The organism is Psychrobacter sp. C 20.9, from assembly GCF_001921765.1.
In the GTDB taxonomy this organism is placed as follows: domain Bacteria; phylum Pseudomonadota; class Gammaproteobacteria; order Pseudomonadales; family Moraxellaceae; genus Psychrobacter; species Psychrobacter piscatorii_B.
The window spans coordinates 57,672-115,342 of record NZ_MRYC01000008.1; the positions used below are offsets into that span (position 1 = coordinate 57,672).

The window sequence follows — 57,671 nt, forward strand, 5'->3', positions numbered from 1 at the left end:
AAAGCCGTTGAGCTGGCACAAGCTGAGTATGGCAACAAAGTACTGGTCGTCGCCCAAAAAGACTCATTGACCGAAGACATTGATCAAGACAACTTGTATCAATACGGTACGGTGTGCCGCATCGTCAGCACCATGCCGCATGACAGCGATGAGAACTGCATCAAAGTACTCATCGAAGGTCAATATCGCGCCCGTGTCGACAATATCGAAAGTCATGACGACTTATTGATGGCGAGATTTGAGCGTGCTGATCTTGATGTCAGCATGGATGAGAGCCAGAAGAAAAACACTATTCAGGCGTTGACCACCCTGTTTGAAGGCTATGCGGATGCGCGTCTGCGTAATGCCCGTGAGCTGACCCGCGTGGCGAAGCGTATCGATGATTTGCTTGAGCTTGTGTACTTTATCTCAACTCGCGTCTCGATGGATCTTGATGTCAAGCAATCGTTCTTAGAAGAAAACGATATCAAAACGCATATCAACACCTTGACGGAATATCTGGTCAAGCAAAGTGCTGAGCAAAATATCGAGCAAGATATTCAAGATGCGGTCCGTCAGCAGATGGAAGACAATCAGCGCGAATACTTCTTAAACGAAAAGATGAAAGCGATCAAAAACGAGCTATCAGATCTCAATGATGGCGCGTTTGATGGCGAAGATGATGTCGCTGAGCTAGAGCAGCGTCTCGAAGATGCTGACTTGCCAGACGATGTGCGCAAAAAAGCGGAGCAAGAGTTTAAAAAGCTCAAAATGATGCCACCTGCTTCATCAGAGTCGTCAGTGGTACGCAACTATATTGAGTGGATTTTGGATACGCCGTGGAATGCGACGACCAAAGTTTCGATCAATCTTGATAAAGCCAAAACGGTGCTGGACGAAGATCATTATGGCTTACAAGATGTCAAAGACCGCATCTTAGAATATCTCGCCGTACAATCACGCGTGAAAAAACTGCGTGGCCCGATTCTGTGTCTCGTCGGTCCTCCAGGTGTGGGTAAAACTTCATTAGGTGAGTCGATTGCTCGTGCAACGGGTCGTAAATTTGTCCGTATGGCACTGGGCGGCGTACGTGATGAAGCGGAAATTCGTGGTCATCGCCGTACTTATATCGGTGCGATGCCGGGTAAAATCGTTCAGTCATTGGCAAAAGTAGAAGTCAAAAACCCACTGTTCTTATTGGATGAAATCGATAAGATGGCGCAAGACTTCCGCGGTGATCCAGCATCAGCATTGCTCGAAGTATTGGACCCTTCACAGAACGATACCTTTAACGACCATTATTTAGATATGGACTTAGACTTGTCGCAAGTGATGTTCATCTGTACGGCTAACAGCATGGATATTCCACCTGCGCTACTTGACCGTATGGAAGTCATTCGTCTGCCGGGTTATACCGAAGAAGAAAAAGTCAATATCGCGCAGAAATACCTCGTACCAAAAGCGATTAAGAATAATGGCCTTAAAGAAGGTGAAATTGAAATCGTTGAAGCGGCCCTACACAGTATCGTACGAAGCTATACGCGTGAAGCGGGTGTGCGTAACCTTGAGCGTGAAGTCAATAAAATCTGCCGCAAAGTCGTTCGCGGTTCGGTTGAAACTCATGGCGCACGTGCTCCGAAAAAAGCGGAACGTCAGCTAGTGACCGTCGATGACAAGAACATCGATGACTATCTAGGTGTGCATCAGTATGACTACGGTCTGGCGGAAGAAGAGCCTGAGATTGGTCGTATCACTGGTCTTGCGTGGACACAAGTGGGCGGCGAGCTACTTACTATTGAAGCGGTCGCTATGAAAGGTAAAGGTGAGCTTAGCTTCACCGGCTCACTTGGCGATGTGATGAAAGAGTCGATTCGTGCGGCGATGAGTGTGGTGCGTGCTCGCGGTGACAGTCTTGGCATTGACTATGAGACAGTCAAAACCACAGATATCCATGTGCACATGCCAGAAGGCGCCACGCCAAAAGACGGTCCTTCTGCTGGTGGTGCATTGACGACAGCACTGGTCTCTGCCTTGACAGGTATTGCCATTCGTCCAGATATCGCCATGACAGGTGAGATCACCTTGCGCGGCAAAATCCTACGTATCGGTGGTCTCAAAGAGAAGCTACTGGCAGCGCATCGCGGCGGCATCAAGCATGTCTTGATTCCAGAAAGTAATGAGCGTGATTTGGCCGATATCCCTGATAATGTCAAAGAAGGCTTGACTATTCAGCCAGTTGCGACGATCGAAGAGATTTTAAAGGTTGCTTTGGTAGATATGCCAAAACCGCTCAAGCCTGCAAAAGTGACGGTTGATAAAACGGCAGGCAAAGCGCTACACAACTAATTACGTATTCGTTATTTAAATTCTCAAAAACCAAGAGCTGCTCATCACTATGATGGGCGGCTTTTTTTTGGCAATAATAAACAACAATCTTTCTAGAGCCTTGTGCTATATTTTAGACAAATGTTTATTTATTGGAAAATTATAATGTCAAATAATTTACGGATGCCTTTAGCGATAATAAGCGCCTTATTACCTCTCTCCCTACTAGGTTGCCAAACAAACAGCCTTAATCATTCAGCGCAAACCAGTACCGTCATTGACGATAAAAACTGGTCAGCGGCTACCCTCAAACCCAGACTGTTTCAAACCATCACAGGCTATAACTGGCAATTAACACAGGTTAGTAATGATAAAGGAAAACTCACACGCCTCAACCTTCAGCCGCCGCTAATGATGGACGTTCGCCCAGACCTGTTAACCTTTGATGACGGCTGTTACCGATACATCGTGTCCTTTGATATGTGGCTGCCTCTACCTTATCCTTATACACAAGCATCAATACAAGATACAACTAAATCACCAGTCACGGCTGCTGACTGCACTGCGATATATCAAGCAACTACCCAAGATTGGCGCGGTAATACAATCATCCCTAGCGATACAGCACATCTATTAAACGCAACTTTTAAGCCTTATGCAGGAATGAATTTTACATTTGTTCCCGCGCTGCCTCAGTCAGTACATGCTACCAAAACCTTAGAAAAACAGCTGGCTTTAAAGACGGATAAGGGCAAAACCCTAATATTTTCGGGCACGCCCAAGCCTGAACATCCCATAACTGGCATACTACTCACCAATGAATTATTAGAGGGCTATCGTTGGCAACTGTTACAAGTGACTGACAAAACAGGCGCCGTCATGAGCGAGTTTACGCAGACAGAAAAGCCCATCACCCTTTCCTATGGTTTGGATAACTATAGTGGCGATGAAAGTGACGAAAAAAATGGTTTTGAGTCAGGTATATATGGGCAAAGCTTTGGTATCTCTGTTGGCCGCAACGGCGTTAGTGGGCCTTACACCCTCTCTATCAATCAGAATTTGCTCACTGGCAGCTTTCCTTCCACAATGATGAGCTGCGGTGACACTATTGATGACATTGAGTCACGGCTTCGACGTATGATGGCCTATAGCACGAGTCGACTGATCTTAACGCACGCGGATAATAAGGCAAAGGCAACTATAGAGCAGTCAGAGCAAAACTACTTACTCACCCAAACGCTAGATTCTGGCGAGATGTTGGTTTGGAAAAATATCAAAAAAAATAAATAAGCCATTCAACACTGAAAAAAGGACACCCTCATGAAAAAACTGATGCTCGCCAGCGCGTTATTTTGCAGTACTGTGCTTGCCATATCAGGCTGTCAGTCGATGAGTAAAAATACCGTATCCGTAGCGTACAGTACCACACAAGCCGATACGCTCGATATTCCAAAGAATCAAGTCATGCAATGGAGTAGTGGCTACAACTGGCAACTGTCAGAAGTGACGCGAGATGATGGTCAGCTTATCCCTATCCAAAGTACGAACCCCATACGTTTGGCTATTGATCCAGGTAGACTGCATTTTTATCAGGGCTGTACGCACGATAAAATCGACCTATTCTCTGGTGCACCCCCATTAAGTTATAGCAGCTATATTGTACAGCTACCTGCGACCTGTACGAACAGCAGTACTGATGACTATAATATTCGCACGTTGTTTGAGGACTATGGTACGTATATGTTTGGGATTAAGTTACTACCTACAATATCCCTAACGGCACAGGACGATACCACAGCCTCGCCAAAGCGCCTTGCACTGACTATGGAAAACGGCAACCAACTTATCTTTACAGGGATGGCAAAACCGCTACTTTCACCACCGATAGGGTTACCAATCAGTACTAAACTGCTAGCGAACTATAAGTGGCATTTGGAAAGCGCGGTTGCCAATCATTATGACGAGCAAGGAAAACTGATGAATAGAGAACCGATTAGTGATTTTTATCATCCTGATTATCCCATTTCATTCGAGATTTTTAGTCAACCTGAAAATTCAATCATCTCTTTTGGTTCGAATTGCAATGGCTCTGGTGCACCTTATTTTCTACTTGACGATAATACGCTAAAGGTTGGCATGATTATCAGCACAATGATGGGCTGCGGCGAAACAGGCAATCGCATTGAAACCACGCTATTTAACTTTATGCAGGAAAGCAGCAGCACCCTGACGTTAAGTATGCAGCTACAATCAGCAACAGGTAATACAGGCGATTATCCACATTATAACCTGCTGCAAACCATGGCAACAGGCGAAACCTTAATTTGGAAAAATGAGCCAAAGAAAATTCCTTAATACATTTTCAAACCCATACGTTACTTACATTTATTAACCGATTGTTGCGCATTTAATGAATAACTATAGGGTTTGCTTGGCTATACTGATGATGATGTTAACGAATATCGATACGCGCTCTAACAGAACAATAAATACAGATATTTGTGACTTTAACCACGTTCTAAATAATGAATAAAATAACTGGAGATAATAATGAATAAGACAATGCTTGCAAGTGCCCTACTATGCGGATCAGCGTTAGCCATGACTGGTTGCCAAACGGTCGAAGGTCAAATGCAAACAGGCAATCCTGTCAATCAGCCAGCACTAAAATCTACCATCAAAGCGGTGAGCGGTGATAAGAACGAAGTCGGACAGATGTTCCTGCGTCCTGTCGATGGCGGTGTACAAGTCTACGGTAAGCTCATGAATCTACAGCCGGGCCAAACGGTTGCACTACATATTCATGAGACAGGTAGCTGTGCTGATATGGGTAAAGCGGCAGGCGGTCACTTCAATCCTGATAACAAACCACACTCTAATCCCGATGACATGAATGGTCATGCAGGTGACCTACCTAACCTGACAGCAAACGAAGATGGTGTCGCTACTATCAATTATGTAAACAAAAAAATCACTGCTGATGAAGCCGGTAAGTATAGTGCGAATCGCCTAGCCTTTATCGTCCATGCAGGCGCAGATGATTACACCAGCCAGCCTTCAGGCGCATCAGGCGATCGCGTTGCTTGTGGTATTATTGAAAAGAATTAATAGCGTCTAAACTTAGCTATTATTGATAGCATAAAAAAACCTCTTAGCATCTAAGAGGTTTTTTTATGACCGGTAGAAAAGTGGTTACTCTTCTACCCACTCGCCTTTACGCCAGTACACACCCCAACGGGTGGCCTTGCCGTTTTTCTCAGAGCCGATGTACTGCTCTTTTTTCTTACGTGACCAACGTAATATAGTTGGGTTACCATCTGGATCTTCATCTGGTCCCTCAAACAGATATTGGAACTTGTCGTCCATCTTGTCTTTTATTTCACGTAGCTCAGCAAGCTTGGGCGCACGAGTCTCGCGCACCTTTGGAAATTTAGAGGCCGCAAGGAACATGCCAGCCGCGCCTTCACGCAAAATGAAGTAATCATCATGCTTGGTTGATTTTAGCTCTGGTAGATGAATAGGATCCATACGCGGCGGTGCTGCTTCGCCTGTTTTTAGCACCTTGCGGGTGTTATCGCATTTCTGACAAGCAAAGTATGGGCCAAAGCGACCTGTCTTTAGCTCCATTTGTCCATCGCACTTGTCACAGTCGATGGTTGGCGCATCTGAGCCTGGTACTTCAAACTTACCTTCTTCTAGAATATAACCGTCACAATCAGGGTTATTACCGCAGATGTGTAGCTTGAGACCACCATCGACGATATAACCATTCATGGCGGTGCCGCATTTCGGGCAGCGTTTTTTCTCCATCAAATCTTTGACTTCTGCCGCTTCGTCATCACCTTCTGCATCATCTAAGTTGGCAAACGCTTCGACTGGCATTAGATTTTTGGTGCCTTTACAGCGCTCTTTCGGCGGCAAGTTATAGCCAGTACAGCCCAAGAATACGCCTGTTGAGCCTGTACGCAGCTGCATCGGACGATCGCAAATATCGCAATGCACATCTGGCACATCGGTTGGATCATTCGGACGCATACCATCTTTGCCTTTGGCATGCTCAAGGGTGGTTTTGAACTCACCATAGAAATTATCGAGCACGTCTTTCCAATCTTGCTCACCCTCTGCGACATGATCGAGCTTGTCCTCAAGCGCAGCAGTAAAGGTATAATCCATCAAGTCTGGGAAGCTGGCTGTCAATCTATCGGTGACGATATCGCCCATTTTTTCAGCAAATAGTCGCTTGTTCTCAAGCTTCACATAACCACGATCTTGAATGGTCGAGATAATTGAGGCATAAGTCGATGGACGACCGATACCTTTTTTCTCAAGCTCTTTGACTAGGCTTGCTTCAGTATAGCGAGGCGCAGGTTTGGTAAAGTGCTGACTTGGATCAAGTTTATCTAAGTTTAATTTGTCGCCTTTTTTGACATCAGGCAATAACGTATCGTCAGTCTTAGCTGGTGGCATCACTTTTGTGTAGCCATCAAACACCATAGTACGGCCACGTGCTTTTAGCTCGATATCGCTTGCACCGACAAACAGGTTCACTGATAGATATTTGGCAGGCAACATCTGACACGCCACAAACTGACGCCAGATTAGCTCATATAGACGTATCGCATCACGCTCAACGCCTTTTAGTTGCGTTGATTTCATATTGACATTAGAAGGACGAATCGCTTCATGCGCCTCTTGTGCGCCTTGCTTATTGCCATAGAAATTTGGCTTTTCTGGCACGTATTTTGCGCCATAGCTGTCTTCGATATGACCTCGAACAGCAGCAAGAGCATCGCCAGACAAGAACGTCGAATCGGTACGCATATAAGTAATATGACCCGCTTCGTATAGACGCTGCGCCAAAATCATGGTCTTTTTAACAGAAAATCCCAAGCGCGTACTAGCCGCTTGTTGCAAGGTCGAGGTAATAAAGGGCGCACTTGGACGTGACTGGGTTGGCTTCTCTTCACGCTCTTTGACAATAAAATCGCTTGCTTTGAGTATCTCTAAGACTTTATCGGTCTGCTCTTTATTGCCAAGCTTTAGCGTTTTGCCGCCTTGCTTGATCGCCTCTAAACGGATACTGATTTGCTCCGCATCTGAGGCTTTTTTGGTTTTATCATGAGCGACATGTGTATCTGCATGGATTTGCCAGTATTCTTCTGGAATAAAGGCGCGAATTTCATGCTCACGCTCAACGACCAAGCGCATAGCGACTGACTGCACACGGCCTGCTGACAGACCGCGAGCAACCTTTTGCCATAGCAGCGGCGACACCATAAAACCGACCACACGATCCAAGAATCTGCGCGCTTGCTGAGCATTGACGCGATCGATATCAAGCTTTGAGGGTTGTTTAAAGGCATTTTGGATGGCTGATTTGGTAATCTCATTAAAGACCACACGTTGATACTTGCTATCAGGCCCACCGATAACTTCTTTTAGATGCCAAGCGATCGCTTCCCCTTCTCTATCCATATCCGTTGCCAGATAGATTTTGTCAGCGTCTTTGGCCAGTGCTTTGAGCTCTTTGATGACCTTGGTTTTGTTTGGTAGTACTTCATAGACCGCCGCCCAGTCGTGTTCTGGATCTACGCCCATGCGGCGTACCAGTGCTTGCTGTGCTTTTTCTTCTTTTGTCAGGCTGTCATCTTTTTTGGTCGTGGTTGCTTTTTTTGCGCTTTTATTTGCACTAACTGGTAAATCACGGACATGACCGATGCTCGAGCGTACGATAAAATCATCACCGAGATATTTATTAATGGTTTTTGCTTTGGCTGGTGATTCTACAATCACCAAAGACTTGCCCTTTGGGCTGTCAGCAGCTGATGCTGCGGTTTTTTTGGTTGTGGTTTTTGCCATATTTGACGACACCATAATATAAGTGATTAAAAGTATAAGTAGATTGAAAGTAACATTACAGTCAGCAGTAAAGTGATTTATAGTAATAATGGCTGCTGATAAAAAAGGTTATAAAACAAATTATAACCATAAAATAAAGATATAGTTATAAAGACGTTACACTGCTAAGCGTTAAACTGTCAACTTTAAATAAATTGAATATGAAAAACTACTTGCATATCGCCCTTTAATGGAGACAAAAAAGCGCTTTACTAGCCTTTCACATCTTTTTGCATTTGTATCGCCCACTTCTCAAGATTTGCTTTGAGCACTAACAGATCTGCCTCAATCCGTTGCTGATGATACGTGGGATTAGAGTTTGGGCGCACGTAAGCAATGTCTTCCCAATAGATGATAATGCTATTTGCCTTGGTCATCAGCCCTTTAACAAACGGCTCAATGCTCACTGGTAGCTCTAATGGCGCTTTGTCCAAGCTAAAATCGGTTTTTTTCACCGTCACATTATTGCTGCTTTGCGTAGAGCGAATGGCACTTGGAATATGGAGTGTTTTTGCATCATCGCTGGTATCAACAAAACTGCTATCTGGTCGCCATTGTCCATCGATCACTTGATAGCGTGTGTGCGGCAGTTTGGTCTCTTCTAATATCAGACAATACTGTCCAAGCATACCGCGGCCATATTCATTATCACGACCTTTGATCCAATCAGGGCAAGCAACGAGCTTTGGATTAAGCTGCAAACGGCGTGCGGTCATACGCAGCTTGTCTAAACGCTGATCGATACCATTCGGTTTGAGCGCCATCATACTCCCTAAGACGAATAGTACAATGATAACGCCAATCAATGTTCCCATGATGCTCTGGCCTTTTAACTAAATAAAAATGATGCTAAACAATATCAATATAACTGCCACGGCTGATAACCGCTGTCTACGCTAACAGTAAAAATAACGGCTTTATAAATAACTATCCTATAAATCGTTAACGTGAACTGGCTGCTACTCACATGACAGATAACGATATAGCAAGACTTATAATGAGCTCGAACCCGCAAAAATCAAGCACTGCCACTCAACTACTATTCAAAAATTGGCTGTATGGCTCACTCTTTATTTGTCAGTTATACTGTTAAATCAGACATTTAGCGTGCCTAATCATCAGTAGCATAGCCACATACAAAAACCAGATACAAAAAGTGGTCGGCGTAAAAAAGTGCTATGATAAACCATAATTTTAAACGCGCGCAGGTTTATTATGAATTATCTTATTAAGTCAAACTCATCAAGCGCTTATATCGCTAGCAAGCTGACAGGTAAACTCCTGAGCAACACTGGCATAAGCTTATCATTACTTGGCGCAATCGTGCTAACAGTGTCAGGCTGTGCCACTACCCAAAGCCTGACCCCGCAGCAATGTCAAAGCAGTAACTGGCAAGAAGTCGGTTATGCCGATGGTCTACAAGGTCGTTCAGGGGCTTACTTCGGGCACTATACCAACAGCTGCGCCAGTGTCGGCGGCGCCAGTCCTAACCGCATACAGTGGGAGCAAGGACGACAGCAAGGTCTCAAAAACTACTGTACCGAGCTGAATGCTTATAAGCTCGGTCGCGAAGGCTATGACTGGCAGCCAGTCTGTCCATTAGAAGGTATTGAGAAATTAGAAGAAGCTTACTCTCAAGGACGCTACTACTATATCCGTCAGCGCGATCTGGATTACTTGCGCTCGCCTTATCCGTTTGGTTACGGACATCTGGGCTTTGGCTACCGTCCATTTGGCTATGGCTGGTAAAAAGAAAACCTCAGTGATGACTTAATTTGAGGTTTAAGTCGTCACTGAGGTCGGAGAAAAGCTTATTATTTTAATCGTTCTTATTATTGTTATGACGCTCGTGCTATTCATTGGCTTATTGATTTATATCGCCAATTTTTTGCTGTAACGGACGTTACATTTCGCTACTTATTACTACTTAATACTTACTACCGTTTATCGCTATTATTCATTGACAAAGGCAATCTTGGTGAGTCCTGCTTGACTGGCAGCCGCCAAGACCTGAGCAACCGTATCATACTTACCTTCTTTATCGGCGCGCAGTTGCACTGAAGGATCTTTGCCGGTTGCGCCTTGCTCTTGCAGACGCGCCTCTAGCGCTTCCATGCTGATGGGATCGCTGTCCCAAAATATACCCGCGTCTTTATCAATACTGATTTGAATGGCTTCTGGCGGGGTTTGATTGACCTCAGCATTAGTCTTTGGCAAGTCTAAAGGAACCGTCGGATTCAGCACGGTCGCTGTCAATAAAAAGATAATCATCAATACCAGCATGATATCGATAAGCGGAATGAGGTTCATCTCATTCATACCTTGAACGTCATCATCACCCAGTTGAAATGCCATAATTATTCTCAATACTTGTGTTTATTGTCATGCCGCCAAGAGGTGCTTTTTTATTCTGCCACAGAGCTGCTGTAGTGGCGCGCTTGCTGCGTGTCTACTGCTGCATCGGTAGTATTTGAGCGATTGCCTTTAACCGCCTGCACCGGTGTTGCGCCCGCATTCGGGCTAGTAGACGATGGCACAGGCTCAGCAGACTCGGACAACAGATCATGTGCTCTATCATTGGCTTGATACATCACACGGCGATTGATACGTACTGCTAGGTTGTAAAACACCACAGCTGGAATAGCCACAGCGATACCAAGACCTGTCATAATTAGTGCCTCACCAACGGGGCCTGCCACTTGTCCCAATCCTGCCTGTCCACTCATACCAATATTATGCAGCGCGTGGAAAATGCCCCACACCGTACCAAATAAGCCGATAAATGGCGCGATCGCTGCCGTCGTTCCAAGAATAGGTAAGCCGCGCTCGCTGGCAAAACGGTAGCGCCCTATGTGCTTGAGTAACGTCTGTTCAGTGACCAAACGACGAGCGGCAGCATCGGAGCCGACCAAATCGGCCTGCTTTGCTTGTAGTTGTTGACTCAAGTCATCTGCCACACTGGTCGCCAGTTTGCGACTTTGCAATACGCGGACGATACCTGTCACCCAAGAGAGAATAGATAACGCAAGTAACAAAAAGAATAACGTCTTTGTCACCATGTCGCTGATCTGCCAGTATTGCATAAAGTCCATATCAGACTCCTTAATGTTTTATGCCATCACATGCTACTAAAATGAGTATCATGCCTTGTCTTATTATGAAAGATTATCAATAAATACGTTGTTATAAAATATAAATACTTAAGGAACCGCATAGCTGATCGGCAAGGTCACATTGCCCACTACTGGTGCGCCATTCTTGGTAAAGGGTTTGAACTTGCCAGAGCGTACTTGACGCTGGGCTTCTTTATCCAGCAAAGTATTGCCTGAAGACTGCGCCACTCGCACGCTATCGATACCACCTTGTTTATTGACACGCAATACCAATACCATGTTGAGCGTATCACCTGAACGCGCTCTACGTGCCGCACGATCAGGAAAGCTAAAGTTTGGCGCAGAGGCCCAATTGGCAGCGCTCGCAGTAAAGCTCACAGGCTCATTACTCTGTGCTCGAGCAGCAGCTTCCGCAGCTGCTTCTCTAGCGGCTTGTGCTTGGGCGGCGGCTTCTCTAGCAGCTTTTGCTTGTGCCGCAGCCTTAGCATCCGCGACTCTTTTAGCTTCTTGCGCTGCTCTGTCTTGTGCTTCTTGAGCGGCTTTTTCGGCTCGAGCAGCAGCCTCTTTGCGCTGTTCATCAGCAGCCGATGTATCAACTATCGGTTCTGGGCTGATCTTTTTGGGTGCTGCTTCTTTTGGTACAGGCTTTTGACTACTCTCAGTAGATGTTTTTTCGGTTGCGATGATTGGCGGTGTTTCAGATACTTTTTTCACCACAGGCTTCGCTGGTTCTATAGGTGTCTTAACACGCTTCTTAGGCGGTGGCTCTGCTTTTGGCTTTTGTACAGGCTTAGGTTGCACTTCTTTTTTGACGGTGACCTTTTTGACCTGCTGCACAGGTTCTTTCGTTTCTACTTTCGCTACTGCATTATTAGCAGGTAACGTCACAAACTCTATTTCGACAGGCGTGATATCTTCTTTTGGCGCAGGCTGTGGTTTGGGCGTTTCGATCACCGCCAAGGCGACTGCGGTGAGTACATGCAGCCCTACTACTACGAGAAGAGATAGCAGTATCAATCTGGTTGGTGGTGTGTCTAAATCCGTTGAACTCATAACAGCCTAATGTTTATTATCCGAGGTGGAATGGCGTTGATAATAATGCAAACGATAATTATTATCAATAATAATTTATAATATTTTCTTTGCTTTGTGAACTCATTGCCTCTTATCTCTGACAGATGTCCTATAACTATTGAGCATTACTGCCATCTCGCCCGTATTTAGCTCGCTTTTTTAATAAGTCTTTTAGATAAATACTTATCGCCAATAAAAATCATTATCATTATTATTGATAATGAGTCTCAACTACTTTATCATAACGGCTGTTTGGTTTTTCCGTATCATGATCAAAAACTGATGCGCATAAAAATATCCAAACCATAAAACGCTCAACCCAAAAGAATAAGGCTAGAGAGTAAAACTGACAGGCGCTCTATCAGCACGCCTTTGATATGAGCAATACTCTGCTCAGCTGCTCTCATCATTTTCTATTTTTATTGTGCTATCTGTGCAGTTGTCTTATTAACAGACTGCTTAAACATTCTGATATACCGAGTCCCTTATGTCTACTACCCCATTATCACACCGTCGTACTAATCCTATTTTTAAACGTCCATTATTGGCTACTATGATGACAGCTTTAATCGCTGCTATCAGTGTGACAGGTTGTAGCTCACCTGAGTCTGAATCAGCTGATGCTACAGCCACCAATCAAACGGCCAATGAGTCGTCAAACGTGGCCAACCATGATGCCGTCTCTGCTGAAAAAATCACGGTAAATACAGTCAAAGGCGATATAGCGCTGCCTATAAACCCTTCTCCGCTTGTCGTTTACGATATGACCTTGATGCAAGATTTGGCGGCACTAGACGTGGCTGTTGACGGTATGCCAGGCAGTTTGCTGTTAGACAATTTACACTCAAAAACCCAGCCTGAACCAAAAGCGGTCGGCACTGTGTTTGAGCCAGATCTTGAAGCATTAAACGCCATGCAACCACAAGCAATCTTGGTGGGCTCACGCATGGCAGAAAAGTATAATGAGCTGTCAAACATCGCGCCGACGTTGGATATGTCTATCGACACGGCTAATATTTATGAGTCGAGTAAGCAGCGTTTGCATGATTTGGGTGCGTTGTTTGGCAAAAGCGATCAGGCCGCTAGATTGCAACAAGACATAGATACGCTTATTGACGAGACAAAGGGTGTCACTAAAGATAAAGGCACTGGTCTGGTCGTTATGGTTAATGGCAATAAAATGTCAGCATATGGCGATAAATCTCGTTATGGGTTTATCCATACGGTGCTAGATGTGCCAATGGCAGATAAGCAAATTGCCGATGCCCCTCATGGACAGCCGGTCTCTTTTGAATATATCCAAAAAGCCAACCCAGACTGGTTGTTTGTTATCGATCGCAGCGCCGCGATTGGTGAAGATGGTATCGGTGCCAAAGCCGTATTGGACAATCCGCTGGTCGCGCAAACCAACGCTTGGAGCAAGCAGCAAGTGGTTTATCTAAGCCCAGACTCTTACCTAGCGTTTGGTGGCTATTACCAATGGATGCAGGATCTCACAACGATTAAAGATGCCTTTGCTAACGCTAAATAACGTCGTTCTCTATACAAACGATTATTGCACAAGTAGGTAATTATTACCGTTAACCTTGCTCATTTTTAAGCCAATAAAGATTATGTCGTTATTTTCACACCGTGCTCGTGCTAGGCTCAAACCTAACGCTTCTCTGCCAGTATCAAATTGGCAAGGAAGCGCTAGCCATACTTTAGGCTCGAAATATCGACGTGCTGCCATACCACCGTGGTTAATCAACACCGCAAGCCTCATTATCATGGGGCTTTTGGTGTTATTGAGCTTATCTATTGGTGTGGCTGACTTTTCGTGGTCGGGTATCTTACAAAGTATCATTAGTCATAGTGCAAATTCTGATAGCTCGCTACTACTGGTCAGCCGTATCCCGCGCACCGTTGCGATTATTTTGACGGGCATTGCGATGGCAGTGGCAGGAATGATCATCCAAGTGGTGCTCAAAAATCGCTTTGTCGAGCCGTCCATGGTCGGTGCTACCCAAAGCGCCGCGCTCGGTTTGCTGGTGGTCAGTCTGCTATTTCCTGCCAGTGCGCTCATTGTGAAGATGAGCGTAGCGACCATTGCAGCCATGCTGGGTATGATGCTCTTTATGCTGCTCATTCACCGTATTCCGCCGACTGATTTTTTGATGGTTCCACTGATTGGTATTGTCTTCGGCGGCATTATCGAAGCAGTCACTACCTTTATCGCCTATCAAACCGAATCGCTACAGATGCTCAGCGTGTGGCAGTTTGGGGATTTCTCAGGCGTCTTGGCAGGTCGTTATGAGCTGCTGTGGCTCACGGGCGCGCTGTGTGTACTCGCCTATATCATCGCCGATAAGCTAACCATCGTTGGTTTGGGTGACAATATCGCCTTGAACTTAGGTATTAGTAAGCGCCAAGTCACGTGGATTGGCGTGGGTATGGTAGCCATGATGAGTGCCGTTGTCGTCGTGACGGTCGGTATGATTCCTTTTATTGGCCTCGTCGTGCCAAACATTGTGAGCCGATTGATGGGAGATAAGTTGCGTCGTAGCTTGCCTGCAGTCGCGCTACTTGGTGCTTCGGCAGTATTGCTGTGCGATATTATCGGTCGCTCGATTCGCTATCCATTTGAAGTGCCTGTTGCCACCGTATTTGGCGTGGTGGGTACAGTGCTGTTTTTATGGCTATTATTGCGCGCGCCAGCTGAGCAATAAGACTAAGCAGTAAAGCTGAATAATAAAACAGCAATCTTTAATCGATTAACCACTCACTTACCGTCGTTCATTTTTTGCCTTATTTAGATAAGCTTGGCATCATAGGATTTATTTATGTTCTCATCAACTAAGCTTACTGCCACAAAGGCTCGTTCTACCCAAACCAACACAGCGATAGATAACTCATCTGCAGCAGATGGTCAGTATTCAGCTGCTGCCCAAGGTCAGTTGGCAAAGCTTTGGGCATGGATAGCTGCGCATCCAAAGTCCATTGCAGCTATTATTCTACTGATCTCGATGACCTTGTTTATGACACTCAATGTCAATGGCTATTGGGACTTTGCGCTACCGCTACGCGGCAAAAAACTGCTGGCACTGATGGTGGTTGGCTATGCGATTGGCGTGTCGACGTTATTGTTTCAAACGTTGACTCACAATCCAATTCTAACGCCCTCCCTACTCGGGTTTGATTCGCTCTATGTTTTGCTACAGAGCTTACTGGTTTTCTTTTTAGGGGCGATTAGTTTTACCAGTCTCGATCCTATTGCCAAGTTCACGCTAGAGATTGTCCTGATGTTTGGGGCATCTTTATTATTATTTAAGCTATTATTTTCTAAAAGCAGTCAGGATCTGACACGCTTGATATTGGTGGGCGTTATCTTTGGTGTGTTGTTCCGCAGTTTATCAGCACTCATTGCACGGCTGATTAACCCTGATGATTTTGTGGTTGTACAATCTGCTAGCTACGCGCAGTTCAATACGGTCAATCCTCAGCTATTAGGCATTAGCCTATTTATCTGTGTCATCACTGCGGTGTTTGTCTGGCGCTGGCGTTACCAGTGTGATGTGCTGATGCTCGGACAAGCCCAAGCCATTAACCTTGGTATCAATTATCAACGTCTGGCATTTGGCCTATTAACTGTTATCGCAGTGCTAGTCGCCACAGCCACTGCACTGGTCGGCCCAGTGACTTTCTTTGGTCTATTGGTTTGTGCATTGACCAATCGTATCGCTCGACACATGTATCATACTGAGCGGCTGATATTGGTCAGTTTGGTCGCTATGATTTGCTTGGTGTTGGGTCAGACACTCTTTGAGCAAGTGCTAGATATGGCAGGCGTATTGTCCGTTGTGATAGAGCTAGCAGGTGGCCTCGTGTTCTTGGCATTGATATTTATGTCCCAGCGCCGTTCGTTATAACGACTTAGCCGACATTGTTTATTTAGCTGATGCTGTTGATAAAGAAAGCCCTAAGACTTTTTAAATAAGACGATTATGATTAAACTGAATAATATCTCTCACCATATTGGCAAACAAAAAATCTTGCATGACATTACGTTGTCCCTACCAACGGCGCAGGTCATTGCTTTGATTGGGCCTAACGGCGCTGGAAAATCGACGTTGTTTTCCGTCATGGCTCGCTTGCAGCCGTTACAATCTGGGCAAGTGAGCTTTGCTGTAGATAATGAGGAACGTGATATTGTCAGCTGTCAGGCGCGCACACTTGCCAAGACGGTCGCTATGCTCGGACAAGACAATCATGTACAAGGACGCCTACGCGTGCATGAGCTGCTGATGTTCGGTCGTTACCCTTATCATCAAGGACAACCAACCGTAGGCGATCAGCAAAAAGTACAGGAAATCCTCGAACGCTTTGAGCTGGAGCCACTTGCCGAGCGTTTCTTGTCAACGTTATCAGGTGGACAGCGTCAGCGCGTGCTGATTGCAATGATCGTCTGCCAAGATACGCCCTATCTATTGCTTGATGAGCCACTCAATAACCTAGATATGTATCATGCTGGTCGACTCATGCGTGAGCTACGTACGCTTAGCCACAGCCAGCAAAAAACCGTGGTGATCGTCCTACATGATATCAATCAAGCAGCACAATTTGCCGATACGGTCGTTACAATGAAAGCAGGAGAAGTGATGGCTGTTGGTCGCCCTGCTGATGTTATTACTCAAGAGACAATGAAAGATTTATACAATGTCGACGTCACTGTGCTCAATCATCAGGGTCGTCCTGTGATTGTGGATACGGTTTAAGTACAGCATTTCGCAAACCACAGAAGAAATTATCGATGCATAAAGCGCTATTAAATAATCGATGGATAAACTACAAAAACCTGTCTCTATTCATTTTAGTGATTAGCTTTTGCCTGTTCATTTATTACGCTTTAAATAAAGAGGTGTCAGATACCTTTTTTTGGTTAGGAATGACTTTATATGTTCTAAGATTAGTGGTTATTCCTATGGATTTTACTCAAGATATTGCTTCAGTAAATTACACAAAAAACTATGACGAAAATAATGGTTGGCATAGGTGGGTCATGCTAGGTGAAAAGTTTGCGTGCTTCATTTTCACTGTTTGCATAGCATACGACATATTTTTGTTCTTAAAGTGATAACTAGGATATGGTTTTCATTTAGTAAATAATGATCTAAATGAAAACCATACCCTAAGAATATAAATATATCATCGGCCCTTTTGCAATGCCTTTAAACGCTGCTGTCGGCCTTTCCACCATAGATACACACCTGTCCCTGATAGCACCGCAACTGCCAGTCCAATCATTGCCAAAAATGCTTGATACAGTCGATGGCTCCAACCTTGACCGATATGTCCCATATGAAGCGTTGACAGCCATTGGTCTACTTTGTTACCAAAACCGCTTTGATAACCAAAACTAACGCGCGCAACCTCTCCTGTGGCAGCATCAACCGTAATGGATGACGCACCGCTGTGTGTACCAATATCTCTATCTGTTTTGAAACGCATTTGCCATTGCTCGTCCTCTGCAACCCAGCGGATACCCAATAACTGCTGTACAGCCGTGCCATTCTGCCGCGCCGCAATATCGGCTTGGGCACTCAGATAGGCAATGCTGTTGCTCTTATTGACTGCTTGAGCAATGGCATCCGCTGTATTGCGGCTATCGTTAACAGTCGTATTTGAGTTTATAGACTTATCTGCCCTACCCTGATTTTCTACTGTTTTATTCGGTTCAGGCTTGGTTGGCGGTCGCCCTCTTTCTCTTGGCGTCAGTCCGACCACTGCCTGCATCACAGGCTGATAAACGGGTTTTAGATTAAACCCAACGCTCGACCAAGCGATGACAAATAGCATAACCCATAGCCACAGACCAAAAGCATGATGCAAATCATAGTTAAGCTTAAAGGTATTGGTTTTGCGGCGAATTTTCCATGCAGGTAGCCAGCGCTTAAACAGCGAGGCGCGTTTTTTGATAGAGACTTGTTTTGACTGACTCGATTTGACTGCTCGAGGAAAGGTCAAATAAAAGCCAATAAAACAATTAATCGTCCAAACTAGCGAGACAATGCCCAAGACCCATTTACCAATATCACCAAGCAATAAGTCACGGTGCAGCCAAAATACCTTCCACATGGTATTATGCCATGCCCAAGTATCTTTATTCCGTGTTCCAATGACTGCGCCAGTATAAGGGTTGACATAAACCTCATTAAAAGCAGGCTCAGGCGTGGTAGGCTTGCCGCTGCGCCATCTATCTACCGAAAACACCGCTGACTTGCCCGCCTCAATGGTCGTCGGCAAACTTGAAAAACCATACTGCGGATAGGTACGGATCACACTATCATGCAGCGCAGCGACAGACTGTATCGGCGTGTTTTGTGCCTCGACACGCGCCAGTTTATGGTTAAACAAGTCATCTAACTCATGATGAAAAGCGAGCAGCGCACCCGTGAGACTGGCAATGATTAAAAAGGCTGCCATAGCAAGCCCAGTATAACGGTGAATCCACAAGCAGGCTTGACGAGGATTGAATGTAATCATTGGTCTTGGTTCTTTATTATATGTTGTTTGGGTAGGTATTTATCCGTTAGCGTCATTGCTGCTATAGCCAATCCAAAAGCCAGTAGGCAATAAAAAGCCAGCTCCCATGTACAGACAGCTGACTCTATAAGTACGATTAGACTCAAACCAGATAAGCTATATTAGAACTGATATGTTAAAGACGTTTTGATATTACGTCCCATCTCAAAATCAGTATAGGCATCATCGATAGAGTTGCGCGATGCATGACTTGCATAAGTCTCATCAAAGATATTGTAAACACCTAGCGTGGCCTTTAGACCTTCGATTTGAGTTGGTGCATAAGTCATAAAGATATCATGCACGTCATAGCCTGGTTTTTCGTTGTCATCACCAGCGGTATTTGGTGTCACATCGGCGACATAAGTACTGCGCCAGCCAAGCTCGGTGGTGCTGGTTGGAGCGTAACCAAGATTGACCATGTACTTGTCACCAGACTCTGAGCCACTGCCGCTGACAGAAGAGATATTGTAACCCGTATCTTCGCCTTTGCTACGTGCACGAGCATAGCTTAGACCCATGTTGAAATTATCTGCGCGATAATCAGCTGATAACTCTACGCCTTTGATCTTAAAATCTTCGTCATTATTAATGACACCTTGGCAGGCTTCAGGGGCAGCACTTGTACCTAGTTGCCCAGTGGTACAATTCATACCAGTTCTACTGCCACCTGCACGTACGAACTCAATATAGTTTTCGATATTGGTTTCAAAGTACTTAGCGCTCAGCTTTAAAGAGTCATCAGCCACAGTCAAACCACGCAGCGTTGTCGCAATGCCGACTTCTGCATTATCACCTTCTTCTGCTTTTAGGTCATTGTTCACATAGGTATTCACACCGTCGGAATTAAAGATCGCTTGGCTAAGATCTGGACCATTAAATAACTGCGTATAGCTCGCAAATAGCTGGGTGCGCGGTGCAATCTCATAACTGGCAGCCAATGCCCCAACGACATTGTCGTAAGTCTTGCCAGCCGATACATACTCTGGAGACTCATAACGGTCATAACGGACGCCTGGCGTTAAACTAAGTTTACCCATTTGCCATTGGTCTTCTAGATAGACTGAGGTATTGGTTGCTTCATCTGTACCGGCAACTGGTATAGTTGTACCTCGTTGGACACTGCTATAGTCAGATTCTTTTTTGTAATGCTCAACCCCAGCGATTAACTTATGAACTCCTGGTACACCGTTGATAATACTGCTATCAACGATACTGGTGTTCTGTACTTTGCCGCCTGTGGTTTTGACTTCTGCATCGAACTCAAACCCGGGTATGCCATCAGAGTTACGCAAAATCTGCGTGCTGGTTTGATATACATTGGCGTCTACATTGACCAACTGATTGGCAGGGTTGTAAGCGTAGTCAAGCGCATAGGTATCACGTTTGACTTCCTGCGGGATGATTGGGTTCCAGCCGCCAGCAGGAAAATCTGGACGTAATGGGAATTTGCCTTTGTTTTCGGTACGGCTAAAACTAGCGCCTACATGATGATCACTACCGACATACGCACCCGCTTTTAATAAGATGTTTTCGCCTTCGCTATCTTCCGTTTGGATTTTACGGCCTTTACCATCTTCACCAGCGTCCGCGTCACGTTTGCCATAATAAGCCAGTAAATCAATATTTTCTGTTGGCGTACCATACACAGTAGCTGAGGTTAGCAGTTCATCATTGTTGCTGCCGTAGCCTGCATGCAGCTTAGCACCTACTTTTTGACCAGGCTTAAGTAAATCTGCCGCGTCGACTGTCTCAAAAGCAACCGCACCGCCGATAGCATCATTACCGAGCGTCACTGAGTTATTGCCCACTGACACCTCTGCTTGTTTTAGCAGATCTGGATCAATAGTGACATCACCCATGTGGTAGAACAACGCGCCTTCTTGACGTGCGCCATCAATCGTTACTTTTAGGTTAGTATCATCAAGACCACGTACACGAATACGTTGGTTGACCGATGAGGTACCGCCTACGCTTACCCCCGGTACGACGTCCAGAAAATCGCTCAGATGGCTTGCTTGAGCTGCTGGCGTATAGTCATCTATATAGACAGAGTCCTCTTGTACACTATCGCGGACAGAGCTATTTGCTGTCACGGTAATCGTTTGCAACGTCGTATTTGGCATATCTGCTGCCGTTGCAGCACTGGCAGCTTGTGCACACAATGCCGCTGCTACACCCATAGATAGCACAGTCAATCTGCTAGATAACTTTACTTCGCGCATAAAACATCTACTCACTTTATTTACTGTCAAAAATTAGAATTATTTTTAAAACCTATCATCGAATAGTCCTGAAAATAGCGCCTATCAGAAGATTCATTACCTTAAAAACACACACTCATATCGTGCAAATAACACTATTAATGCTAATGATAATGATTAGCGTTTAAATAAAGAGAGGCATAATAACTAAGTATTAACAATTTGGCAATAATTAATATCGTACATTCTCAATTCTAGTACTTAGTACGCCAAGTGGACGTAGCAATGCAACGCAGCAATGCTTGGTACTAACTATAAATATGCTATCGAATATGATGCTGGCCACGAGTTGAATCTATATAAACAAAGCTTAAAAATCATCACGTCTATAGCAGCCTGCTATTAACTTAGCTCATCACTTGTATTTCTTGTACTACTGTACTAGAATGCTGATACAAGCCGAGAGCTTCATGGCTACCCTGGCTATTTTTGATTAAGACGACTGATTATAAGACGATAATTTATGAGTACCGACCCTTATCACAGCTTACTGAGTCATCTGGCAAACTGTACTGATAGCGCAGAGATTGAAAAGCTACTCAGTGCCCTGCTGACAGATAAAGAGCAGCATGATATTGCTAACCGCATTCGTATCTTTGACTTGCTTGATCGAGGTATCACGCAGCGTGACATCTCTGAGCAACTAGGCGTTGGTATTGCTACTGTCTCTCGCGGTGCTAGAGCCATGCACAGCCATGATGTGAGTGCATTACTTGCGACTCATAGAGAACGGTCTTAAACCACCGATCCCAATACCGTTTACCCTTTTCCTCATTACTTTATTAATTGTTGATTGACACATATTTGAACCATTTTGGACTTTATTATGACTGCTAGTACGCCCATACATACCCAACCTGCACCTATCGATATCCCGAGCAAACCACAACGTATCAAGCTCACGCAAGATATCGATTTTTTTGCATTATTCAAACGTATCGAGAGCGCTTTTGACACCTGTTATTTGCTCGAGTCATTGGGCGAAGACAGTCATATCTCACGCCACCATGCCATCGGCTTTGATCCTGTGACCACCATCGCTGCTATTGACCGTCATACGCTCGCTATCACGGATAATAAAACCGCTGAAACGACTCGTTATCAAACTGACAATCCGTATCAGCTATTACGCGAGATAACGCCGCAGCACGTCATCGCGCGCGATCAAAGTGGTGGTCTCGTCGGTTATTTGGGCTATGACTGTGTGAATTTTTTTGAGCCAAGCCTGACAGCCAAAGCCAGTGAAGACTTTGAGCCGTTCAAATTCGGTGTCTATTTAGATGGATTGACGCTCGATAAAATGACGGGTGAGATTTTCTACTTTTATTATCCAACCGCTCAGCAGAATAATCGTATCGAACAAATCAAAGCCCTACTTGATGAGCCAGTTCCCAGCTACGAAGCGCCCACCGTTGAATTTTTGGGCGATGGTATGAGTCAAGATGAGCATGCCAAGGTAGTGATGCAAGTCAAAGAAGACATCATCTCTGGTCGTATCTTTCAGTGTGAGGTTGGGTTTAAGTCCAAATATCGTATTGCTGGCGACAAAATGCCCATCTACGAAAAGTTGCGTACCGTGAACCCCTCGCCGCACATGTATTTTATGAAATTTGCTCAGCAGTGCATCATTGGTGCTTCCCCTGAGCTACTGTTTCGCTTGCGTCAAGGCGAGATGGAAACTTACCCACTCGCAGGTACTGCCAAGCGCGGCGTCGATGTGGCAGAAGATCGCAAACTTGCTCGCGCCCTACTCAACGATGACAAAGAAATTGCCGAGCACAATATGTTAGTCGACTTGCATCGTAATGATATTGGCCGCGTGGCGCGATTTGGCACGGTAAAAGTGCGTAGTTTGATGGACATCAAGCGCTTCTCGCACGTACAGCATATCTCCTCTGAGATCGTCGGCATCCTGCACCCTGACGAAGATATGTTCAGCGCCCTTGCCAGCAACTTCCCCGCTGGTACGTTATCAGGCGCACCTAAAGTGGAAGCCATCAAAGTGATCAATGAGCTCGAGCCAGATGGGCGCGGTGCTTATGGTGGCGCGCTGGGTTCATTTAACTTCAATGGTGATTGTATTTTTGCCATTCCAATTCGTAGCCTGTTTATCAGCGGCGAGTCAGCCTACGCGCAAACGTGCGGCGGCAATGTCTATGACTCAAACCCAGCCGATGAGTATCTAGAGATTCAGCGTAAGCTGTCGGCGATGAAAGTCGTATTAGACAGCTTTATGCAACCATAATTACCCCTATTTTTATCAAAGAGTTTATGACCCATGAATGTTTTAATTATCGATAACTACGACTCGTTTACCTTCAATCTGTACCAATATGTGGGCGAGATTCTGCAAACCTTGAGCGATGATAAAGAAACCAGCGTCACCGTGAAGCGCAATAATGAGATTACCCTCGCAGAGGTAGAAGCAATGAATCTGGATAGAATCATCATTTCACCTGGCCCTGGTTCCCCTGATGATCCCGCTTACTTTGGTATATGTAGCGAGGTCATCGAGAAACTGGGCAAAACTGTGCCGCTACTGGGCGTGTGCCTCGGTATGCAAGGTATCGCGCATGTGTTCGGCGGCGATGTAATACGTGCCAGTGTGCCGATGCATGGCAAGGTCTCATCGATTCGCCATGATGGTAAGGGTATCTATCAGGGCTTGCCGCAAGCGCTTGAAATCATGCGCTATCACTCACTGGTGGTAAAAGCCGATACGATCCCAAACTGCCTAACGATTACCTCAGTCGTCGCCAATGAGAACCGTGCTGATTTAAGCTTTGATGAATCTGCACTGACAGGGGATGAGATTATGGGACTAAAGCACAAAGAGCACCCAATCCAAGGCGTACAATTTCACCCTGAATCCTTTGCTACTGAAGGCGCTAAGCGTTTGCTGAGTAACTTTTTACTGCAGGTGTAAATGCTACTATCCAGCCACGTCTTCCATTTTAAATAATAGTCGATTGAATTTAGACCACGCCCTAGTAGCAGTTTATAATCTTTTAATGATAGACTAAAAGAACAAACAAAAGACAGCCCTTGAACCGGTTGTCTTTTCTTATTGCAATATGGCTTGGTGCCTTTACATCACAGGCGCTTTGGCAATATAGTCGAACCACTATTAAAATGTTACAGCGTTAGACTCGTTTAGCCTACTACTGTAGCACTTGCACTCGTCCGCCTTGTACCACTTTTAATATTGATTGACTATAGCCCAATGTCATTTAGATCGTAAGAAGAAACCATTATGGCAAATATCGACAGTACAGCGGCGATACACTCGCATCAGTCATGGATAGGCATTGTCCAAATCATCACCGCGGCAACCTGCTGGGGGACGCTTGGGATATTCTCAACCTACCTCAACCAAATGGGCTTTAGTGGTTGGCAAGTGACGATATTACGCATTGTGACAGCGGCAGTGATTGTGCTAGCCATGTTACCGACCCTATGGCCACAGCTGATGAAGCTGCGCGCCAGACAGTGGTTTGGGTTGGCACTTCAGTCCTTGATTGGTGTGCTGGGGATGTCCGTCTGCTATTTTTTTGCTGTCAGTTATGTTGGCGCGGGCCCTGCGGTGGCTTTGCTTTATACCGCACCTGTGTTTAGCTTGTTATTCTCAAAGTTTTTGCTCAATGAGTCCATTACGCGAAAATCTATCGCGCTGGCATTCATGGCGGTTTTTGGGGTTGGGTTGACGATGCTGGGTGAGCAAGCAGAGGTCAATTGGGGTGTTTTGCTCGGATTGGCAGCAGGGATGTGCTACTCACTATACGGCGTACTCGGTAAGCTTGCGATGCATGATGCGCACCCTGCCCCTTTGGTATTTTTCACTTCCGTAGTAATCAGCGCGGGCGGACTTCTATTACTGCCTGAGACGTATCAGACGTACACGCAGCTACTTACCCTGCCATTATCGACTTGGGGTTATGTGTTAGGACTATCACTCTTGGGTACTGTCGTGCCCTTTGGCCTTTATATGAAAGCGCTGGAGAAATTGCCTGCCTCTCGTGCATCTGTGTTTACGATTTTTGAGCCGTTGACGGCGATTGCACTGGCAATGATACTGCTACATCAAGCTCTGTCTTGGATTCAATATCTGGGCGTGACACTGATTTTGCTGGCGGCGTTGTTAAATGCAGTGGTCAATGGCACAACCACGCGCGTTCCTCGCTGGCTTAAAAGACGGCAAACGGTCTAGCCCTGTTATTTGGTTGTCTGGCACGGTGCGATAGCCAAATTTGGATTAAAAAACGACGCAATAGATAGGCTTGATTAAAAGGTATTTTTCTCGCTTGCTGTATCTACGCTAACAGAGGCTATATAAAATTTATCCAAAACCGTCAAACTAAAATTATAAACACAAAAAAAGCCCTCAATGGGCTTCTTTCTAACTAAACATATTGCAACGATATAAATCGCTTACTGTTCAATACGCTGCAAAAACGCTTGCGTACGCGGATGCGTTGAGTCTTCAAACAACTGCTTAGCGCTGCCCTCTTCGACGACAACGCCGTCTTCGATCAAGACCACATGATCGGCAACGTCACGGGCAAAGTTGATTTCGTGAGTGACCACGACCATCGTCCAACCCTCAGACGCTAGCTGCTTCATGGTCTCAAGGACATCCTGTACCAGCTCAGGATCTAGTGCCGACGTTGGCTCATCAAACAGTAGTAATGACGGCTCAATCGCGAGCGCACGGGCGATGCCAATACGCTGCTGCTGACCACCAGATAGCTGGAATGGATAGAGATCAGCTTTGTCCGCCAGTCCGACTTTTTCAAGCAATACCAGCGCGTCTTTACGCATCTCAGCCTTGTTTTTACCTTGTACCACTGTCGGGCCGAGCATGAGATTTTCGATCGCAGTTTTGTGCGGAAACAAATTATAAGACTGAAACACCATGCCAGATTTACGCTGCAAAGCGAGCAGCGTTTTTTTGCTTGGCTTAGTTGCAAAATCAACTTTTAGGCTATCATCATCGAATGCAATGACCCCTTTATCAGGAATCTCCAGCGCATTGAGACAGCGCAAAAACGTGGTTTTACCCGATCCTGAAGGTCCTAATATGACGACCACCTTACCTTTATTGATGGTCAAGTCGATGCCTTTTAGCACCTGATTGCCACCAAAGGCTTTATGAATATTAGTGACTTTGATCATAAAAATTCCTGTTGTGCTAGGGCGTGTCTATTGAGCCATAACTTATTTTACTACGTAGCTTATTTTGCCACATAACGATCAAGGCGCGTTTCAAGCTTGCCTTGGATAAAGGTCAAGAACAGACAGATACCCCAATAAATAATCGCCGCTTCGGTATACACCAGCATAAATTCATAGTTACGAGCTGTTATGATCTGCGCTTGTTTAAACAGCTCAGTGACCAATACCAATGATGCAAGTGAAGTGTCTTTTACTAGACTGATGAAGGTATTAGATAATGGCGGCACTGACACGCGCAGCGCTTGCGGTAAAATCACATGACGGAAAGTCTGCAAATACGTCAAGCCAACCGTTGAACCCGCTTCCCACTGCCCTTTCGGAATCGACAAAATCGAGGCACGCACGGTCTCAGATGCATACGCACCGATATTGAGCGAGAATGCAATGATCGCTGAAGGAAACGGATCGAGCTTGACGCCCACACTTGGTAAACCGTAGAAAATAATAAACAGTTGAACCAGCATCGGTGTACCACGAATCGCGGATACATAGATACGAGCCAAGCGATAAATGATCTCATGGAACCAACCAGCACGCGGTACAATCCGAATCAATGCGACGGTTAGAGCAATCGCCATACCAATAGCAAATGAGATCAATGCCAGCGGTATCGAATAATAGATACCGCCTTTGAGCATTGGCCAAAACGACGAGATGACAATCTGTGCTCGATCAGGACTCATAAATGGCAGTAATGCCAATAGTTCAGCGAGCACAGAGGTGATGGACGCTAACATTACTTTTGCTGACTTACATCAGCACCAAAGAACTCTTCACTAAGTTTGGTGAGTGTACCATCAGCAGCGAGTGCGGCCATTGCTTCATCCAGTTTTGCCACCACTTCATCGTTGCCTTTGATAAGCACGAGACCTGAGCCTGTTTGTTCACTTGGTGGGGCTGTCAGTTTGATCTCAAGATCAGAATCTGGGAATTTTTTGAGATAATCGAGTACGGCTAGATTGTCATTCATTGTAAAGTCAGCGCGGTCTTGCTTGACCAATTGAATCGCTTGCGCCATACCATCAACAGGGACAATCTCTGCGCCGTATTTTTCTGCCAGCTCGCCGTAGTTACTGCTGAGTGATTGAGCCGTACGTAAACCCTTTAGGTTATCCCAAGAGCTATAACGGTTGTCATCAGTCGGTGCCAATGCAACCGCGCCTGACCAGCTATAAGCCATGGATTTATCATATTTGGCCTGACGCTCAGGCGTCGTTAAGCTGACTTGGTTCGCCACCATATCGAAGCGTTTTGAGTCCAAACCTGCTAGCATCGCATCCCACTGAGTCTCTTTAAACTCAACATCAACGCCCAGTTTGTCCGCGACCGCACGCGTCACTTCGACGTCATAGCCTGTCAGCTTGCCACTCTCATCATGATAGGTAAATGGAGGGTACGTACCCTCTGTACCGACGTTAATGGTGCCGCCGTTATTGATACGTTGCAGCAAATCAGAACCGCCTGTTGACGCAGTGTCAGTGGCAGTAGTATCAGCTTCATTAGTATTAGACTGACCACAAGCGGCAAGTAACACAGTACTAGCAGCAAGGGCTAAAAGAGTACGACGTTTCATAAGACGTCCTTATAAAAGTAGATGAATGAGATAAAAGGGTTTACATGAAAACAGTTAGCGCCAATAAATAGGGAAAAGCCGATCTCAGAGAGCAGCACCATAACTGCCCTGCAACATTCGGCTTTGGCTGCTCGATTTGAGGATGCTCAGCATATTTTTCAATGCTGCGACCCTATTATTTTCGAATTTTTATAGCGTATGATTATTCAATAGGCAGCCGATCAGACGTTCATAGTTGCTACTGGATCAATCGCCGCTCATAAATATAATATCTTACTTTAGATAAAAAAGCGTACAAACTCCGTGAGCGTGCGTCAGGTAATGACCGCCATTAGCGCAAAACTACAACTCACCTGAGAATTGATAGCGATCACCAGCATGCCACATCTTGACAAAGGTGACGACTTGACCAGCTGAATAAGTCTGGCGACGCAATACAAGCGTTGGTGACTGCGGCGCAATCTGCAACGCATCTGCCACCTCTATTGGTGCTGCAAGCGCACGTATAGTGTAGCTGCCACTCTCTAGCGGTATTTTGGCAACCAGATAATCACTGGTATTGACCACGGTAAAATCCTGATCAATAAAATGTGGCACTTTTTTGGCATCAACCCAGCGCTCTTCAAACTGTATAGGCTGACCATCTGCAACGTGAATGATTTTTACCTCATATAAAATCGGTGCATCACTAGCGTCTGTATGAGCCACGGTAGCCCTCTCATCAATACCAAACTTACGGCGCAACTCATCATCGAGCATAGCAGCAGTCACCGCGCGCTTACTCACTACTTTTGCTTCGTAATCGCGATTGGCAGATTTGAGATCCTCTGCGATATTGCGCACTTCCACAAACGTATGATTGAACTGCTGCTGCGCGACAAAGGTTCCTGAGCCTTGACGCCGCTCCAATACACGCTCCTCACTCAGCTCTTTGAGCGCGCGATTCACCGTCATCCGTGAGACACCAAACTCTGTCGCCAATGCCATTTCTGTAGAGATCGCATTGCCCGCTTGCCATTTGCCAGAGTGAATATTGTCTAATATCGCATTTTTAATCCGCTGATACGCCGGAATCGTTTTTGTCATATTCGTTTTAAACCGTCAGTTCCGCTAATAAGAGTAGCGCCATAATATCACGACAATCATGCGAACTCTTATTCATATCACTCTATCAGTTATGCTCTTTTTTTCATTAATTCTAATTTTTATCAAAAAATCCTTGCATGGAAAAAGTATCTTTGATAATTTGTATATACAACTTATGAGTGACCTCAAATAATCGCACTCAAAACCTGCATTAATAAAACTGTATTGATAACACAAGGAACGATCATGACGACCGATAATGGAATCAGCGAAAACGCAGAAGTGAAAAACAACGAATTTACCCGCCGTGATGAAAGTCGTGATATTGCCGCCCCCACTGGCAGCACCCTTCATTGCAAAAGCTGGCTGACCGAAGCGCCTTATCGCATGCTACAAAACAACCTGCATCCTGATGTCGCTGAAAACCCAAAAAGTCTTGTGGTGTATGGTGGTATTGGACGCGCTGCTCGTAACTGGGAAAGCTATGATCAAATCCTAGCGTCATTAAAAGAATTAGAAGATGACGAGACGTTGTTGGTGCAGTCAGGAAAGCCAGTCGGCGTTTTTCAAACGCATGAAAACGCACCGCGTGTCTTGATTGCCAACTCAAACCTTGTACCGCGCTGGGCAACGTGGGAGCACTTCAATGAGCTTGATCGCAAAGACTTGTTTATGTACGGTCAAATGACAGCGGGTAGCTGGATTTATATTGGTACGCAAGGCATCGTGCAAGGTACTTACGAAACCTTCGTTGAGGCAGGTCGTCAGCATTATGATGGCAGCTGGAAAGGACGCTGGATTTTGACTGCGGGACTTGGCGGTATGGGCGGCGCACAGCCACTAGCGGCAACCTTTGCTGGCGCAACCTCATTGAACATCGAGTGCCAGCAGTCTAGTATCGATTTCCGCCTGCGTACTGGTTATGTTGACAAGCAAGCGGACGATCTTGACCATGCTTATGAATTGATTAAGCAGCATACTGATGCTGGCGAAGCGGTCTCAATTGCCTTACTTGGCAATGCTGCAGACATCTTGCCTGAGATGGTCAAACGCGCTCGTGCTGGCGGCATGAAACCTGATTTGGTCACCGATCAAACTTCAGCCCATGACTTAATCAATGGCTATCTGCCAAGTGGCTGGACGGTTGAAGAATGGAAGGCCGCACAAGAAGATCCAGAGCAACACGCCGCACTCACCAAAGCGGCAGCAGCGTCTTGCGCCACACACGTACAGGCGATTTTAGATCTACAAGCGATGGATATTCCAGCGACTGATTATGGCAACAATATCCGTCAGGTAGCATTTGATGAAGGGGTCAAAGACGCCTTTAATTTCCCAGGATTCGTCCCTGCTTATATTCGTCCACTTTTCTGCCAAGGCAAAGGCCCTTTCCGCTGGGTAGCGCTCTCTGGTGATCCAGAAGACATCTATAAAACGGATCAAAAAATTAAAGAATTGTTCCCTGAAAACCAACATATTCATCGCTGGCTTGATATGGCAAAAGAGCGCATTCAGTTCCAAGGATTACCTGCCCGTATCTGCTGGTTGGGTCTTGGCGAACGTGACAAAGCAGGTCTGGCGTTTAATGAGATGGTCAAAAACGGCGAACTAAAAGGCCCTATCGTCATTGGTCGTGACCATTTGGACACCGGCTCTGTTGCCAGTCCAAACCGCGAAACTGAAAGCATGAAAGATGGCTCAGACGCAGTCTCTGACTGGGCGCTTCTAAACGGTATGCTCAATGTCGCGGGCGGCGCCACGTGGGTATCATTGCATCATGGCGGCGGTGTTGGCATGGGTTATTCGCAGCATTCAGGCATGGTCATCGTCGCTGATGGTACAGATGCAGCCGCTAAACGCTTGTCACGTGTACTGGTCAATGACTGCGGCTCAGGTGTCATGCGTCATGCAGATGCAGGCTATGAGCTGGCCATCAAAACAGCAAAAGATTACGGTCTCAACTTACCCATGATCAAATGATGATCAAATAAAGCATCCAAAACATTTTATCAAGGAGGATAACATGATTGAACAAAATACGGCTGCCCACCTCAATGATGGGACAACGCCTCCACCTGAAAAACTATTATCCAAGTCTTTAGCACTGATACAGCTTATTGTATTTAGTACCATTGGACTTGTAATGTTTTTTGTGCCTTTTACCATCGGCGAAAAAAGCACGATCTTGTTCGATCATGGCGCGACTTACCTTGTCAATCAGCAGCACACCTTATCTGTCACCTTGTTATTTTTGTTGATGATTTTTGGGGTTAGCAAGCCTTTTATAGATGGCTCATGGCGTAAAAATATCACGCACAAAATTTTGACTGTATTTAAGATTTTAGGTCTCATTTTGGCAGTAATGTACATCACAGGTACCGCGCCTGCCTTTATGATGGAAGCGGATATGTTGCCGTTTTTATTTGAAAAACTGGCCTTACCTGTCGGTATGATTGTGCCGCTTGGCGCCTTAATTTTGGCATTCTTGGTCGGTTTTGGTTTGCTTGAGATGGTGGGTGTATTAATGCAACCCATTATGAAACCTATCTGGAAAACGCCTGGTGCATCTGCCATCGATGCGGTGGCTTCTTTTGTGGGTAGCTACTCGATTGGTCTACTGATCACCAATCGAGTATATCTACAAAAACAGTATTCCGCGCGTGAAGCCATTATTATCGCGACAGGCTTTTCTACGGTATCGGCCGCATTTATGGTGATTGTGGCAAAAACACTCGGTCTGATGGAATTTTGGAATCTGTTTTTTTGGTCAACGCTGGTGATTACCTTTATCGTCACTGCCATTACCGCTCGTATTCCACCAATTAGCCTCTTTGATGACAACGTTGATCGTCCAGACCTCAATCACGAACGTGGCAAACGTTTAGCAGCTGCATTTGATTTGGGTCTATCCACCTCTCGTCGCGCAACTGATCTTAAGCATATTTTATGGTCCAACTTTCGTGATGGATTGATTATGGCAGCAGCCATTGTGCCATCTATTATCGCGGTCGGCCTGACGGGTCTGTTGTTGGCAAAGTATACGCCAGTGTTTGACGCCTTAGGGTTGCTGCTCTATCCATTTACGTGGTTAGGCGGATTGCCAGAACCACTTGTGGCGGCCAAAGGTATGTCAGCGGGATTGGCTGAAATGTTCTTGCCTGCTCTACTGCTGAGTGAAGCTGATATGTTGACACGTTATGTGGCTGGCGTTATCTCCATTAGTAGTGTGCTGTTTTTTTCCGCTATGATTCCGTGTGTACTGGCGACCGAGATTCCCCTCTCTGTGGGCAAGATGGTCATCATTTGGTTTGAACGCGTGGTTCTGAGCATCTTGTTGGCTGCCGCCTTTGGACAGCTGGCCATGTATATGAACTGGATTGGTTAAAACAAGCCAGAAGCTTTGCAAAATTTATCCCAGTAACACTTATCTTCTGTCTAAATTGTATTTGCTATAAACCTTGTATCAATAAAAAATATTATTAATATCCCTTATAAAATTAGGATTATCCTCATGACTGCTATCAAACAACTAACCCTAAACCCTCGCCAGCTTAGCTTTAAGATGCTACGCGATATCTACGATCATCCAGTCGCTCTGACCTTGCCTGACAGCGCTTATGAGGCGATAGATGCGTCACACGAAGATGTACGTACTATCATTGCCCGCAACAAAAGCGCTTATGGGATCAACACGGGTTTTGGTCTACTAGCGAAGACACGTATCAGTGACGATCAACTTGAGCTGCTTCAGCGTAACTTGATTGTCTCTCACTCAGTGGGTACAGGTGACGCGTTGCCAGACAACGTGGTTCGTCTCATCATGGTAATGAAAGTTGCTAGCCTAGCACAAGGGGTGTCTGGCGTACGTCGTGAAGTGGTTGATAGCTTACTTGGCTTAATCAACAATCAGATTACACCCAATATCCCAGCCAAAGGTTCCGTTGGCGCGTCTGGTGACTTGGCTCCCTTGTCACACATGACGCTTGCGATGATGGGCGAAGGTCACGTCTATGTCGATGGCAAAAAGATTCTTGCCGCTGATGCCTTAGCTCAGCATGGACTTGAGCCAATCAAACTAGCTGCCAAAGAAGGTCTTGCACTGATTAATGGTACGCAGGTGTCCACGGCGCTGGCATTACGTGGTTATTTTTTAGCGCGTGATTTGCTCGAAACGGCAACCATCGTCGGCTCACTGTCTATCGATGCGGCAAAAGGCTCGGATGCGCCGTTTGATGCTCGTATTCATGACGTACGTGGTCATCATGGTCAAATTGAAATCGCCAAAGCACACCGCGAGCTTATCAAAGGCAGTGCTATTCGTGCTTCGCACGATGGCGAACAAGATGATCGCGTTCAAGACCCTTATTGCTTACGCTGTCAGCCACAGGTCATGGGTGCCTGTCTTGATATCATCAACCAAGCAGGGAAAACGCTGCTCATCGAATCTAATGCGGTAACAGACAATCCGCTTATCTTTAATAATGAAGATGGTCCGGTCGCCATATCAGGTGGTAACTTCCATGCTGAGCCAGTCGCTTTTGCCGCGGATATTTTAGCATTGGCTATCGCTGAGATTGGCTCGATGTCTGAGCGCCGTGTCGCTTTGCTGATCGATGCAACTTTGTCAGGTGGTCTGCCACCATTCCTAGTCGATAACGCTGGGGTAAACTCAGGCTTTATGATTGCGCATGTGACCGCTGCTGCACTGGCTTCAGAAAACAAATCTATCGCCCATCCTGGTAGCGTCGATAGCATCCCGACTTCTGCCAACCAAGAAGATCACGTCTCAATGGCTACCTATTGCGCACGCCGCCTATATGAGATGGCGCAAAACACTGCGACTATCATAGGTATTGAGCTACTGGCTGCTGGTCAAGGTATTGATTTTCATCGAGGACTCGAGACATCAGAGCCGTTGACTGTGGCACATCAAAAACTACGTGAGAAAGTGACGTTCTATGATAAAGATCGCTACCTCGCCCCTGATATCGAAGCGGCCAAGCAGTTAGTATTAGACGGTACACTTGCTGAGCATTGGCAAGAACTACGTAGCGACTGGTACGAGTCTAAGTAACGGTTAATTGGTAAAAGGAGAGCAATGATGGCAGTCACAAACATGACCACACCCATTAGCCATACACCTGCTGATATGACTCAGTGGATAGGACGCGCAGAGCCATTTGAGACTGCACGCGCCCGTTATTGGTATCAGCTTGCTCAGCTTTATGAGGCTCAACATATTGGGCTAATTGGCTTTGCCTGTGATCAAGGCGTCAGACGCAATCAAGGCCGCGTGGGTGCTAGAGCTGCACCGTCATTGATTCGTCGAGCTTTTGCTACGCTGCCAGTCATCGCTGATTTGCAACAACGTTTTGATAGTCAATTATCAACCTTATTGGGTGATGCTGGCGACATTCATTGTGATGATAATGATGGCTTTGCCGACAGTATTCTTGAGCAAGCTCAGATCAAATATGCCGATGCAGTGAGCACTATCGTCAAGCAAGGTGGATTACCCATCGGGCTTGGCGGTGGTCATGCCATTGCTTATGGTAGCTTTTTGGGATTATGGCAGGCCTTAGAAAAGGCAAACGATACAACTATCAGCACAAACACAGCGCCTACTATCGGGATTATTAATTTCGATGCCCATCTTGATATTCGTCAGTCTGATGTAGCAACCTCTGGTACACCGTTTCGCCAGATTGCCGAGCATCTTGACGCACACGATCAGCCCTTTCATTATTGCTGTATTGGCGTCAGTCGCTTTTCTAATACCGCCGCGCTCTTTGATCGCGCTGAGCAACTGGGTGTACAGATTATTAGTGATGAAGACTGTCATTATCAGCCTTGGGACACCATTGCCGAGCAGGTCAAAAGCTTCATAGATCAGGTTGATATTATTTATCTCACTATTGATATGGACTGCCTCCCCTCTAGTCTCGTCCCGGGTGTCAGTGCGCCTGCTGCTTTTGGTATTGAGCTTGGTTTTGTTGAGCGTATGGTCAAGATGATTATGTCATCAGGCAAAGTAAAAATGGCAGATATTGCTGAGATCAACCCGACCTTTGATGTGGATAGTCGTAGCTGTAAAGTCGCTGCTCGACTGCTGGCAACGATTGTAGAACAGCACTTACTTGTCAGCTAGCTCTTACAAAAAAAGGTCTTAACAGGTTACTCGCCTCCCAATTATTAGGAGCATACTATGAATGAATCAGAAAACTTTAAAGAGCAGACGCTCGACAAATCTACTATGACATCGTTTGATCAACTCATTATCAATGCCAATATTGCGACGTTTTCAGCGCACTATGGTTTTAATAATGATAAGAATGAAGACGCTCGTAGTATCCCATACGGTCAGTTAGAGAACGCGGCTATCGGTATTAAAGACGGCAAGATTGCATGGATTGGGGCACAAGAGCAAATCACGACGCATCTGCCACATTATCAAGACAATCAGGTTACAGACGCCGATGGCAAATGGCTAACGCCTGGGCTTATCGATTGTCATACGCACATTGTCTACGGTGGCAACCGCAGCAATGAATTCGAAGCGCGGTTGCAAGGGGCCAGTTACCAAGACATCGCTGCACAAGGTGGTGGTATCGTCGCGACCGTGAGTGCCACCCGCGCTGCCAGTATTGAATCGCTATTTTCCCAAAGTGAAAAGCGCCTACTTGCGCTGATGAAAGAAGGCGTCACCAGCATCGAAATCAAATCAGGTTATGGTCTTGACTTAGATACTGAGCGCAAAATGCTCACCGTCGCACGCCAGCTTGGCGAAAAATACGACATCCACGTCAGCACCACGTATCTTGCAGCACACGCGCTACCACCTGAATATAAGTCTCATTTGCAAGACCGTACCGACGACTATATCGAGCAAGTCTGTGAGTGGCTACCAATCCTGCATGCAGAAGGCTTGGTTGATGCAGTCGATGGTTTTTGTGAAAACATTGCGTTTAGTAGCGATCAGATTAGACGCGTTTTTGAGGTTGCACGCTCCTTGGATCTACCAGTCAAACTACACGCTGAGCAATTATCTGATATTGGTGGTAGCGCTTTAGTTGCCGAATACAAAGGGCTATCTAGCGACCATTTAGAACATTTATCAGAAACTGACATAGAGAAAATGGCTGCTAGCAACACGGTTGCCGTGATATTGCCGGGTGCATTTTATACCTTACGTGATACCAAGCTGCCACCGATTGAGGCACTGCGCAAGCATCAAGTTCCTATGGCGATTTCAACCGATTGTAACCCTGGTACCTCACCGTTAACGTCGCTGTTGTTGGCAATGAATATGGGCTGTACGCTGTTTTACCTCACGCCTGAAGAAGTATTGGCAGGATCAACCGTTTATGCAGCCAAGGCTTTGGGTCTATCTAATAAAGGCAAAATAGAAGTGGGCTGTGATGCTGATTTAGCACTATGGGATATCGCTCGTCCTGCTGACTTGGCCTATCAGATGGGGCTGAACCCTATTGCAGGCACTATGTTTCAAGGTCAATGGCGTGATAAAGCTTAACGAATACGCCTTGATTTATCGTCACTAAAAAAGCCCCTATCATTGAATGATGGGGGCTTTTTGGTCGTTACTTTACAAGTTTTATGAAATTGAGGAAAAAAACCTTCATAACCTTATTTTAAATAGGGTTTTGCTATATCAATATTTTTAGTAAGGATTTATAATACCCTTTTTTAAACAGGGTTATTTTTGGCTAACTATAGTTCATAAATAAAAATTAACACACAGTATAGAGAAAGCGATATGCGTACAGATTCATTTCAACAGATATTGGAAGACTTAAACAGCTCATCAGCAGATGTTGAAGCATCTGCCCTAATCTCTAACGATGGTCTGATGATTGCCTCAGCTCTACCAACTGGCGTTGATGAAGACCGCGTGGGTGCGATGTCAGCAGCACTGCTATCATTGGGCGACCGTGCAGGCCGTGAATTGGCACGCGGCAGTATTGATCGCATCATGATTCAAGGCGAAAAAGGCTACGTAATCATGACGTCATCAGGCGATGAAGCGGTACTCACTATCATGGCAAAACCCAATGCCAAGCTTGGTTTGATATTCTTGGACATCAAGCGCGCCTCAGAAGCCCTAGCAAAACTCATTTGATTGGTGGCTTTGGCTTTTTGACGAGTGCCCTATGTACTCGATTTACTCATTATAAATACAACGACCAACGAAGGAGATGACCATGGGTTCTCCAATCCCTGATGCACACAAGCCTGACCTGCCTGCTGAGCAAATCACCCTGACCTATCATGATGGCACCTCTCGGACTGTCTATGATACAGGTGTAGAGCGTCCCTACCCAGATGGTAAGCTCATTGTCTCGCGTACCGATTTAGACGGCATTATCACTCACGTCAACGACGCCTTTGTCGAGATTAGTGGCTACCACGTCGATGAGCTCATCGGTCAACAGCACTATATTCTGCGTCATCCTGATATGCCAAAAGCCGCTTACAAAGACCTGTGGGATACTGCTGAGTCTGGACAAAAATGGCATGGCTATGTCAAAAATTTATGCAAAGACGGCAGTCACTACTGGGTATATGCCACGGTCGTGCCCAATGTTCGACGCGGCGAAACTGTAGGATACACTTCAGTACGCCGTAAGCCATCACGCAGCAAAATCGAAGCGGCAATGGCTCAGTACGCCCAAATGAAACAAGATGAGGAAGGCTAAATCATGACGACACACAATATGTTAATCGCCCCTGATTTTTCGCCTGAGCGCTTTGCTGGCTGGCACATGTTCAATACGTTGATTCAAAAGCGTGCCAACCTAAACATGCACCTCAATATCCCAGCCTCACATGCTGAGCAAGAGACCTTGATTGAGGCAGGTGATATTCAAATTATCTACGCCAATCCTTTTGATGCCGCTGCCCTCATCCGTGAGCAAGGCTACCGTGCGGTTGCTCGTCCCATTGGCAAATCTGATGAGATGGTCATTGCCGCGGCGGCCAATAGCGACATCAATCACTTAGACGATATCCATAAAGGCGCAACCGTTGCGATGGCAGACAATCGAGACGTCAAGCTGATCGGTTTGCGTTTGCTCGAAGCTGTCGATATAGAAGAATCTGACCTCAACTGGGATATCACTGAGACCTATCAAGCAGCTGCTCGCAAAGTCATCAAAGGCGATGCCCAAGCGGCTTTCTTCTTGGCGGAGATCTTTCACAGCTTCTCACGCTTGACCAAAGCTCAGCTCTCAGTATTGATTGAAAGTGATCTGGCAGACATCAGCCACGTCCTTCTCATCAAAGACGACTTCCCAGATGCGCAAATTTTTATAGAAGCCATTCTGGATTTGCATAGCGATGATGATGGAAAAGAAGCCTTAACTGAGCTTGGTATGCCTGAAGGGTTTGAGGCAATGAGTGAAGAGGATGCTGAATTCATGATTGATTTGATGCAGACATTGCTGGATTGATGGCTCATTGACACTCATATTATCAGAGGTTGTTTTGCTGAATGAGCTCATAGCCTGAGGCACTGGTTGTCGTCACGGCTATGACACAAGGAGACCATTATGTCTGATTCAGACCTGATCAAAGAAAACGAGAAAGTGGCGCACCGAGTCTTTCGGTTTTATTCACGCAAAGTGTTTTTGGCACCCAATAACCGTCACTTTCATGAGCAGCGCATCAACGCCGCCTTATTACTCACCGAAAAAGAACCCCTACAGGGCGCGGTAGCAGACTTTTTCTATGGGTGCTGGTTTGATATTCCATACGATGTCAATAATCTGTTTACGCGTATCAAAGATCGTTTGACCCCTGAGGCCAAGCAAGGGTTTCGCGAGTGTATTGACAAAAAAAGATACATTCAGCGTAACAGCATGCTGGCCACTCGCTGGAGTGTCCTTATATCGCCTTCGCTCAATGAGCAAAAGCAACGCTTGCGTATCAGTAGTGATGACGCCAGAGAGATCGCAAGAGACATCACCGCTGAGCTGCTGCAAGCACGTGCGGATCAAGACTGGGGCACGCTTGAGCAAATTGAAAATGAGTTTTTTGCCTATTGTACTGTCCGTAATGATCGTCTGGCGTTTTCCTCAGTTTGGTTTAGCTTAGGCAAAAATGATTGGCAATTTGATCAACGCTGGGATAACTGCCAACAGCATTTGGATCAGACCATCAAGCCTACCACGACATCATAAACTGTCATGCGTTTATAACTTAACTTCTATCACTTTTTACCACTTTTTCATCGCTAAGGTAGCCGCTATGTCTTCTTATTTGAATGCCGATAAGACCTATCTAACCTTAACGCCTGCTGGTATTTTTGAGGCGTTTTCACAGAATGAGCCGACTGATGAGCAATTGGCGCTACAAGACTTGTTGTCTTATGGACAGACACTACTCGCCGCTGATTGGTTGCAGCGCTACTCTGATACTTGGCTACAGAGCTTTATAGAACACGGCTGGATCGAAAAACTGTCTTTGCTATTGCCAGCGCCCAATCTACCATTGGATCAGTTTTTGCCTTATGTCGTGGCAAGCCTGTCTGGTAAGCGCCGAGCGGCGATTGGCTCTGATGAAGGGTTTTGTTTGGCTCGGATTGGTTATAGTCAAGAAGAAGCGGACATGCTCAGTGTTGCCGCCGCTGACTTTTCAGGGTTTATGCTGCGCCAAAAGCAGCGCGGCTGGGCAGTCGAGAGCCAAGCCATCTCGTTTTTTCAGCAAGTCGACTTGCTCATTCCTGAAACCAGCTTTGTGTTTTTATGGATCGATGGCGCAGGTTATGTGCTCATCATCGATGGCGAACCCTTGACCAACAGTCGCGCCTTTGTAGAGCTGGTCTGGGCACTTAAGACCTCTGGACTCAAATTTCTAAATTGATTCAGCAGCACACGCCAGCTTTAATCCTCTCTTGTATGGGCTTGTCAAAATAAACGACAAGCCTATCATGCCAGCATAAAAGCCATTCAACATCTCTCATACGCTTCTTTTACCGTCCGCTTTCACCAGCCCTTTTATCCAGCAATAACAATACCTTCAGATTTAACAATAACTTGTCATCATTTAGGTCATACTCTTCCTGCACCTTTAAGAGGACTGTTTTGACAACATGTGTTTTTGTCAAATAATAACCTCTACCAAATCACAGTCAATACTATATCCAAGATGCACACCCACCTTTGTATGCCCTACCTCACCGAAAGCGGCAATCTTTGCCAACCTTTGCACTTTTGCTTATTTTTTAGGACAGTTTATGACTTCGCTGACCACTGTGCGCGTGCGCTATCAAACGATTGAAATTGGCAACACCGACATTCACCTCTGCACCCTGCGTGACAACCAACAATTTAGTGACCCCGATGATGAGGCATTAAACTTGGGTATTTGCTCCGCTTCTTGGCCGATGTTTGGGGTAATCTGGCCGTCAAGCTTGGTATTAGCCAATCATATGCTGGAATATGATATTAAGGACAAACGGATATTGGAAGTGGGCTGCGGCATGGCGCTATCAAGTTTGCTGCTCAATCATAGACATGCTGACATCACAGCGACCGACTATCATCCGACCGTTGAGTATTTCCTTGATAGAAATACCACGCTAAATAATAACAAAGAGATTAACTTTGAGCGTTTGGATTGGGCAGAGGATAACAGCCACCTTGGCAAGTTTGATATCATTATCGGCAGTGACTTACTCTATGAAGACCAACACATCGATATATTGGCTGAATTCATCGAGCGTCATGCTCTGCCAACTTGTGAAGTCATCGTCGTTGACCCTGGTCGCGGTCGCAAAAAAAAGCTTACCAATAAGATGATTGAGTTTGGCTTTAGCAGTCAGCACGTCAAACCTGAAAATACGACTTATCTAGCGTTACCTTTTAAAGGGCATATTTTGACGTTTTCAAGATCGGCCGTATAATATAAATAGAGTCCGTTATACTATAAGGGCTTGCCACTGCTGACGCGTGATTTTATACAGGACATGCTCAGCCAGTCGATGCTCAGCATCGAGCATTGGATGATAAAAATTGTCCTGCGTATCAGTCATACCAAGACGCTGCATAAGCTTTTGCGAGCGCTTATTGATAACGGCAGTAAAGGCAACAACCTCGCTAAGTTCTAAAACTTCAAAAGCATAGCGCAAAGCAGCCAGTGCGGCCTCGGTCGCATACCCTAATCTCCAGTAATCATTATTCAATCGCCAACCAATCTCAACAGCAGGAGAAAACGGCATATCAGCATGCGCGTTATTTAACCCAACCATACCGATAAAGTCATCGCTTTTATCTGCGCCATCTTTACGAGCCACCGCCCAAAATCCCCAGCCATGCTCTTCAATTAATTTTTGACACTTATTGGCAATGGTATTACTCAATGCAGGGGTTAATAACTTGGGAAAGTATTCCATCACTTTAGAATTAGCATTCATTTCAGCGAATGGCGCAAAGTCGCTTGCTTGCCACTGTCTTAGATACAGACGCTTGGTTTCTATCATGCTTGTCATGTCAGTCGCTTACTATTCATATTCGTTCAGAGTGCTGATCAAGCCAGCCTTTTTTTTGAGCAAACGCTAGCTGTGCTGGCGTATCGATATCATAACTGAGCTGCTTATTGATCACTGTATGTATTTGGCTTGGCGGTAATGCTCTGATTAAATGACGCAAGCCTTTATCACCTGTCAATTCAGTTTGCCATTGTCTGAGTAAACCTGTATCAATCACTAGCGGTAAGCCGATGATATTTTTTGGCTCTGTAGCGCTTAATTCATCTGAATACGTCCAGCTATGATAACTGCTGGCTACCACAGACTGTTCACCAGCCAGCAAAGCCGTTAAATGCGACTGATCTAATAGAACCTGATCAACCCCCATGATAAGCACGCGCTCGATTGACGAATTTCCAAGACTCGCAATGCTCTCAATACCCAAACGCAAACTGTCCGCCATACCAGTTTCAGGTTTTGGGTTTACTACCGCTTGAACCGCTGGATATTGCACAGCCAACTCTGTCACTACACTAGCAATTGCAGGATGCTTATCAGGAATCACAACGATGACGGCTTGCGGATTGGTGCTCACTGCCGATCGGATCATGTGCACGATTAATAGCTCGCCATTCTTAACGAGCAGCTGCTTAGGTTGGCCAAGGCGCTGACTGAGGCCACTTGCCAATATGATGACCGCATGATTTTGCACCTGTCTGTCCTTGTCTTCTAAGACGATACTACTCATACGGTACTCGGCACAATATCAGCATCCGTATTACCAACGCTTGCTTCTGAATTCGAGACCCTACTGTGAGAGCCTTCTACTGATGCAGTTTGATCATGCATGACTGCATTTATCTGTGCCATGATACCCAGTGCGAGTGCCTCTGGACCATCTCCTCCTAGCTTATAGCCAATCGGATAATGCAGTTTTTGAACGCCAGTATCCAAGATAGCAGGATGATCCATGTTAGCGCTTATCTCATTGATTAAGCGTTCGGTACGATAGCGCGGCCCTAACTGTCCTAAGTATCTATAGTTTTGCGCATGTGCTAGCAATATCGCCAAGCGAGCGCGGTCTTGGGTCAGACTATGTGACATAAGAGCGACCGCTGCGTTATTACTCAGCTTTAGCAGGGTATCACTATCCTCTAAAGATAATGACATTACTGCATCTGCCTGAGGAAACCGCATACGAGTCGCATATTGCGCGCGACTGTCTATGACCGTGACATGCCAATCTTGTAGCTTGGCCATGGTCACCAATGGCATCACATCATTACCTGCGCCACAAATTAATAAACGCACTTGTGGTTGCAGGCGTTGTACGAGCCACTCGGTGGTTGCCTCGTCCGTTTTCATGGTCACGTATTCAGTATTGCTCTCAGACAGCTTGTACTCTGCTAACTTTTCTACAATATCGGCAATTATATTCGAAGGGTTTATTATCTCTTGTTCTAGTGAATTTTCCGAATTGTGATATTCGTCTAGATTGATACGCAAGCCAACTTGCAACTCGGTATTCTGACAACCGTTGTTGCGAATCAAAGTAGCGACTATAACTGGCTGCTGCATGCGCCGAACCTGACGAACTGACTCTAAAAATGGTGCGGCTGTTGCCAGACGCTCAAACAGCACATGTACACGTCCATTACAACCAAGCCCAAAATTCAACTCATCAAAGTCCATGTCATCCAGGCCATCCAAGTCGTCTAGATCGTCTGTATCGCCAGCTTCTTTGTTGATCGCTACCTGCGCTTGACCATTATCAGCGTACTCAATGTCATCACCTGTCTGATAAACCTGCACATTGGGACCGTCACGTGTGAGCCAAAAGGCACGTTTGATGATGTGAGGCTCCAAGCAGCCACCGCTGATCATTCCGACCGAACGACCATCTTCACAGATGAGCATCATGGCACCAGCACGGCGATACGCTGAGCCTTCTGTATGAACGACAGTGGCCAATACAGCATCAACACCTTGCTGCTGAGCCTCGCTTGCCAGCTTCAGAATGTCAGCGACTTGATTCATAATGCCTCTTATTTAATAATTGTTTTTTGTTAGTGAATTTTTTGCTAGTAATAAAATATACTACCGACTCAGTTACAAAAACCCGCTCAGTAAGCGGGTTCTTGTCATACATAAGCTGATAAAACTACTCTGGCATCTCATAAAGCAGCTTGTCGAGGGTAATCGGGAAGTCATAAACACGCACACCGACCGCATTATAGATAGCATTGGCAATCGCAGCAGCAGCACCTGCAATAGCCGTCTCACCGATACCTTTGATGTGCATTGGATTGGTATAAGGATCATCTTCTTCTACCAATATGACATCTAACTGCGGTACGTCCGCATTAACTGGCACATGATACTCGGCAAGGTCATGGTTACAGAGACGACCGTCACGTTTGTCATGAATCACTTCTTCCATCAACGCTGAGCCAATACCGAACACCATACCGCCATAGCATTGCGACGTTGCAGTTTTGTGGTTCAGAATACGACCAGCGGCAAATGCACCTGTCATACGTTTCACCCGAATCTCACCAGTGACTTTATGAACCGCCACTTCAGCGAAGTTCGCGCCAAAAGAGGCTTGGCGATGGCTCTTACCGTTCTTACCCGGTTTTATCTGGCCTTTAGCAGTGATTTTTTGCTCATCATAGTCAGCGACCACATCCGCAAGCGCATAAGACTCTGTATTATCAAAATCATACTCTTGTGATGCTGACTGTCCTGATAGCGAAAGCCCTGTGGTTTGCGATAGCTTATCAATAGTGCTGTCAGCAAATGATTGGCCGCTCTTTTTGGCAGCCTCCATTGCCGTTAAAGCATGCTCGCCTGTTTTCTTGATTTGACCATTGTCTAACTGAATGTTGTCAGGATACAGACCAACTTTTTCTGCTAGCATTTCACGCAGCTGCTCACAAGCAAGATAGACACCACTACCCGCACTCGCAGCACCCCAACTGCCACCTGAGCCTGATGCTGGTGGCAATGCACTGTCACCTAGTTTCATCTCAACATGGTCGATAGGCAGTCCTAACAGGTCTGCCGCTACCTGAGAAAACACCGTATAAGACCCTGTACCGATGTCTGTCATGTCTGTCTCGATAACTGCTTTGATACCAAGTGCTTTTGACTCATCTACCTGTAGGGTTGCACGTGCTTCAGATGGCTGTAATTGGTTACCACGGGCAGCCGCCGCCATGCCTGTACCTATCCACCAGTCACCTTCTAATTGACTGGCAGGCTTGGGATTATGCTTATCCCAACCAAACTGTTCAGCGCCCTTCTCCATACAAGCGACTAGCTGACGGGTGGAGAAAGGAATCTCTTCGGTAGGGTCCTCTTCAGGCTCATTACGGCGGCGCAGCTCGATTGGATCAATGTCCAGCTGTGAGGCTAGCTCGTCCATGGCACATTCAACCGCAATCAAACCCACCGCCTCACCCGGCGCACGCATCGAGCCTGATAATACTTGATTCATATCTACCATCTGATAATGTACACGGCGGTTTTCACCACGGTATAGATAATGGGTAGATAATGCCGTCGGCTCAAAAAAAGCTTCTCCTGGCAAATTACTGGTCGTAGTATCATGAATAAATGTGTTGATAATACCTTCTTTATTACAACCAATAGCGATACGCTGACGCGTGTTTGAGCGTCTGACCGTTGCTTCCATCACTTGTGAACGCGTCATAGTGATTAGCACAGGACGACCCAGATCTTTCGCAGCAATCGCCGCTGCAATAGATTCAGGAGCAATACCGAGCTTACTACCGAACCCACCACCCACATAGTGTGCGATCAGTTGTACTTGATCTTTATTTAGGTCCAGAGCATCCATGACTTGCTGTTTGCAAGAAGCGATCATCTGATTGGAAGTATACAGAACGAGCTTATCGCCTTCCCAATGAGCCAACGTTGTATGGGGCTCCATCGGAGAGTTGCTTTGACTTGGGGTATGATAAAAGCGATCAACGGTCACTGCCGCATCAGCTAAGCCTTGGTCTGGATCGCCTTGGACATTATTTTTATCAGAGCCTTTTTCTTCATCTACCGCATGTGCGTTAGAGAGCTCTTGAGTAAAGTTTAATGCCGCTTGGTCAGTCTCATCCTTATAAGTCACTTTCAGCGCTTTAGCGCCTTCTCTTGCCGCCTCAAAAGTCTCAGCAACCACGACAGCAATAGGCTGACCATGATAAAAAATCTCGCTAACCCCTTGCTTGGGTGCTTTAGTTTTTGTCCCTTGTTGAGAGTTACGCAAAAAGTGCTCAGGATCGGTCACGACTTTAATAATATTAGGAATGCCTTTTAGAGAGTCACTATCGATACTCTCAACTTGACCTTTAGCAATGGTCGCGCCTACCAATACACCATAGGCTTGATTGTCCAAGTGTATTTCGGCACTGTATTTCGCTTGACCGCTAACCTTTAGGGAACCATCAACACGGTTGATTGGCTTACCAACTAGCTTGCTTGCCGTTGTGCTAAATAGCGTTTCAACAGGCTCATCCATGGTCAGTTTTTTGGTTGGTTCTGACTGGGTGATTGATTCTAATAGTGCCATGATTATGCTCCCTCGCCCGCTAATGCGCGCTGAATAACTTGTTTTAGTAGGCGACGCGTCAACGGTATTTTAAAGTCGTTCTGACCATTACCTTTGGCATCATGCAATAATAGATCAGCGGCCTGCGTGATAACGTCGCTATTGCCATCGGTATCCATTAATAGTGCCTCAACCTCTTCATTACGCCATGGCTTGGTACCGATGCCGCCAAACGCCAATCGTACTGTCTTTAGGTTGCCATTGTCGTCAGCATCGATGACTGCGGCACAAGATACCAGTGCAAAGGCGTAAGAAGCGCGATCACGCACTTTGTCATAGGTATGCATGCCCTTAATAGGGGCAGGTAATACAACATGAGTAATCAGCTCGCCTGCTTCTAGCACATTTTCGATATGCGGCGTGTCTTTTGGCAAACAATAAAAATCTTTGACATCGATAGCGCGAGTCGAGCCATCTGCTTTAACTGTCTCTATCGTGGCATCCAGTAAGCGCATTGCCACTGCCATATCGGATGGGTGCTGAGCAATACATGAATCACTGGTACCTAAGACAGCTAGGGTACGGTTCTCCCCGTTGATAGCAGGACATCCTGTGCCCGGTTCACGTTTATTACAAGCGCTGTCTGTTTGATAAAAATAATAGCAACGAGTACGCTGCAAAAAGTTGCCGCCCGTTGTCGCTCTGTTACGTAGCTGACCAGTCGCTCCTGCCAAGATAGCTCGGGACAATACTGGATAGTTTGCAATCACCTCAGGATGCGCGGCCAAATCGCTATTGGTCACAAGCGTACCAATACGTAAACCACCATCGGCAGTCGTTTCTACTTGCTCTAATTCTAAACGAGTGATATCGACCAGTTTGATTGGGGTTTCGATCTCTAGTTTCATGAGATCTAATAAGTTAGTACCACCTGCGATAAAAGAAGCGTCTTTGCTGCTAGCAGAGGTTGCGGCTTGCTTAGGTGCATCAGCGCGGCTATATTCAAAACGTTTCATGAGTGGTCTCCTGCCTTGCCTGTTATTGTTTTGTTATTCGCTGAGGCTTTATGGAACTGAGCCTCGCTTGGCGGCGGTGACCAAATACCTGTTACGCTTGAATTTTGTGTAGAGGTGTCATTGGTCTGGGCAGCAGACTCTGACATCTCATTTTCAAGTACTTGTGAGATGGCTTTAATGATATTGGGATAAGCGGAGCAGCGACAGACATTACCACTCATGCGCTCAGCGATTTCTTGTACTAGAAGGCTATCAGGATTCTGCAAGTCTGTGCTCACATGACTTGGCCAATTTTGTTTTACTTCTTCTATTAAGGCAGTCGCTGAACAAATTTGACCTGGGGTGCAGTACCCGCACTGAAAAGCGTCGTTGTCTTTAAACGCTTGTTGCAGCGCCGATAGTGAGTCCGGCATACCGATGCCTTCGATGGTCGTAATCTCATCACCATCATGCATGATAGCAAGTGTGAGACAAGAGTTGACTCGGCGACCATTGATGAGCATGGTACAAGCGCCGCATTGGCCGTGGTCACAGCCTTTTTTGGGTCCAGTAATTTGTAAATGTTGACGACAGACGTCGAGCAGTGTCGTACGGGCGTCAAGATTCTCGAGCTGATAATCCTGCTTATTGATTGTTAACGTCAAGGTAGACATGCTGGCTTCTCGCTGGCAGATGAATATAATGGGTGAAAAAAGCGCCTTATAGCTACGGCGGCAATAAATCCATGGCAATAAATCCATTATGGCGTACCAAAAAACTTGTTTTGTTTTTATTTTGTAGTTGTTGCAGTGTAGTTTTTAATCCGAGGCAGTACCTGAAAGTGTGTACTACCAATCGCTTTAAGCTAACTGATAATCATTTACCTCAATTAGCCTAACCATCCGCTGCTAGCTAGTATTAATTGGTTTTAATTTATCAGCACTCAAACTCACGTCATATAATTTAGCAATATATTATGTGAAGTGGGCAATCTATTTTTTAAAAAAAGGTAGTATATTAAATAGACTTCAATAAAGAAAAGCCCCACAAACGAAAGTTTATAGAACTATTATGAGGCTACTTTAGAATGATCATTTCAAATCAAACACCTAAAACTAGGCTTTAGTGATGATTGTTTTTTCGTCAAATCGAGACTTAGGCAGATCAGCATTAAAATCATCTTCACTACGATAGCCAAGCCATATCACGGCAACAGCGGTATAGCCCTTACTACGTAACTCAAACTCTTCATCAAGTGCTTTTAAATCTGCGCCTTCCATCGGCACAGCATCAATACCCAAAGTAGCAGCGCCTAGTAGTAATGTACCCATATTGAGATACAACTGCTCTATCAACCAATGCGGCTCGTCCTTTTGCTCGTAGCGACGAATGTCCAAGAACATTTTGCGCGTTTGATGCATTTGCTCTCGGAACTTTGGTTCTGCAAAGCGACCATCGGCATCTTCTTTGTCGAGCAAGCCTTCTAAAAACTCGTCATCGGCATAGACACGACTACAGAATACAATGACATGCGAGGCATCTTTTACTTTGGCATCATTGAATTCATACATGCCCTCAGTGCCTTTTGCAATTCGAGCTTTACCAGCTTCGTCATCAGCAATCACAAAATGCCAAGGTTGAATATTGGTGCTCGACGGACTGAGACGTAAGATATTTTTTAGACTCTGAAAGTCTTCTGCTGATATTTTTTGTTGGTGTCAAAGTCTTTGGTGCTGTAACGCCATTTCATTGCTTCAGTGATATTTTTCATATATGACACCATAGTGAGTGTTAAGTTTTTATTTTTTATTGAATTATTAGTATTAGCGTTATTTATAAATAATCATCGCTAATTTCAATGGAGCAACTTTAAATAAAAACCTGTTTTGTGACCACGGCAGATTGGTTAAGTAGTCATGGGTTTTGTTATCAGTGCGTCAGTTGTTAGACCGTTTTTGCAAAAATTTCGGCTATCCTACTGATAATATTTACAATTGAGCTACCTAAGTGATAACGCAGACTGTGCAGACTACATTGTAATCGCTCCCTCATTCTCTTAATATTGACTGAGTGATATTATCCAAAGCTGATTCAACCAAGTCGCTTTGGCTGATATATCTAGCTATAAAATACCGTCATAAAAAATAAATAATAATGCCTGCGAGGATATATGAGCACATCAGAAAAACCACTCCGAATAGATATCGTCTCAGACGTCGTCTGCCCTTGGTGCGTCATCGGTTATCGCCAACTGGCAGCAGCACTTGAGCAAACCAATACCGCACACACCATTCATTGGCATCCGTTTGAGCTGAATCCTCACATGCCAAGCGAGGGGCAAAACTTGCGTGAGCACATTATCGAAAAGTATGGTTCGACTAAAGAAGAGTCAGATGCTAGCCGAGTCAGAATGACTGAAGCTGGACAGGAAGTCGGCTTTGAATTTAATTTCAATGACGACACTCGCATGCACAATACATTTAATCTGCATCAGCTGCTGCATTTTGCAGACCAGCAAGGATATATGCATGAGTTAAAACAAGCGTTATTTGCGGCACATTTTACCGATAATAGAAACATCTCCGATATCAATGTGCTTGCTGACATTGCAGCTGAGACTGGACTGGATCGTAGTGAGGCACTGGCAGTGCTAGAAGGTCAGTTCTTTGCAAAAGAAGTGCGAGCAGAGGAACAGCATTGGCAGCAGCAAGGCATTCAAAGTGTGCCGGCGATTATCTTCAACGAGCGTCATTTGGTCAGCGGTGCGCAAGGAGTTGAAAATTACATCAGCATATTAGAACAATTGGCGAACATGACTGACTAAACCGTCTGTCATTGTAAAAAAATAAAATAAAAAAATGCTGCTTCGACATCGAAGCAGCATTTTTTATTGTAGCGTTATCAGGTTAAAACCATGATACGGCTATGACTCTCAGCAATGAGGCTTAGAAATTAACAACCGTACGGATGCTCTCACCTTTATGCATTAAGTCAAACGCTTCGTTCACGTCTTCTATTGGCATCGTGTGGGTGATGAAATCCTGTAAAGGAATCTCACCTGCCAGATAGCGCTCGACATAACCTGGTAGCTCCGTACGGCCTTTCACACCACCAAATGCTGAACCTTTCCAGACGCGACCCGTCACTAACTGGAATGGACGGGTTGAGATTTCTTGTCCAGCACCAGCGACACCGATGATGACTGACTCGCCCCAACCTTTATGGCAGCACTCTAGCGCTGAACGCATGACATCGACGTTACCGATACATTCAAACGAATAATCCACACCGCCATCAGTTAGATCAACGATGACTTCCTGAATCGGTTTGTCGTAGTCTTTTGGATTGATACAATCGGTTGCGCCTAGTTTTTTAGCTAACTCAAACTTGCTTTCATTGATATCGATGACAATGATACGTTGGGCTTTTGCCATCGCAGAGCCAATCACTGCGGATAGTCCAATGCCGCCTAGACCAAAGATGGCAACCGTTGCGCCCTCTTCAACTTTTGCTGTATTCATGACCGCGCCCATGCCCGTGGTCACACCGCAACCAAGCAAGCAAACTTCTTCTAATGGCGCTTCTCTATTGACTTTGGCTAGAGAAATCTCTGGTAGCACAGTATATTCAGAAAACGTTGAGCAACCCATATAGTGATAGATAGGCTCGCCGTCTTTGTAAAAACGCGTCGTGCCATCTGGCATCAAGCCTTTACCTTGCGTCTCGCGTACTGCTGAGCAAAGATTGGTTTTTCCTGAGCGGCACATTTTACAAACGCCGCACTCTGCCGTGTATAACGGAATGACATGATCACCAACCTGAACGCTGGTTACGCCTTCGCCGACTTGCTCAACGATACCGCCACCTTCATGACCCAAAATCGCTGGGAATACGCCTTCTGGGTCTTCACCAGATAAGGTAAAAGCATCTGTGTGACAGACACCACTGGCCACGATTTTTACCAGTACTTCGCCTTTACGTGGTAGCATGACGTCTACTTCTTCGATAGACAATGGCTGCTTTGGGCCCCAAGCGATGGCGGCTTTTGATTTGATAAATTTATCTGACATAGGAAAATCTCTTTTTGATTGTTATTGATGGATTGTAACGTAACGTAAACTTAAAACGTCATTCTCGCCCAATCATTCTTTTTGTTCAATAAGGCTATCTGCTCGTTTTAATCGTCACGATTTCTGTGACTAAAACGGATAAAGATAGACTGAGCTTATCTTGCCTGCCCTCTGTAGGCAAGCATTGATGACCATAAAGCAGCATCTATTTACATTGATACTAACCATTATATTTATTTCTGAGCAGATAACAATATGCTATATTTGCAAATATCTTTTACATATTGGTAATAATCATGCGCTGGGAAGGGATTAGTGAGTTTGTCTGTGTGGCAGAGTATGGGAGCTTTACGCGCGCTGCAAAAGTGCTTGGCATCTCGACTGCGCAAGTCAGCCGCCAGATCAGTGCATTAGAGGAGCGACTGAATATAAAGCTGCTATATCGTACCACGCGTAAAGTCTCACTCACCGAAGAGGGCCGCGTGTTTTATCAGCATTGCCGCAGTGTGCTCGATGGTTTGAACGCGGCTGAGCAAGCGGTGAGCAATTTGCAATCAAAGCCTCAAGGTAGAATTAAATTGACCGCGCCTGTGACTTATGGCGAGCAGCAACTACTACCACTCATCAATGATTTTATGATGCAGTATCGTGAGATCGAAGTAACTGCTTTTTTGAGCAATCAACAGATTGATTTGGTCGAGGGTGGCTACGATTTGGCCATTCGTATTGGCAAGTTGCGCGACTCTACGATGATGGCAAAAAAGCTTAGCCTGCGCACCAATTTTGTCTGTGCGACACCAGCCTATCTCAATCAATACGGGGTACCGCGCACGCTTGACGATCTCAGTCAACATAACTGCCTATTGGGTACGCGCGACTATTGGCATTTTGTCGAAGATGGTACAGAAAAGAACTTGCGCGTCTCTGGTACCATACAGTGCAACAGCGGTTATAGTCTGGTTGATGCGGCGTTAAAAGGGCTTGGTATCGTACAGTTGCCTGATTACTACGTACAAAAACATCTGGCATCGGGTGCGTTGGTGAGCTTACTCGACGACTATAGAGAACCCAAAGAAAGCATTTGGGCGCTCTACCCACACAACCGTCAACTATCGCCAAAAATCAGACTACTGGTCGACTATTTGGCAGAGCGTTTGGTGTAACGATCAATTGGAATATATTGCCATCCCCTGCCTGATGACGCACAATAAGTATTGGGTATTGCCACCTACTACGGATCGCTCAAGGATATCACTACGATTAAAATTGTCTCTATTGCCGCTCTAGCATTGGCCGTGTCATCTTGTGCCAGTGTCGATACGTTTTTGAATAAAGCCGATGCTACTGATTCACCGACAGCAACAACCCAGTCAATCAACGCTGACAAAGGTCTAGTAACCCTACAAAGCAATCATTCCGTCCAAGATACCGCAGATAAGCTGGTCTCAATTATTGAAAGTAAAGGCATGAAAGTATTTGCGCGAATCGATCATCAAAAAAATGCGCAAAGTGTCGATCTATCATTACGACCAACGCAAGTCGTGATGTTTGGTAATCCTAAAGCAGGCACGCCATTGATGAATTGCGAACAAACGGTTGCCATTGATTTACTACAAAAAATCCTAATCAGTGAAGATGCCAATAAAAACGTCTGGCTCTCATACAATAATCCTGACTACCTAAAGACACGCCACCATATCAAAGGCTGTGATACTGAGCTTGATAATGCCTCAAAAGCGCTCAACGCGATCAGCACGGCGGCAGTTGCCAAATAATATCAAACGAGAAAAGTATCATCTAAGCAAAAAAAAAGGTGGGTGAGCAAAATCTCTACCCACCTTTTTCTTTGTGTAACTTATAAGCTGCATCAGTCACTATCAGATAACGACATTTCAGACTGCAGCTCTACTTTTAACTTCTTTGCGCACTCAATAATTTTTTTCCTGTCGGCAGGCAGCGCCCCATTCTCAAGGGCTGTTTCGCGCATTTGCACGGTAATATCATAATGCGGGTAGCTTGCGGTGCGGTGGAATAAACGTGGATCTACCTCAATCAATGCTGCAAAATCATGCAGCTCTTGCAAACTATCCGCAAGCATATGACACCATTTATAGCCTTTGAATTTTATCTGCACAACATCTACATATACCGCCATGAGACACTCTCTCTTACTTATCTTCTCAAAACAACCTTTACTGATATTTGCTACATATCCATGTGTCAGCATCTTTAATCTCACTCAAATTATCAACGCCATCCATTAAAACGTTACAATAATTCGCGCACATTTTTTTTCAGCTGCTTAAGTAGTTTTTGATATTCACTATGGTTAGTATCCAAGTTACTCAGGCGCCCATAACGTAGCTGACGGTAATCTTGTCTAATTTCAACCAGCTTTGTCTGAATCGCTATCGGGTTTTCACTGTCTGTTAAACGACTTGCATGACGGTGAGTATCGTTATCTAACCGTCTATCGATAGCAGATGCTAAGCGTTCTAGCCATGCCAACTGTCCTTCATTATCCTCTCGAGCCAATAATTTATCGCGCTTGCCGATATGTTTTGAGAGCTGGGCAAGCGGCAAATCTGCTGGATGCCAGCGTTTGCGCCGCCGCTGCCAAATGATGAATACTAAGGTAGTCATAACGATAATAGCACTGGCCGCTAACCAAATCACTTGCTGCATAATGGAGCGGATATTAAACCATTTTAATAGCGAATCTGCTTGTTTGTCTTGATCATAACCAACCACGTCTTTTTGCCAATAGTAACTGGCTTGGTCAGACAAGCGACGTAGTGTTTGTAGCATTTGATACTGCTGGTAGCTGATTTGCGCGCTAGCACCACTGCCAAACATGGCTGCGCCTTGCTGCTGGGTCATCGCATTCATACCCTGCTCAACTCGCTCAGGCGCCACAAATGACGTGGGATCGACACGTACCCAGCCTTGGCCTTCGAGCCAAACTTCAGTCCATGCATGCGCATCTTTTTGACGCACCTCCCAAACATCACCACCTTGACTCAGCTCACCACCTTGATAGCCTGCTACTACCCGCGCTGGAATACCAGCTGCGCGCATCATAAAGGTAAAGCTTGAAGAGTAGTGCTCACAAAACCCTGCTTTGGTCTGAAACAAAAACTCATCGATACGATCAGTATTGAGTCGTGGCGGTGACAACGTATAGCGAAACTCTGTTTGATTGATCCAGCGCTCGATAGCAGCCATGTAGCGCACTGGATCTGAGCCTGATTGTACAAATAACTGCTTAGCAAGCGCGCGTGCTTGCGGATTGCCCTCTGCTGGTAGTGTAAGATTCACACGTCGTGATGCATCAGTCAGAATCGGGTCAATACGCATTGATGAGAATTGCATTACATTATAGCGAAGCTGCTGCGTGACTGGCTGATCTTTTGATAATGTAAAGTTGGAAGTAATGTTGATATCTGGCTGCTGAGAAAAAGGATAATCGAGCCCGAATAACCAGTTCTGCTGAGTAGGTTCTAGGATAATTTGATAGCGAGTAGGTGCGGCTTGCACTTGCTCAGGAACGGTAGCAAAGGCATTTTGGATCCATGTAGGGGCTTGCGATCTAGTCGGCCATTGGCTTACCTGATTGCTTGGACGCCAGGTAACTCCGTCAAAATCACTAAACACGAGTCCGCGCCAATATAGTTGCTGTTGCGGTGGACGCTCATCGCCAAACTCTACGCGAAAAGCCAGCTCAGTTGACTGGCCTAGAATAGCAAAATCACCGGGTGACATACTATCAGACACACCTGTGGTCGCTTGCTGACCTGATAGTTGTACTGACCACAGTGGCGGCAGCCTAGGGAAAAATAGAAACAGCACCACTAACAATGGCAGTGCCCCAATCCCTAATACCCCTAAAGTACGCAGGCGTCCATCACCGTCATCATTGCTATCGTCGTTTAGGGCAATAAACGCCAGCAGGACAATAACAGCGCCCAGTACCACCTCTAAAGTTGTCAGCAACCCTTGATCCATTAAAAACAATGCAGCAAGTACAAATAACGATAGATTCAACACCACGTAAGCATCGCGCCGCTTGTACAGCTCCCAAAGCTTACTAGCGAGACATAGCACCAAAAATGCCACGCCCATATCCAGCCCAAATGCTGTGTTATACGTTAGCCATAGACCTACTAGACCTAATAAAAAACCCAGCATCTGCATGCTTTGATAGACACGTTTTAAATGCGAGAGTTTTTTTAGCCGACTCTTGAGACGCGGTAGTTGGGCAATGATACTAATCGCCGCAAACCCGATTAACCATATTGGCAAGTGAGCAGCATGTGGCAACACGACTGCTATTTGAGCAATTAGCACCCAGTAGTAGGCTGGTAGAGCCAGTAATCGCCGATACCATTTATTATCAGCTGCTATGCCACTTTTCGCTTGTATATTTTGACCGAGTGCTAACTGCTCAAAGCTTGCCGTTTTTGTGGCATCGGTTGCAGAAAACTGTTTGGGTTCATTCATGGTGCTTTCGCCAGCCTTAGCAAGCACGCTTGCGCAAAAGTCTCGCCATCACCCACCGCTGCGCTAGTAGGCGTATCATTGGGTAAACGCATTTGAAAGGGCACGCCTAATTGACCCAATGTCAACGCCCCATGAGCCAATTGCGCAAGCTTCTGTTCATGATGAGCACCTGGCATATCTGCATAATCAAGCGTTTGCTCATGACCGACAGGGTCTGCAAAGTGCTTGGTAAACATGCCTTGACCCCGTGCCACATGGCCCCAAGAGACACGGGCCAGTGACTCCCCTTCAATATAACTGTCTAGCCGCTCAAAATCATCCTGTCCTTGCTTATATTGGCCACCGACTGGTAGATCCTCCGAGCTTGCAACTGAATACTGCACCTGCCAGTCAAATGCTTCAGGTTTGGGATACACCCAAGTCTTACGCGCAAAATAGACATAAGACCAAGCACGCATAATACCCAAAGGATAAACGGTTTTAATTATTAGTCGTGGCAGCTCAAGAGGACCGCGATTGTAAGTTTGAACAGGTAGGCGAATAGTTTGCTCACTTTGTAGACTCGTTACGAGTATGGAGCTTTGCCGATTCGTGCCACTTTTATCCTTCTTGTCAGCTGCTTGCTCAAACTCAAATAATAACTGTCGCCGTGGTTGACGGCTCTCACTTTTGAGTTGCAGTGTCACCCAAGCAGGTGTCCCCGCCTCTGTCATAGTGACCTCCAGCAAATGCACTTGTAAGCCAGATATATGAGCAAAAGTCACATGAAAACTGATTAGCCAGACGCTGACCAGATAAAAGCACAAGCCAAGTACCAAGTTATTGCCATAATTGATACCTGCGATAAAGGTAATCACTAATAGCACAGCAAATAGCATACCCTCACGACTAAAAAAAATATAGACGTTGCGTAGATTGAGCGTCGCGCTATCATTTTTGGGTGCGCGCGAGGCAAACCAACGGCTCATTGCTGACCTGATTGACGCGGTTAAGGCTTTTGGTAAAAAGCTCATGACTACCCTATTCTTACCATGTAATTGACTCTAGTCGCTAGTCCTCAGCCTAACGGACTCAATGATATAGCCATGTATTATCAAACCTGCTCGTACTTCAATATAGATAACTAAAAATATAGACAGCTAAACGATGACAGGCACGTCTGCTAAAATGCGTTGGGCGATGGTTTTTGTTGCCTGCCCACCAGTCACATGCGCGGGTACGAAACGCTGACCGAGACGATGATCAGCCACGGCAGCGAAGACCGCTTGGATATCTTCAGGCGTCACCTCCATATGCCCCGACACATAAGCATAAGCCTGTGCAGCACGCTGTAGCGATAGCACGCCACGTGGTGATAACCCATGATACTCTTGGCTTGCTCGAGTCTTTGCAACAAGTCTTTGTAGATAATCCAATACCACGTCCGCCACATAAACTTGTTTTACGCCTTGTTGTGCCAATAGCACAGCCTCAGTATCAAGCACCGTATCTAGATCCTTTAATAGCTCACGGCGATCTTGACCTTTTAGTAGTTCACGCTCTGCCATAGGTGATGGATAGCCCAATGACAGACACAGCAAGAACCTATCTAACTGTGATTCAGGTAACGGATAGACGCCAGCTTGTTGCAGTGGGTTTTGGGTTGCAATAACAAAGAACGGCTGCGGCAAAGGATAAGTTTGTCCATCTTGCGTCACTTGTCGCTCTTCCATTGCTTCAAGGAGTGCGCTTTGCGTCTTGGGGCTGGAGCGGTTGATTTCGTCAGCCAGTAGCAGTTGAGTAAAAATAGGACCGGGACGAAATTCAAAACGCAGTTTACTTTGGTCATAGATACTCATGCCTAAGATATCGGCAGGGAGCATGTCATTGGTGAACTGCACTCGGCTAAAACTCAGGCCTAACAGCTTAGCTAACCCTTGAGCCAGAGTTGTCTTACCCATACCAGGTAAATCT

50 protein-coding genes (2 of these 50 cut by a window edge) are annotated in these 57,671 nt (G+C 45.7%); 27 read left to right on the forward strand and 23 right to left on the reverse strand.

Going from position 1 to position 57,671, the window contains the following annotated elements:
• The 4 genes from lon to BTW00_RS06965 all read left to right on the forward strand — a co-directional run.
• Window positions 1-2,325, forward strand: the 3' portion of a protein-coding gene (lon, locus tag BTW00_RS06950; protein ID WP_256714025.1) for an endopeptidase La. 285 nt of this gene lie to the left of the window's left edge; only the last 2,325 of its 2,610 coding nucleotides appear in the window; the start codon falls outside the window, past its left edge; its stop codon occupies window positions 2,323-2,325.
• Window positions 2,326-2,469: 144 nt separating this feature from the next.
• The gene (locus BTW00_RS06955) at window positions 2,470-3,594 is read left to right on the forward strand and encodes an META domain-containing protein (protein WP_075106809.1); all 1,125 of its coding nucleotides are present in this window, start codon (window positions 2,470-2,472) and stop codon (window positions 3,592-3,594) included.
• A gap of 30 nt (window positions 3,595-3,624) precedes the next feature.
• Window positions 3,625-4,659: an META domain-containing protein gene (locus tag BTW00_RS06960; RefSeq protein WP_075106810.1), complete on the forward strand. Its 1,035-nt coding sequence runs from the start codon at window positions 3,625-3,627 to the stop codon at window positions 4,657-4,659.
• A gap of 195 nt (window positions 4,660-4,854) precedes the next feature.
• Entirely contained in the window at window positions 4,855-5,412 is a 558-nt protein-coding gene (locus BTW00_RS06965) for a superoxide dismutase family protein (RefSeq protein WP_075106811.1), read from the forward strand.
• Window positions 5,413-5,496: 84 nt separating this feature from the next.
• On the opposite strand, the gene topA is transcribed toward BTW00_RS06965, so the two are convergent.
• Both topA and BTW00_RS06975 read right to left on the reverse strand, forming a co-directional pair.
• Window positions 5,497-8,163: a type I DNA topoisomerase gene (topA, locus tag BTW00_RS06970; RefSeq protein ID WP_075106812.1), complete on the reverse strand. Its 2,667-nt coding sequence runs from the start codon at window positions 8,161-8,163 to the stop codon at window positions 5,497-5,499.
• Window positions 8,164-8,414: 251 nt separating this feature from the next.
• The gene (locus BTW00_RS06975; protein WP_075106813.1) at window positions 8,415-9,017 is read right to left on the reverse strand and encodes a hypothetical protein; all 603 of its coding nucleotides are present in this window, start codon (window positions 9,015-9,017) and stop codon (window positions 8,415-8,417) included.
• A gap of 400 nt (window positions 9,018-9,417) precedes the next feature.
• Between BTW00_RS06975 and BTW00_RS06980 the strand changes: the two genes are divergently transcribed.
• Window positions 9,418-9,951 (forward strand): DUF2799 domain-containing protein, encoded by a 534-nt coding sequence (locus BTW00_RS06980; protein ID WP_058024115.1) that lies wholly within the window; start codon window positions 9,418-9,420, stop codon window positions 9,949-9,951.
• Between the two features lie 204 nt (window positions 9,952-10,155).
• Here the strand turns inward: BTW00_RS06980 and BTW00_RS06985 are convergent, their stop codons facing one another.
• The 3 genes from BTW00_RS06985 to BTW00_RS06995 all read right to left on the reverse strand — a co-directional run bounded on the left by BTW00_RS06985 (window position 10,156) and on the right by BTW00_RS06995 (window position 12,368).
• Window positions 10,156-10,557 carry a biopolymer transporter ExbD gene (locus tag BTW00_RS06985; RefSeq protein WP_075106814.1) on the reverse strand — a complete coding sequence of 134 codons (402 nt, stop codon included), beginning with the start codon at window positions 10,555-10,557 and terminating at the stop codon, window positions 10,156-10,158.
• Between the two features lie 50 nt (window positions 10,558-10,607).
• Complete coding sequence (locus BTW00_RS06990) at window positions 10,608-11,294, reverse strand: MotA/TolQ/ExbB proton channel family protein (protein WP_075106815.1); 687 nt, start codon at window positions 11,292-11,294, stop codon at window positions 10,608-10,610.
• A 108-nt stretch (window positions 11,295-11,402) separates the two neighbouring features.
• A complete protein-coding gene (locus BTW00_RS06995) occupies window positions 11,403-12,368 on the reverse strand; it encodes an energy transducer TonB (protein WP_075106816.1) in 966 nt (321 codons plus the stop codon).
• A gap of 508 nt (window positions 12,369-12,876) precedes the next feature.
• On the opposite strand from BTW00_RS06995, the gene BTW00_RS07000 reads away from it, so the two are divergent.
• From BTW00_RS07000 to BTW00_RS07020, 4 genes are all read left to right on the forward strand, one after another.
• Window positions 12,877-13,920, forward strand: coding sequence for a siderophore ABC transporter substrate-binding protein (locus tag BTW00_RS07000; protein ID WP_075106817.1), 1,044 nt, complete (start codon window positions 12,877-12,879; stop codon window positions 13,918-13,920).
• An 82-nt stretch (window positions 13,921-14,002) separates the two neighbouring features.
• Window positions 14,003-15,097 carry an ABC transporter permease gene (locus tag BTW00_RS07010; RefSeq protein WP_143506565.1) on the forward strand — a complete coding sequence of 365 codons (1,095 nt, stop codon included), beginning with the start codon at window positions 14,003-14,005 and terminating at the stop codon, window positions 15,095-15,097.
• 114 nt (window positions 15,098-15,211) lie between these two features.
• On the forward strand, window positions 15,212-16,297 hold the full coding sequence (locus tag BTW00_RS07015) for an iron chelate uptake ABC transporter family permease subunit (protein WP_083603594.1): 1,086 nt from the start codon (window positions 15,212-15,214) through the stop codon (window positions 16,295-16,297).
• A gap of 75 nt (window positions 16,298-16,372) precedes the next feature.
• Complete coding sequence (locus BTW00_RS07020; RefSeq protein WP_075106820.1) at window positions 16,373-17,143, forward strand: ABC transporter ATP-binding protein; 771 nt, start codon at window positions 16,373-16,375, stop codon at window positions 17,141-17,143.
• Between the two features lie 430 nt (window positions 17,144-17,573).
• On the opposite strand, the gene BTW00_RS07030 is transcribed toward BTW00_RS07020, so the two are convergent.
• A complete protein-coding gene (locus tag BTW00_RS07030) occupies window positions 17,574-18,911 on the reverse strand; it encodes a PepSY domain-containing protein (protein WP_075106822.1) in 1,338 nt (445 codons plus the stop codon).
• Window positions 18,912-19,072: 161 nt separating this feature from the next.
• Window positions 19,073-21,175 carry a TonB-dependent receptor domain-containing protein gene (locus BTW00_RS07035; RefSeq protein ID WP_075106823.1) on the reverse strand — a complete coding sequence of 701 codons (2,103 nt, stop codon included), beginning with the start codon at window positions 21,173-21,175 and terminating at the stop codon, window positions 19,073-19,075.
• 502 nt (window positions 21,176-21,677) lie between these two features.
• On the opposite strand from BTW00_RS07035, the gene BTW00_RS07040 reads away from it, so the two are divergent.
• The 4 genes from BTW00_RS07040 to BTW00_RS07055 all read left to right on the forward strand — a co-directional run bounded on the left by BTW00_RS07040 (window position 21,678) and on the right by BTW00_RS07055 (window position 25,421).
• The gene (locus BTW00_RS07040) at window positions 21,678-21,953 is read left to right on the forward strand and encodes a Trp family transcriptional regulator (protein WP_058024441.1); all 276 of its coding nucleotides are present in this window, start codon (window positions 21,678-21,680) and stop codon (window positions 21,951-21,953) included.
• 87 nt (window positions 21,954-22,040) lie between these two features.
• The gene (locus BTW00_RS07045; protein WP_075106824.1) at window positions 22,041-23,459 is read left to right on the forward strand and encodes an anthranilate synthase component I family protein; all 1,419 of its coding nucleotides are present in this window, start codon (window positions 22,041-22,043) and stop codon (window positions 23,457-23,459) included.
• 33 nt (window positions 23,460-23,492) lie between these two features.
• A complete protein-coding gene (locus tag BTW00_RS07050; RefSeq protein ID WP_075106825.1) occupies window positions 23,493-24,140 on the forward strand; it encodes an aminodeoxychorismate/anthranilate synthase component II in 648 nt (215 codons plus the stop codon).
• 327 nt (window positions 24,141-24,467) lie between these two features.
• Complete coding sequence (locus tag BTW00_RS07055; protein WP_075106826.1) at window positions 24,468-25,421, forward strand: DMT family transporter; 954 nt, start codon at window positions 24,468-24,470, stop codon at window positions 25,419-25,421.
• Between the two features lie 221 nt (window positions 25,422-25,642).
• Here the strand turns inward: BTW00_RS07055 and BTW00_RS07060 are convergent, their stop codons facing one another.
• The 4 genes from BTW00_RS07060 to BTW00_RS07075 form a co-directional block, all read right to left on the reverse strand.
• Complete coding sequence (locus BTW00_RS07060) at window positions 25,643-26,386, reverse strand: amino acid ABC transporter ATP-binding protein (RefSeq protein WP_075106827.1); 744 nt, start codon at window positions 26,384-26,386, stop codon at window positions 25,643-25,645.
• A 59-nt stretch (window positions 26,387-26,445) separates the two neighbouring features.
• Window positions 26,446-27,129, reverse strand: a complete 684-nt coding sequence (locus BTW00_RS07065; RefSeq protein WP_178379265.1) for an amino acid ABC transporter permease — start codon at window positions 27,127-27,129, stop codon at window positions 26,446-26,448.
• Between the two features lie 53 nt (window positions 27,130-27,182).
• Window positions 27,183-28,019, reverse strand: a complete 837-nt coding sequence (locus BTW00_RS07070; protein WP_075106829.1) for an amino acid ABC transporter substrate-binding protein — start codon at window positions 28,017-28,019, stop codon at window positions 27,183-27,185.
• Between the two features lie 342 nt (window positions 28,020-28,361).
• Window positions 28,362-29,105 carry a UTRA domain-containing protein gene (locus BTW00_RS07075; protein ID WP_075106830.1) on the reverse strand — a complete coding sequence of 248 codons (744 nt, stop codon included), beginning with the start codon at window positions 29,103-29,105 and terminating at the stop codon, window positions 28,362-28,364.
• 246 nt (window positions 29,106-29,351) lie between these two features.
• Between BTW00_RS07075 and hutU the strand changes: the two genes are divergently transcribed.
• From hutU to BTW00_RS07130, 11 genes are all read left to right on the forward strand, one after another.
• Entirely contained in the window at window positions 29,352-31,085 is a 1,734-nt protein-coding gene (gene hutU, locus BTW00_RS07080; protein WP_062845256.1) for a urocanate hydratase, read from the forward strand.
• A gap of 43 nt (window positions 31,086-31,128) precedes the next feature.
• Window positions 31,129-32,490, forward strand: a complete 1,362-nt coding sequence (locus tag BTW00_RS07085) for a YjiH family protein (protein ID WP_075106831.1) — start codon at window positions 31,129-31,131, stop codon at window positions 32,488-32,490.
• 126 nt (window positions 32,491-32,616) lie between these two features.
• Window positions 32,617-34,179, forward strand: coding sequence for a histidine ammonia-lyase (gene hutH / locus BTW00_RS07090; RefSeq protein WP_075106832.1), 1,563 nt, complete (start codon window positions 32,617-32,619; stop codon window positions 34,177-34,179).
• Between the two features lie 42 nt (window positions 34,180-34,221).
• Complete coding sequence (gene hutG, locus BTW00_RS07095; RefSeq protein WP_075106874.1) at window positions 34,222-35,253, forward strand: formimidoylglutamase; 1,032 nt, start codon at window positions 34,222-34,224, stop codon at window positions 35,251-35,253.
• A gap of 57 nt (window positions 35,254-35,310) precedes the next feature.
• Window positions 35,311-36,636: an imidazolonepropionase gene (gene hutI / locus BTW00_RS07100; protein WP_218609009.1), complete on the forward strand. Its 1,326-nt coding sequence runs from the start codon at window positions 35,311-35,313 to the stop codon at window positions 36,634-36,636.
• A gap of 243 nt (window positions 36,637-36,879) precedes the next feature.
• Window positions 36,880-37,242, forward strand: a complete 363-nt coding sequence (locus BTW00_RS07105) for a roadblock/LC7 domain-containing protein (protein WP_010201036.1) — start codon at window positions 36,880-36,882, stop codon at window positions 37,240-37,242.
• Between the two features lie 82 nt (window positions 37,243-37,324).
• On the forward strand, window positions 37,325-37,819 hold the full coding sequence (locus BTW00_RS07110) for a PAS domain-containing protein (RefSeq protein WP_058024428.1): 495 nt from the start codon (window positions 37,325-37,327) through the stop codon (window positions 37,817-37,819).
• A gap of 3 nt (window positions 37,820-37,822) precedes the next feature.
• Window positions 37,823-38,572 carry a PhnD/SsuA/transferrin family substrate-binding protein gene (locus tag BTW00_RS07115; protein ID WP_075106833.1) on the forward strand — a complete coding sequence of 250 codons (750 nt, stop codon included), beginning with the start codon at window positions 37,823-37,825 and terminating at the stop codon, window positions 38,570-38,572.
• 99 nt (window positions 38,573-38,671) lie between these two features.
• Window positions 38,672-39,301 carry a hypothetical protein gene (locus tag BTW00_RS07120; RefSeq protein ID WP_075106834.1) on the forward strand — a complete coding sequence of 210 codons (630 nt, stop codon included), beginning with the start codon at window positions 38,672-38,674 and terminating at the stop codon, window positions 39,299-39,301.
• Between the two features lie 67 nt (window positions 39,302-39,368).
• Complete coding sequence (locus BTW00_RS07125) at window positions 39,369-39,983, forward strand: hypothetical protein (protein ID WP_075106835.1); 615 nt, start codon at window positions 39,369-39,371, stop codon at window positions 39,981-39,983.
• Window positions 39,984-40,356: 373 nt separating this feature from the next.
• Window positions 40,357-41,025, forward strand: coding sequence for a methyltransferase (locus BTW00_RS07130; protein ID WP_075106836.1), 669 nt, complete (start codon window positions 40,357-40,359; stop codon window positions 41,023-41,025).
• 15 nt (window positions 41,026-41,040) lie between these two features.
• Here the strand turns inward: BTW00_RS07130 and BTW00_RS07135 are convergent, their stop codons facing one another.
• From BTW00_RS07135 to nfsB, 7 genes are all read right to left on the reverse strand, one after another.
• On the reverse strand, window positions 41,041-41,601 hold the full coding sequence (locus BTW00_RS07135) for a GNAT family N-acetyltransferase (RefSeq protein WP_218609010.1): 561 nt from the start codon (window positions 41,599-41,601) through the stop codon (window positions 41,041-41,043).
• A 25-nt stretch (window positions 41,602-41,626) separates the two neighbouring features.
• Entirely contained in the window at window positions 41,627-42,337 is a 711-nt protein-coding gene (locus BTW00_RS07140; RefSeq protein ID WP_075106838.1) for a nucleotidyltransferase family protein, read from the reverse strand.
• The gene (locus BTW00_RS07145) at window positions 42,334-43,626 is read right to left on the reverse strand and encodes an XdhC family protein (RefSeq protein WP_075106839.1); all 1,293 of its coding nucleotides are present in this window, start codon (window positions 43,624-43,626) and stop codon (window positions 42,334-42,336) included. Before BTW00_RS07145 ends, BTW00_RS07140 begins: the two co-directional genes overlap by 4 nt.
• 124 nt (window positions 43,627-43,750) lie before the next feature.
• Window positions 43,751-46,174, reverse strand: coding sequence for a xanthine dehydrogenase family protein molybdopterin-binding subunit (locus BTW00_RS07150; RefSeq protein ID WP_075106840.1), 2,424 nt, complete (start codon window positions 46,172-46,174; stop codon window positions 43,751-43,753).
• Window positions 46,175-46,176: 2 nt separating this feature from the next.
• Window positions 46,177-47,169 (reverse strand): xanthine dehydrogenase family protein subunit M, encoded by a 993-nt coding sequence (locus tag BTW00_RS07155; RefSeq protein ID WP_071002181.1) that lies wholly within the window; start codon window positions 47,167-47,169, stop codon window positions 46,177-46,179.
• Window positions 47,166-47,822: a 2Fe-2S iron-sulfur cluster-binding protein gene (locus BTW00_RS07160; protein ID WP_058024418.1), complete on the reverse strand. Its 657-nt coding sequence runs from the start codon at window positions 47,820-47,822 to the stop codon at window positions 47,166-47,168. The genes BTW00_RS07155 and BTW00_RS07160 overlap by 4 nt, the downstream gene beginning before the upstream one ends.
• 441 nt (window positions 47,823-48,263) lie before the next feature.
• The gene (gene nfsB, locus BTW00_RS07165; protein WP_305956139.1) at window positions 48,264-48,854 is read right to left on the reverse strand and encodes an oxygen-insensitive NAD(P)H nitroreductase; all 591 of its coding nucleotides are present in this window, start codon (window positions 48,852-48,854) and stop codon (window positions 48,264-48,266) included.
• Between the two features lie 464 nt (window positions 48,855-49,318).
• Here nfsB and BTW00_RS07170 point away from each other — a divergent pair, with 464 nt between their 5' ends.
• Complete coding sequence (locus BTW00_RS07170) at window positions 49,319-49,972, forward strand: DsbA family protein (RefSeq protein ID WP_075106841.1); 654 nt, start codon at window positions 49,319-49,321, stop codon at window positions 49,970-49,972.
• A 121-nt stretch (window positions 49,973-50,093) separates the two neighbouring features.
• Here BTW00_RS07170 and BTW00_RS07175 read toward each other — a convergent pair whose 3' ends face one another.
• Window positions 50,094-51,218 (reverse strand): S-(hydroxymethyl)glutathione dehydrogenase/class III alcohol dehydrogenase, encoded by a 1,125-nt coding sequence (locus BTW00_RS07175; protein ID WP_075106842.1) that lies wholly within the window; start codon window positions 51,216-51,218, stop codon window positions 50,094-50,096.
• Window positions 51,219-51,514: 296 nt separating this feature from the next.
• Between BTW00_RS07175 and BTW00_RS07180 the strand changes: the two genes are divergently transcribed.
• Window positions 51,515-52,381 (forward strand): LysR family transcriptional regulator, encoded by an 867-nt coding sequence (locus tag BTW00_RS07180; RefSeq protein ID WP_075106843.1) that lies wholly within the window; start codon window positions 51,515-51,517, stop codon window positions 52,379-52,381.
• A gap of 51 nt (window positions 52,382-52,432) precedes the next feature.
• Window positions 52,433-52,993, forward strand: a complete 561-nt coding sequence (locus BTW00_RS07185) for a DUF302 domain-containing protein (protein WP_256714026.1) — start codon at window positions 52,433-52,435, stop codon at window positions 52,991-52,993.
• Window positions 52,994-53,085: 92 nt separating this feature from the next.
• On the opposite strand, the gene BTW00_RS07190 is transcribed toward BTW00_RS07185, so the two are convergent.
• The 4 genes from BTW00_RS07190 to BTW00_RS07205 all read right to left on the reverse strand — a co-directional run.
• A complete protein-coding gene (locus BTW00_RS07190) occupies window positions 53,086-53,373 on the reverse strand; it encodes a DUF4031 domain-containing protein (RefSeq protein WP_075106844.1) in 288 nt (95 codons plus the stop codon).
• 113 nt (window positions 53,374-53,486) lie between these two features.
• A complete protein-coding gene (locus BTW00_RS07195) occupies window positions 53,487-55,718 on the reverse strand; it encodes a DUF3488 and transglutaminase-like domain-containing protein (protein ID WP_075106845.1) in 2,232 nt (743 codons plus the stop codon).
• Window positions 55,715-56,731, reverse strand: a complete 1,017-nt coding sequence (locus tag BTW00_RS07200; RefSeq protein WP_075106846.1) for a hypothetical protein — start codon at window positions 56,729-56,731, stop codon at window positions 55,715-55,717. Before BTW00_RS07200 ends, BTW00_RS07195 begins: the two co-directional genes overlap by 4 nt.
• A gap of 126 nt (window positions 56,732-56,857) precedes the next feature.
• Window positions 56,858-57,671, reverse strand: partial view of a MoxR family ATPase gene (locus BTW00_RS07205; RefSeq protein WP_075106847.1) — the 3' portion only. 215 nt of this gene lie beyond the right edge of the window; 814 of the gene's 1,029 nt are visible here — the last part of the coding sequence; its start codon lies off the right edge, out of view; the stop codon is at window positions 56,858-56,860.

Excerpts from the sequence above, each read along its gene's own strand:
- BTW00_RS06955 (WP_075106809.1), top strand. The coding sequence starts at position 2,470 with ATGTCAAATAATTTACGGATGCCTTTAGCGATAATAAGCGCCTTATTA.
- BTW00_RS06960 (WP_075106810.1), top strand. The coding sequence starts at position 3,625 with ATGAAAAAACTGATGCTCGCCAGCGCGTTATTTTGCAGTACTGTGCTT.
- BTW00_RS06965 (WP_075106811.1), top strand. The coding sequence starts at position 4,855 with ATGAATAAGACAATGCTTGCAAGTGCCCTACTATGCGGATCAGCGTTA.
- topA (WP_075106812.1), bottom strand. The coding sequence starts at position 8,163 with ATGGCAAAAACCACAACCAAAAAAACCGCAGCATCAGCTGCTGACAGC.
- BTW00_RS06975 (WP_075106813.1), bottom strand. The coding sequence starts at position 9,017 with ATGGGAACATTGATTGGCGTTATCATTGTACTATTCGTCTTAGGGAGT.
- BTW00_RS06980 (WP_058024115.1), top strand. The coding sequence starts at position 9,418 with ATGAATTATCTTATTAAGTCAAACTCATCAAGCGCTTATATCGCTAGC.
- BTW00_RS06985 (WP_075106814.1), bottom strand. The coding sequence starts at position 10,557 with ATGGCATTTCAACTGGGTGATGATGACGTTCAAGGTATGAATGAGATG.
- BTW00_RS06990 (WP_075106815.1), bottom strand. The coding sequence starts at position 11,294 with ATGGACTTTATGCAATACTGGCAGATCAGCGACATGGTGACAAAGACG.
- BTW00_RS06995 (WP_075106816.1), bottom strand. The coding sequence starts at position 12,368 with ATGAGTTCAACGGATTTAGACACACCACCAACCAGATTGATACTGCTA.
- BTW00_RS07000 (WP_075106817.1), top strand. The coding sequence starts at position 12,877 with ATGTCTACTACCCCATTATCACACCGTCGTACTAATCCTATTTTTAAA.
- BTW00_RS07010 (WP_143506565.1), top strand. The coding sequence starts at position 14,003 with ATGTCGTTATTTTCACACCGTGCTCGTGCTAGGCTCAAACCTAACGCT.
- BTW00_RS07015 (WP_083603594.1), top strand. The coding sequence starts at position 15,212 with ATGTTCTCATCAACTAAGCTTACTGCCACAAAGGCTCGTTCTACCCAA.
- BTW00_RS07020 (WP_075106820.1), top strand. The coding sequence starts at position 16,373 with ATGATTAAACTGAATAATATCTCTCACCATATTGGCAAACAAAAAATC.
- BTW00_RS07030 (WP_075106822.1), bottom strand. The coding sequence starts at position 18,911 with ATGATTACATTCAATCCTCGTCAAGCCTGCTTGTGGATTCACCGTTAT.
- BTW00_RS07035 (WP_075106823.1), bottom strand. The coding sequence starts at position 21,175 with ATGCGCGAAGTAAAGTTATCTAGCAGATTGACTGTGCTATCTATGGGT.
- BTW00_RS07040 (WP_058024441.1), top strand. The coding sequence starts at position 21,678 with ATGAGTACCGACCCTTATCACAGCTTACTGAGTCATCTGGCAAACTGT.
- BTW00_RS07045 (WP_075106824.1), top strand. The coding sequence starts at position 22,041 with ATGACTGCTAGTACGCCCATACATACCCAACCTGCACCTATCGATATC.
- BTW00_RS07050 (WP_075106825.1), top strand. The coding sequence starts at position 23,493 with ATGAATGTTTTAATTATCGATAACTACGACTCGTTTACCTTCAATCTG.
- BTW00_RS07055 (WP_075106826.1), top strand. The coding sequence starts at position 24,468 with ATGGCAAATATCGACAGTACAGCGGCGATACACTCGCATCAGTCATGG.
- BTW00_RS07060 (WP_075106827.1), bottom strand. The coding sequence starts at position 26,386 with ATGATCAAAGTCACTAATATTCATAAAGCCTTTGGTGGCAATCAGGTG.
- BTW00_RS07065 (WP_178379265.1), bottom strand. The coding sequence starts at position 27,129 with ATGAGTCCTGATCGAGCACAGATTGTCATCTCGTCGTTTTGGCCAATG.
- BTW00_RS07070 (WP_075106829.1), bottom strand. The coding sequence starts at position 28,019 with ATGAAACGTCGTACTCTTTTAGCCCTTGCTGCTAGTACTGTGTTACTT.
- BTW00_RS07075 (WP_075106830.1), bottom strand. The coding sequence starts at position 29,105 with ATGACAAAAACGATTCCGGCGTATCAGCGGATTAAAAATGCGATATTA.
- hutU (WP_062845256.1), top strand. The coding sequence starts at position 29,352 with ATGACGACCGATAATGGAATCAGCGAAAACGCAGAAGTGAAAAACAAC.
- BTW00_RS07085 (WP_075106831.1), top strand. The coding sequence starts at position 31,129 with ATGATTGAACAAAATACGGCTGCCCACCTCAATGATGGGACAACGCCT.
- hutH (WP_075106832.1), top strand. The coding sequence starts at position 32,617 with ATGACTGCTATCAAACAACTAACCCTAAACCCTCGCCAGCTTAGCTTT.
- hutG (WP_075106874.1), top strand. The coding sequence starts at position 34,222 with ATGACCACACCCATTAGCCATACACCTGCTGATATGACTCAGTGGATA.
- hutI (WP_218609009.1), top strand. The coding sequence starts at position 35,311 with ATGAATGAATCAGAAAACTTTAAAGAGCAGACGCTCGACAAATCTACT.
- BTW00_RS07105 (WP_010201036.1), top strand. The coding sequence starts at position 36,880 with ATGCGTACAGATTCATTTCAACAGATATTGGAAGACTTAAACAGCTCA.
- BTW00_RS07110 (WP_058024428.1), top strand. The coding sequence starts at position 37,325 with ATGGGTTCTCCAATCCCTGATGCACACAAGCCTGACCTGCCTGCTGAG.
- BTW00_RS07115 (WP_075106833.1), top strand. The coding sequence starts at position 37,823 with ATGACGACACACAATATGTTAATCGCCCCTGATTTTTCGCCTGAGCGC.
- BTW00_RS07120 (WP_075106834.1), top strand. The coding sequence starts at position 38,672 with ATGTCTGATTCAGACCTGATCAAAGAAAACGAGAAAGTGGCGCACCGA.
- BTW00_RS07125 (WP_075106835.1), top strand. The coding sequence starts at position 39,369 with ATGTCTTCTTATTTGAATGCCGATAAGACCTATCTAACCTTAACGCCT.
- BTW00_RS07130 (WP_075106836.1), top strand. The coding sequence starts at position 40,357 with ATGACTTCGCTGACCACTGTGCGCGTGCGCTATCAAACGATTGAAATT.
- BTW00_RS07135 (WP_218609010.1), bottom strand. The coding sequence starts at position 41,601 with ATGATAGAAACCAAGCGTCTGTATCTAAGACAGTGGCAAGCAAGCGAC.
- BTW00_RS07140 (WP_075106838.1), bottom strand. The coding sequence starts at position 42,337 with ATGAGTAGTATCGTCTTAGAAGACAAGGACAGACAGGTGCAAAATCAT.
- BTW00_RS07145 (WP_075106839.1), bottom strand. The coding sequence starts at position 43,626 with ATGAATCAAGTCGCTGACATTCTGAAGCTGGCAAGCGAGGCTCAGCAG.
- BTW00_RS07150 (WP_075106840.1), bottom strand. The coding sequence starts at position 46,174 with ATGGCACTATTAGAATCAATCACCCAGTCAGAACCAACCAAAAAACTG.
- BTW00_RS07155 (WP_071002181.1), bottom strand. The coding sequence starts at position 47,169 with ATGAAACGTTTTGAATATAGCCGCGCTGATGCACCTAAGCAAGCCGCA.
- BTW00_RS07160 (WP_058024418.1), bottom strand. The coding sequence starts at position 47,822 with ATGTCTACCTTGACGTTAACAATCAATAAGCAGGATTATCAGCTCGAG.
- BTW00_RS07170 (WP_075106841.1), top strand. The coding sequence starts at position 49,319 with ATGAGCACATCAGAAAAACCACTCCGAATAGATATCGTCTCAGACGTC.
- BTW00_RS07175 (WP_075106842.1), bottom strand. The coding sequence starts at position 51,218 with ATGTCAGATAAATTTATCAAATCAAAAGCCGCCATCGCTTGGGGCCCA.
- BTW00_RS07180 (WP_075106843.1), top strand. The coding sequence starts at position 51,515 with ATGCGCTGGGAAGGGATTAGTGAGTTTGTCTGTGTGGCAGAGTATGGG.
- BTW00_RS07190 (WP_075106844.1), bottom strand. The coding sequence starts at position 53,373 with ATGGCGGTATATGTAGATGTTGTGCAGATAAAATTCAAAGGCTATAAA.
- BTW00_RS07195 (WP_075106845.1), bottom strand. The coding sequence starts at position 55,718 with ATGAATGAACCCAAACAGTTTTCTGCAACCGATGCCACAAAAACGGCA.
- BTW00_RS07200 (WP_075106846.1), bottom strand. The coding sequence starts at position 56,731 with ATGAGCTTTTTACCAAAAGCCTTAACCGCGTCAATCAGGTCAGCAATG.